The sequence below is a fragment of the Streptomyces sp. NPDC111628 genome (genome assembly GCF_055635195.1).
In genome coordinates, this window is record NZ_JBVKBZ010000003.1 from 255,483 (window position 1) to 311,935 (window position 56,453).

Below are 56,453 nucleotides of genomic sequence, written 5' to 3' on the forward strand. Positions count from 1 at the left end.
CAGCCAGCGCCACGCCGTTTCCGCGGCGCCCGCTGCGAGGGATGCCATGGCCGCCACGACACACAGCCCCGCGTCGGCGGCGACCGTGCGGGGCGGCAAGAGGTCCAGCCAGTGCGCGACCTGCGCACTGCGGCCGGCCGAGATCGCCTGCTCCCATGCGCCGAGGACCGAGGCGACCGCGGCGCACTCGTCGCCGCCCAGGACCCAGTGCCGTACGGCCTCGGTCGTCTCCCCCTGCCGGGAGTACCACCGAGCGGCCGACCGGTGCAGGTTCGCGAGAGCGTCCGGCCCTTCGGACTTCAGGATGTCGGACAACAGCGGAGACAGCACTCGATGGTGCCGATACGCCGACGGGGCGCAGGCAGGCACGAGCAGTTGCACGGTCCGCGCGAGCTCGCGCAGCAGTGCGCCGGCCCGGTCTCCGGCGAGGGCCCGGCACGGACCGGCACTCAGTTCGTCGAGGACGCTGGTACGCAGCAGGAACTCGCGCTGTTCGGTGGTGAGCCGGTGGAGCACCTCGGTGGCGAGATACTCGGTGACCGCTTGCCGGCCGCGGGCCAGGTTCCCCTCCCTGTCAGCCTCGTTCGCCGAGCGGGCGAGGCTGCGCCCCATGATGCACAGCCCCGCCGCCCATCCCTCGGTGGCCTCGTACAGCGCGCTCGACGTGTCCGTCGTCGGGGAGGATCCGAGCAGACCGGTGAGAACCGCCTGTGCTTCCTCAGGGGTGAAGGCCAGGTCGTACTGGTCGAGTTCGGCGGTCAGACCCCGGGCGCGCAGGGCCGGGACGGGCCGTCCGGGCAGGTGGCGGGTCGACAGGACGGTGCGGAAGCCCGGGGGCAGCCTGGTCAGGAAGTCGGCCAGGCTGCGGACCGCCTCGGCGTCCGTGATCGATTCCAGTCCGTCGAGGATCAGCGTGAGCGGTCCCTGTGCGCCGAGTCCGGTCACCAGGCTCGGAAGGATCTTCTCCAGCCAGGCGTCGAGCGTCCACCCGTCGCTGTCGAGCCGGGCGGGCAGTTCCGGTCGTACCTGGTGCAACGCCCACAGGATTCCGGTCCAGAGGCGACCCGCGGTGTTGTCGTGCGCGTCCAGGCTGAGCCAGGCTCGCTCTCCGCGAGCCGCCGGGCCGCGCGACCACTCGGTCAGGAGCACCGTCTTCCCGGCGCCGGGTGGGGCGGAGAGCACCACCACGGGCTCGGTTGCTGCGTCGAGCCGACGCAGCAGACGCGGGCGGGTCAGGAGATGCGGGGGCTGGGCCGGAGGGTGCAGTTTGAAGGTCGGCACGAAGCTGGTCATGGCACCTTCCGTCCGACAGGATCACAGGGTGTGGTGAGGGGCCCGCACAGCGAGTCCTAGTGCGGGGCTCCGAGCGCGCCGAACCCTCCCGCGAAGTAGAGCAGGGGGCGACCGTCCACCCTGTGTTCGCAATGGCGGACTTCGCCCACGAAAATGGTGTGATCGCCACCCGGGAGCGCCTCGGCGACATCGCAGACGACAGCGGCTATGGCGTCCTTCAGCACCGGCACACCGTGCTCGTCGAGGGTGTCGATTCCCGCGAACTTGTCCCGTTTGGACGCGGCGAAGTTCCGTGCCAGGGGCTCACTGTGCTCGCCGAGGACATTGACGGCGAAACGCCCGTGCTCCGCGATCGCGGTCCGCGTGTACAGGTGGTTGCCGATGCATACGAGCAGCTGGAGCGGGTCCAGGGACAGCGCGGACACGGCGCTCGCGGTCATTCCGATGGGACTGTTCCCGGAGCGTGTGGTGATCACGCTGACTCCTGTGGCGAGCCGGCTCATGGTGGATCGGAAATCGAATGTCGTGTCAGGGGTTTCAATCATGGAAGGACCTCCGTGACAGTGGGGCTGGACCCCGTCGGCTGTCATGAAGCGTGCAACGGCGGCTGTTAACACCTGAGAAATCGCGGCTTCTCCCGCAGTCGACCGGTCGTCCGCACGGCGGGCCCGTCCTATCGGCGCAGTCGGTCGACCAGGCGTCTGAGGTCCATGGACGGTGGCACTCCGAGCTCCTTCATGACGCGCAGATAGCCTCGGTACAGGTCGAGCAGTTCATCGTCCGAGCCGGCCGCCTCCGCGGCGTACAGGGCGAGCCGCCAGGCCTTCTCCCGATAGGGGTCCCGGTCCAGCACGGCACGCGCGAGTCGACGGGCCTCCCCGACCCGGCCGAGGCGCAGCGCCGTGGCCGCCGCGTCCACGCGGGCCTGCAGGAGTGCGGCCTCCAGTTCGGCGCGCCTGGTGTCGAGCCAGTCCGTCGACTGGGAGTCGAAGTAGGAACCGGGTTCGGCGATGGCCAGGGCCCGCTGGAGTGTGTTCCACCGGTGCTCGCCGTCCTGCCGTGCGGCTTCCGCCAGCAGTCGCCGGACGGTCCCCGAGGCGCTCACCACCGCGGAGGCCGGTGTCAGCCGGTAGACGTCGTCCTCCTGAAGGAGCGACAGTCCCTCGGGCAGCACCTCACGGAGCCGGTAGACGGCCTGCCGAAGGTAGCTGCGCGCCGTGGCGTCGCCCTTCCCCGGGAACAGGGCCTGCAAGAGCGCCTGCCGCCTGGCGCTCGCCGCGGGACGGGACAGCAGGTAGGCGAGCAGCTCGACGCTCTTGGCCAGCCGTGGGTGGACCTCCCGCCCGTCGGCGACCAGTCGCACCGGGCCGATGTCCTCCAGGGTCAGTCGGGGTACGGCGCACCCGGCCACCGGTCTCGCGGCCGAGAGCGCGGACACGAGTTCGTGCCAGCGTGAGGAGTGCGCGGGTTCGGCGTCGGCCCGGCGCACGGCGACGGAGGGCACGTCGTCAAGAGCCTGCAGCAGCAGATTGCGGGGACCTTGGGCCGTCGCCACCTTCAGAGCCAGGTCGGCAGCGGCATCCGCACCGTCCTCGTCGCCGGTTCGCCACAATGCCTCGCTCAGGTAGACGGCCGCCGTGGGAAGTTCCAGACGCCTGCCGCTCGTGTACATGGCGCACACCGCGGCGGTGAGGTGGGGCACTGCCTCGTGGTCACGGCCGGCCAGCAGCAGCGCCAGGCCACGCCAGACGCCCGCCAGTTCCGCGGTGAACGCGTAGCGCGCACACCCTCTGCGTTCCGCCTCGGCGAGCGCCCTGGCCGACCGCGGCACGTCGCGGTCCAGGCGCAGGGCCAGTTTTGCCTCGAGGAGCAGGCTGAGGATCTCGTACACGTGGGATCCGGTCGACGCGATCCGCTCCCGCCCTGCCAACAGCGCGGTCCACGCCTCGTCCCGGCGTCCGAGATCCGCCATCAGCTCCGGAGCCTCGATCGCCGCCAGCCAGACGGGCCGCGGCCCGTCTCCCACCGCCGTGTACGCCTCCTCCGCCTGGGAAATGCGTCCCTCGGCGCGCAGGGCGGCGATCGCCCATGGCGTTCCGGCCACGCTCCGCCAGGCGTCGGACGAGCCGTCGCGCAGGTCCCGCAGCTGCCCAGCCCGGTAGGAGAGGCGCATCACCATGGCCTCGAGCGGTCCCACGACATGGTCGAGAAGGTCCGGGGCGAGCCGGGGTTCCCTGTTGTCCGCCAAGGCCAGCAGGGCCTCCGCGATGTGGCGCGGGTTCCCTGGAGGCATGACACGCAGGATCTCTCGCGCCCCCTCGATCCGCCCTGCGTGCCAGAAGCACCACACCAGCAGGACCAGGTCCTCCGAGCCGCCCGGCTGTTCGGCGAGGCGGCTCCACCAGGCCCGCCCGTGGTGGTCGGCCAACTGCACGCCGCGCCAGCACTGTTCGAGCCCAAAGGCGACGCGGAGCCCCGCTGCGGCGAGGCTCGGGGTGAGCATCCGGGACGCCGGCCGCATACGGTCGAGCCAGCTCTCGGCGGTCGCCAGGTCGAGTCGGCCCAGTACGCCGGGCAGGGCGCGTTCCGCGGCGTCGCGGGCCGAATCCGTGTCGCCGCTCATGAGCAGCTCGGCGACGGCGTCCTCGTGGCGCCCCTTGTCCTGGAGCAGCGAGGCGTACGCCCCACGCAATGCTCGCAGAGTGCCTTCTTCCAGACGTGCGAACTCGCGTTGGAGATGGTGACGGAACCGCGGCAGAGCGGCCATACGGCTGCCGTCGAGGGACCAGGCGAGCGGCAGCCGTCGGCCTCTGAGAGAGGCCATCGTCCGGTCCGGCGATGCCAGGCCGAGGGCGTTCGCCTGCTCGGCCGTCACGCCGTCGTCCAGCAGGCTCGTGCGGACGAGCAGTTCCGCCTCCACGGGCGTGAGCTGGGCCAGCAGTTCGGCCGCGAGGCTGTCGTGCTGTGCGACGGAGGCGGAGGCGTCGGCGCCCGACCAGTCGTACAGGACTCCACTGACCCAGCCGGCCATCACTTCGACCGGTCGGCCCGGGTCGTCGCCTCGGCCGCTTGCCCGCAGGGCTTCGGTCGCCTCAGCCGTGTCGAAGGCCAGATCCCCGTCCTCGAGGAAGGCGACGCGGTGAACGTCACCAAGACCTCGCAGGCCTCGGGGCAGATCCACGCGGGAGATCAGGACCAGCCGTGGCCCCTCGGGCAGTCTGCCGACCAGTGCGGAAAGGAACTCCTCCGCACCGGCGACCGCACCGATCGTCTCCACACCGTCGAGCACCAGTACCAGTTCCGCGCCGGCGAGCATCCCGGCGAGCAGGGTCCCGGCCTCCGACGCCGAGAGCCCGCGCGCCGGTGGGTCCGTCAGCACGGTGGCCACGCCGGGCACATGGGGCTCGACGGCCGCCTTGAGAAGGCGCGTCATCGTCGCCCAGTGGGCTCCGGAACCCCCGGCGCCGGGCTCCATGCCGACGGCCGTCCCCGTGAAGGACACCCAGGCGACAGGACCGGCCAGTTCCTGAGCGGCCTGGACCGCGGCGGTCGTCTTGCCCGACCCCGCCGAAGCCGCCATGACGAGCACCGGGTGCCGGTCCAGCAGCTGATGGATTCTGCGGACCAGCCTCGGTCGCGGTACGACATGGGCGGGCAACCGGGGCGGACCGCCATGTCTTTCACCAGGATCGCCGCTCGTCATCGGTGACCGCCTCCCGACGGTGTGCGAGGCAGCCGGGAACTCAGTCCGCGGGGCGCGGTTCGAGGACGAAGGTACGGCGCACCAGGGTGTACGGCTCGTCGGTCACCTCGCGGTAGGGCCCCGAGCCGGCCTCGTACGTGTCAAAGGACTCGACCAGCGACTCCTTGACCCCGAACACCGGATCCGCGTCCAGGTACGGGTCGTCCGAGGGGAACAGCATGGTGGTCACCCGCTGGAACCCCGGGGCCTCGACCAGCAGGTGCACATGGGCGGGACGCATGAGCGACCTGCCGGTCGCGCTCATGAGTTCGCCGACCGGGCCGTCACCGGGGATCGGGTAGCTGGCCGGGCGGATGGAACGGAACCCGAACTGTCCCTTCTCATCGGTCCGGAACAGTGCGCGCATGGCCGAGGCGTCTGCCAGCCCGGGCACATCCACGTCGTAGTGGCCGTCCGCGTCACTGTGCCAGACATCCACCGCGGCACCGGCGAGCGGCGCTTCCTCACGGTTGACGACCCGGCCCTCGAAGAACAGCGGGGTGCCGGGCAGACCTCCGGAGATGTCGGCGGTGTGGGGGAGCTCCGGCCTGTCGTCCCTGAAGAAGGGGCCGAGGACGCTGTTCTGGGTGGCTTCGGCGGGCCGTCGATTGCTCAGGGCGTCGACCAGCATCGTGACGCCCAGCACGTCGGACAGCAGGATGAACTCCTGGCGCGTGGGCGTGCACTGCTGCCCGGTGCGGGTCAGGAAGTCGATTCCCCGGGCCCACTCGTCCTCGGTCAGTTCCACCTCGCGGACGAAGGAGTGGACGTGCCGTACCAGCGAATCCAGGATCTCGGCGACACGTGCGTCCTTGGTGTCCCCCATGGTCGAGATCACTGCTTCGGTGATGGTGTCACTGGTCAGATCACGCATGGTGTGCTCCTGTGATGGTTGAGAGTCCGGGCATGGAGTCGGGGCCGGGGATACTCGGTCGGATGTCTCCGGCCGGGCGGCGTCTACGGCGTCTGTCCGGCCCAGGCGCGGGTCAGGAGGGCGCGGACGGCAGTGCGATCCACGGGCCGGGGGTTCCAGTAGCCGTCCCGCACGATGAGTTCGGCCGCCTGCACGATCCCCGACTCCGGCATGCCGAGGTCCCGGAGTGCACGGGGGGCGCCGAGTCGCCCGGCGAAGTCGAAGAGCCCCCTGGCCGCGTCGTCCCCGGGCAGCGTCCTCGCGATACGAGCCATGGCGTCGGGGGCCGCCGGCCGGTTGTAGGCGACCGCGTGGGGCAGGACCACCGCGTGGGTCTCGGCGTGCGGAAGCCCGAAGGTGCCGCCCAGCACATGGCACACCTTGTGATGCAGTGCCATGCCCACCATGCCGAGGCACGTACCCGCCAGCCACGCCCCGTACAACGCTTCCGCCCGCGCCTCGCCGTCGTCCGGAGTCCGCGCGACGACCGGCAGGGATCGAGTGAGGGAGTCGAACGCCTCACCGGCCAGCAGGAAGGCGACCGGATCCTGGTCCCGCGAGTACAGGGCCTCCACGGCGTGTGCCATGGCATTGATGCCGCTGACCACCGCGGTCGCCGTGGGAAGCGTGACGGTCAGGTCGACGTCGTACACCACCGTTTTGAGCAGCGCTTCCGGAAGCCGCCGCGTCGTCTTCCTCCGGCCGTCCGTCTCTCCGAGGATGGGCGTCATCTCCGAACCGGCATACGTGGTGGGCAGCGCCAGCTGCGGAAGCCCGGTCCGCACCGCGATCGCCTTGCCGAGGCCGACGGTCGACCCACCGCCGACGGCGAGCACGGCGTCCGCTCCCACAGTCTTGGCGTACGCCACCGCCTTCTCCGTGACCTCGACCGGCGTGTGCGCGGCCGCTTCGGCGAACGTCCCCACGGCGACGGCACCCAGCAGATCCCGTATCTCCGCTGTCTGACCCGCTTGGCCGGGTGTGCACAGAATGAGCAGCCGACGGCATCCGAGGGCATCGGCTTCTTCAGGGATGCGGCTGCGTGTACCGCTGCCGAAGACCACCTTGGTGACCTGTCCCTGATGGACGAATGTCTTCATGAGATTCCTCAAGGCCGTCGCTGTTTACCGAAGAAAGCGTCGAGGCCCGGGTGATGCGCGTCAATGGAATCTGCGTCCAATGACATGAACAGGCGAGGAAATACCCTGTTCAGGCGACCGGCGGCACCGCCCTGACCTCGACATCTCGGTCCGTATCACTCATCTGCGCGATGCCCCCGGGCGCCAGGACGTGCATCGTCGATACAGGTTTCGGTCACGCGAGGCGCGCTTGATATTGCCTTACGAAAAAGGGGCCGATGGACCCGTTCACGAGAGGCGAGGCAACGGGCATGGACAAGGTGGTCGCCACGGCTCCGGAGGCGGTGGCGGACGTACTGGAAGGTGCGTCGTTGGCGGTGGGTGGGTTCGGTCTGAGTGGGGTGCCGAACGCTTTGATCCAGGCGCTGTTCGAGCGGGGCGTCGGCGGTCTGTCGGTCGTCTCGAACAACTGCGGGGCGTTGGAGTCCGGCCTGGCGGTCCTGCTGAGGGCGGGCCGGATCGGGCGAGTGACCGGCTCGTACATAGGGGCGAACAAGGAGTTCGCGCGCCAGTATCTGGCCGGGGAGCTGGAGGTGGAGATGATCCCGCAGGGCACGCTGGCCGAGCGGCTGCGGGCCGGCGGTGCGGGCATCCCGGCCTTCTACACCCCGGCGGGGGTGGGCACGCAGGTCGCCGAGGGCGGGCTGCCCTGGCGGTATGACGGCTCGGGCGGGGTGGCGCTGCCCTCGCCGGCCAAGGAGGTGCGTTCGTTCAACGGCGTCGCACATGTGCTGGAGCATGCGATCCGGACCGACTTCGCACTGGTACGTGCGGCGCGGGGGGACCGGCACGGCAACCTGGTGTTCCGCAAGTCGGCCCGCAACTTCAACCCGCTGGCCGCGATGGCGGGACGGGTGACCGTCGCGGAGGTGGAGGAGTTGGTGGAGCCCGGCCGGATCGATCCGGATGCCGTGCATCTGCCGGGGATCTTCGTGCAGCGGGTAGTGGCCCTCACCCCGGAGCAGGCTGCGGACAAGAGGATCGAGCAGCGCACGGTGTCCGAACCCATGGCCAGGCCTGTGCCCGCGACGCGAGGGTCGGTGGGCGGCTGATGGCCTGGAGCCGTGAGGAGATGGCCGCCCGGGCGGCGCGGGAGTTGCTCGGCGGCCAGTACGTCAATCTCGGCATCGGGCTGCCCACGCTGATCCCCGACCACCTGCCCGAGGGTGTGGAGGTGGTCCTGGAGTCGGAGAACGGCATCCTGGGGACCGGTCCCTACCCCGCCGAGGAGCAAGTCGACCCGGATCTGATCAACGCGGGCAAGGAGACGGTGACGGTGCTGCCGGGCGCCTCCTTCTTCGACTCGGCGCTGTCGTTCTCGATGATCCGCGGGGGCCACATCGACGTGGCGGTGCTGGGCGCGATGCAGGTCTCCGAACAGGGGGACCTGGCGAACTGGGCGGTCCCCGGCAAGCTGATCACCGGGATCGGCGGGGCGATGGACCTGGTGCACGGCGCCAAGACGGTCATCGTCGTGATGACGCACACCGCCAAGGACGGCTCGCCGAAGATCCGCACCGAGTGCGGGCTGCCGCTGACCGGGAAACGTTGCGTGAACCGGATCATCACCGACCTCGGCGTCCTCGACATCACTGACCAAGGCCTGGTCCTGGTCGAGTGTGCGCCGGGTGTCGATGTCGAGGAGATCATCGCGAGGACCGCTGCCAAGGTGACCGTCGCGGAGGGCGTGGCGTGAAGAACGTGTACGCCGCCGAACTCCTCGCACTCCCCCAGGACGGCTGACTCGCCTGTGGTTACGGGGCGGTGAGGGCCTCCGTGGTCTCCCGTTCCTCCGCGTCCGCGGGGGCCGTTCCTCCCGGCCCGCGGAACACGATGCACACGAACAGCACGCCCATGACGGCGACGCCCGCCCACATCGCCTGCTGCCAGCCCTCGACGAAGGACTGCTGGGCGGCGTGCAACAGCTCACCCCCGTGCGGGCCGGCGCTCTCCGCGGCCTCGACGGCGTTGGCGACGCCCTCCCTGGCGGTGTCCGCCGGTCCTTGGGGGACGCCGTCCAGCCGTCCGTCGATGGCGCTCCGGTAGCCGCCGGCCAGCAGCGCGCCGAGCAGGGCGACACCGAGTGCGGTGCCGAACTCGCGGGTGACGTCGTTGAGTGCGGAGGCGACGCCCTGCTTCCCGCGCGGCAGGGAGCCGGTGATGGCCTCGGTGGACGGGGTCATCGACAGGCCCATGCCGATGCCCATGGCCAGCATGCCGGGCAGGATGGTCAGGTATCCGTCGTCCACGGAGACGAACAGGGCCATGAGCGCGAGGCCGACGCCGGCCAGGGCGATGCCCGCGGCCATGGTCGCACGGGGGCCGACCCGTGCGGCGAGTCCGGGGGCCAGGCCGGAGGTCGCCATCATCATGACGGCCATGGGCATCAGCGCCACCGTGGCGAGCAGGCCCGACCAGCCGAGCACGGCCTGGAAGTACGGGAAAAGGACCACGGCGATGCCCGCCTGGACGCCGAAGACCACCAGGAGCGTGATCGAGCCGCCCGCAAGGCCGCGCTCACGGAACAGTCGCAGGTCCAGCAGCGCGGCGTCGCGGCGGTGCAGTTCCCAGGCGACGAAGCCGACGGCGGCGGTGATGCCGACGGCGAGGCCGGTCAGCGTCACCGGGGCGGTCCAGCCGCGTTCGGGGCCTTCCTGGAGGACGAAGATCAGGCCGGTCACGGCGACCGTGGAGATCAGCGCCCCGGCCGTGTCGAACCGGTGGGCCGGGGTCTCGCGGGAGTTGGGGACCGCCTTCAGCGCCATGGCCAGGGCCACGAGGACCAGGACCACCGGGAGGACGAACAGCAGACGCCAGTCGGCGACGTCGACGAGGAGGGCGGAGAGGAACATGCCCAGGATGCCGCCGCCTCCGGCGACACCGGTCCACACGCCGATCGCCTTGCCGCGCTGCTCCTCGGGGAAGGTGGAGGTGATGACGGCAAGGGTGACGGGCATGATCATCGCGGCGCCGAGACCGCCGGCCACGCGGGCGGCGAGCATGACCTCGGCCGAGGGCGCCAGTCCGGCGAGGACGCTCGCCGCGCCGAAGACACCCAGACCGGCGACGAGCATGGGCTTGCGGCCCAGGCGGTCGCCGACGGCCCCGAGCGGGAGCAGCAACGCGGCCAGGGCGAGCGTGTAGATGTTGATGATCCACAGGACCGTGTTCTGGGAGGCGCCGAACTCGACGGCCATGTGGGTCTGCGCGACGTTCAGACCGGACACCGAGGCGACGACGGCCATCAGGGCGACGGAGACGGCGATGAGGATCGTGCGCAGCTGACGCGCGTCGGGGGTGTTCCCGCCGCCGGCTTCGGAGGCCCGTACGGGTGGGCTGGTGCTCATGGGTTCCTTTCGCAGGGCATGCCGCGGCCCGACGGGGCGTGGGGAGTGTCGGGGAAGTGCGGCTCGACTGCGTCCGAAGTTAAGCCCGCTTTGCGTTCAAGGCATACGATGTTGCCCATGACGCAAGACAATGGAGACCTGGACAGCCTCGTACGCAAGCGCATCCGCGCCCTGCGGGTCGCGCAGGGCTGGTCCCTGGAGGAACTGGCCGGGCGTGCCAGTCTCAGCCAGTCCTCGCTGAGCCGCATCGAGAACGGCCGGCGCCGCCTGGCCCTGGATCAGCTGGTCATCCTCGCCCGCGCCCTGGACACCACGTTGGACCAGCTCGTGGAGACGGCCGACGACGACGTCATCACCAGTCCGATGATCGACAGCGCCCACGGTCTGATGCGCTGGCCGGTGAAGGGCGATCCCGGCATGACGGTGGTGCGTCAGCGCATGACCCAGCCGCCGCCCGAGAATCCGGCCCGCATGCGTGCCCACCCGGGGCGCGAATGGCTCGTGGTCCTGTCCGGCACGGCGGTCCTCATGCTCGGCCACCGCCGTTTCCGCGTCGAGACCCACCAGGCAGCCGAGTTCCCCACGATGATGCCGCACGCGATCGGCACCGCCGGCGGCCCCTGCGAGATCCTGGGCATCTTCGACCGCGACGCCCGCCGCGGCCACCAGCGCGAGGGCGGCGACCCCGACACCCGGGACACGGCCGAGTGACGGCGAGGGAGGCCGGGGCCCGGCGGGACGGACGTGCGCGAGGAGGGTCTTCGCCGCGGCTCGCGCGACGAACGGCACCCGCGCACCGGTGTCCCGTCGGGCGCGGGCAGGCCGGACACCCCGAGGATCCGCTCCCGCGGTGGAACGCCGTCGCGGGTCGGCGTGCCTTCGAGGGTGGCTCCGGCCGGATCCGCCCCGGTGTGTCCACCGGGCATCCGCCTGCTACTCGATCAGGGCGTCCGCTGCGATGATCACCAGGCCGATCAGCATGTCCAGGGTGCCGGCCCGGCAGGAGGACAGCCGGCCGAGCCCGGCGGTGCGGGCCGCCGAGGTGCCCAGGGCGAAGAGCAGGACGGTGTTGAGCACCAGGGCCGTGTCCGCGGCCGTCTCCTCCGCCCACCACCCGGCCTCGGCGGCGAGCAGCAGCACCACGGTCGGCAGCACGGCGGCGGCCAGCGGCCACTCGGCGAGCACCGCGCGCAGTCTGCTCGGTCTGGCCGTCCCGCCGCCGGCCGCACGCCGGGCGATGACATGCGCGTACCCGTGGGCGGCGCCCGAGGTCAGCGCCGTGAGCAGTACCCACAGCGCGTCCTGGCCGGGGTTGGCCTCTTCGCCCGGCACGTCCAGCGCCGCCACCAGCGCGCTGGCCAGTACGAGGCCGTAGATTCCCTTGAACAGCCACCGCTCCGACCGGCGCCGCAGGATTCCCCTCGGCGCGACGCCGGCGGCGGGGTCGTGGTCGGCGCGCTCGGGCACTCAGGAGAGCCAGTCGGCGTACCGGGTGGGGGCAAGATGGGCGTCCAAGTCGGTCAGGACGTCGCCCTCGACCGCCGCGAACATGCCGGCGCCCGGGTCGGTGACGACCGTTCGCGCGTCGCCCTTGTGGGCCAGGGTCAGGCGGCCCAGCTCGTCCAGGGGGAACACTTCCGGTCCGCCGATGTTGCGGATGCCGTTCAGCGGGGGGCCCACGGCGACGTCCGCGACCGCGGCCGCCACGTCCTTCGCGGCGATCGGCTGGATCGGCGTGGCGGGCAGCCGGACGGAGTCGTCGGAGGCGGTCCAGGACAGCACCGCCTCCATGAACTCCATGAACTGGGTGGCGCGCACGATCGAGTACGGGACGGGGCCGTCCCTGAGGATCTCCTCCTGGAGCACCTTGGCGCGGTAGTAGTCCAGCCCCGGCACCCGGTCGGCGCCGACGATGGAGAGGATCACGAAGTGCCCCGTCCCGGCCCGCTGCGCGGCGGCCAGGAGGTTGTCCATCGACGCCCGGAAGAAGGCCGGTGAGGCGTCGTCGAAGGTCGGGGAGTTCGTCAGGTTGACGACGACCTCGGCTCCCTGGACCGCCTCGGCCACCCCCTTGCCGCTGACGACGTCGACGCCGGTCGACTGGGAGTGGGGCACCGCCTGGTGCCCGGCCGCGTTCAGGTCCTTGACGACCTGCGAACCGATCAGCCCCGTCCCGCCGATGACCGCGATCTTCATACGCACGCCTCTCTTCCTTCCGGAGCCGGGTGGCTCAGGAACCACTGTGTCGGTGTGCGCGGAGGACGGCGCCCTGGACGCCCCGAAGGGATGAGACCGGACCGGGTCCGGAGTGCCGGGGCGCCGGGACGCCGGGGTCAGACGGCCTGGTCGGTGGGACGGATCAGGATCTCGTTGACGGCGACGTGATCGGGCTGGGTGACGGCGTAGAGGACGGCGGCGGCGATGTCGTCGGGGTCCAGCGTCCGCATGGACTCAGCCATGCCCTGGGCCATGGCCTGGATGGCCGGGTCGGTGATGTGGCTGGTCAGCTCCGTCGAGACGAACCCGGGTTCGACGACGACCACACGCACTCCCTGCTGGGTGACCTCCTGCCGAAGCGCCTCGGCGAAGGCGGTGATCCCGAACTTGGTGGCCGCATAGGCCCCGCTCGCCGCCGAGGCCGTACGCCCCGAGGTGGAGGAGATCTGCACCACGGCGCCCTTGGACTCGAGCAGGTGGGGCAGCGCCGCGTGGATCGTGTACATCGACCCGAGCAGATTGGTCTCGATCATGCGGGTCCACTCCGTGGTGTCCGCGCCCAGGACGGCGCCGCTGAGCATGACGCCCGCGTTGTTCACCACGACGTCGAGCGCGCCGAACCGCTCGACGGCCGCCGCCGTCGCGTCCCGCACCGATCGCGGGTCGGTGACGTCCATGTCGAGGGCGAGCATCTCGCCGGGGGCGTCCTGGACCAGGGCCGCCAGCCGGTCGGCCCTGCGGGCGCCGACGGCCACCCTGGCTCCCGCCTTGGACAGCGCGAGCGCGGTGGCCCGGCCTATGCCCGAGGAAGCGCCGGTGACCAGGGCGACCTTGTCGACGAGCGTGGTGCTCATGTCTCCTCCGAGATCCATCGATCGCCGGCCGGACAGAAAGTGACCAGCCGGTCATGTTGTGCAGCCTAACACCGAAGATGACCGTGCGGTCATCTTCGGTGTTAGGCTGCGGGCGAAAGCGGAGGTGGCATGACGGACCGAACGACGGCTCCCGGCCCCCGGGCGGACATGATGCGCAACAGGCGTCACCTCCTCACGGCGGCGACCGAGGCGTTCGCCGAGTGCGGGGTGGACGTGTCGATGAGCGAGATCGCGCAGCGGGCCGGTCTCGCCAAGGGCACCGTGTTCCGGCACTTCGCCACGAAGGACGACCTGCTCGCGGCGATCATGCTGCAACTTCTCGAGCGGCTCACCGCCTCGGCGACCCGCCTCCAGCAGGCCGACGACGCGGGCCAGGCGCTGCGGGAGTTCATGACCACGGGCGTCGAGGCACTCGCCGGCGACCGGGCGTTCTGCGAGGTGATCGGGCGGCCCTCGCTGCAACACGCCCAGGTGCGGGACGCGATCGGCGGGCTCTGCGCGACCGTGGAGTTCCTCACGGACCGGGCGAAGGAGCAGGGGCACGTCCGCGACGACGTCACGGGGACGGACGTCGTGCTGCTGCTGGGCGGAATCCACCAGACGGCACTCCCGCTGCTGGACACGCATCCGCAGATCTGGCGGCGCTATCTCGATCTGACCCTCGACGGGCTGCGCGCCCCCGGCACCCGCACCCTGCCGCACCCGCCGCCCGCCCGGCCGAATCTGTCGGCTCCCGCCCCGTAGGCAGGGCGCGCGGCACCCTAGCAGGCTTCGGCATCAATTCAAGAGCGAATATTGCTCTAGATGCCGCCTTGCCTTAGAACCTGTCCAAGGTAGGGTGGTGGTTGCGAAGAACCACACCGAGGAGCAAGCCTTGCCTGAGAACAACCAGAAGCCGCTGACCACGGTTGCCGGTGCACCGGTTCCCGACAACCAGAACTCACTGACCTCCGGCCCGCGCGGTCCGATGCTCCTGCAGGACGTGTGGTTCCTGGAGAAGCTCGCGCACTTCGGCCGGGAGGTCATCCCGGAGCGCCGGATGCACGCCAAGGGCTCGGGCGCCTTCGGCACCTTCACGGTCACCCACGACATCACCCGGTACACCAACGCGAAGATCTTCTCCGAGATCGGCAAGAAGACCCCGCTGTTCACCCGGTTCTCCACCGTCGCCGGTGAGCGCGGTGCCGCCGACGCGGAGCGCGACATCCGCGGCTTCGCCGTGAAGTTCTACACGGACGAGGGCAACTGGGACCTGGTCGGGAACAACACCCCGGTCTTCTTCTTCCGCGACCCGCTGAAGTTCCCGGACCTCAACCACGCGGTGAAGCGCGACCCGCGCACCAACCTGCGCAACGCCGAGAACAACTGGGACTTCTGGACCAACCTCCCCGAGGCCCTGCACCAGGTCACGATCGTGATGTCGGAGCGCGGCATCCCGGCCTCCTACCGGCACATGCACGGGTTCGGCTCGCACACGTACAGCCTGATCAACGCCGAGGGCGAGCGGTTCTGGGTCAAGTTCCACCACCGCACCCAGCAGGGCATCAAGAACCTCACCGACGCCGAGGCCGGGGCCCTGGTCGGCAAGGACCGCGAGTCCCACCAGCGCGACCTCTTCGACGCGATCGAGGACGGCGACTTCCCGAAGTGGAAGCTGTTCATCCAGGTCATGCCGGAGGCCGACGCCGAGAACTACCGCTTCCACCCCTTCGACCTCACCAAGGTCTGGTCGAAGAAGGACTACCCGCTGATCGAGGTCGGCGAGTGGGAGCTCAACCGCAACCCCGAGAACTACTTCGCGGACGTGGAGCAGGCCGCCTTCAGCCCGGCCAACGTGGTCCCGGGCATCAGCTTCTCCCCCGACCGGATGCTGCAGGGCCGCCTCTTCTCCTACGGCGACGCCCAGCGCTACCGCCTCGGCGTCAACCACCACCAGATCCCGGTCAACGCCCCGAAGAACCCGGTGAACTCCTACCACCGCGACGGCGCCATGCGCGTCGACGGCAACCAGGGAGCCACCCCGGGCATCGAGCCCAACTCCTACGGGCGCTGGCAGGAGCAGCCGGCCTACCGCGACCCGGCCCAGGCCGTGGGCGCCGTCGCCGACCGGTTCAACTACCGCGAGGACGACGACAACTACTTCGAGCAGCCCGGCAACCTCTTCCGGCAGATGAGCCCGGAGCAGCAGCAGGTTCTGTTCGAGAACACGGCGCGCGCCATCGACGGCGCCTCGCAGCAGACCATCGAGCGCCACATCGGCAACTGCACCCAGGCCGACCCGGCCTACGGCGCGGGCGTCCGCAAGGCGATCGAGGCCCTGGCCGCCGGCAACCTCTGATCCTGCCGGTCAGCAACACACGCGGTACACCCGCACCGCACCGGCGCGGGCACCCCCGAGGTGCCCGCGCCGGTGCGGGCGTACCGCCACGGAGACCTATTTCATGGACATGCACAACAGCGGTGGACTGACTCCCGAGCAGACGGAGCGCGTGCTCGCCATCGCCATGGATCTGGCCCGCGAGGGCAGCACCGAGCAGCTGGTGGAGTTCGTGCAGCACGGGCTGCCGGTCGACGTACGGGACCCCGCGGGCAACTCCCTCCTCATGCTCGCCGCCTACCACGGTCACGCGGACACCGTGCGGACCCTGATCCGGCACGGCGCCGACCCGGACCTCCGCAACGACCGCGACCAGTCCCCCATCGCCGGCGCCCTGTTCAAGGGTGCCGACGACGTCGTGGCGGTACTGCGTCGGGCCGGCGCGGACCTGGACTCCGGAACGCCGACCGCGCGGGCCGCCGCGGCCATGTTCGGCCGGACCCACTTGCTCGCGAGCTGATCCGGCCCTGCTCCCGCCGCAGTGACGCAATCTCGTAGTCACTCGACCCCCACATGGCGTGAACCATCGGTGCGGGCGTGCACCGGAGGCGGGAGAATGGCCGTCGAACTCGGCACCCGGCCTTACGTGGTGGCGTGAAGACATCGGCGGACATTCACAGCTTGCTTGATCAACTCCCAAAGCGTGAGCACGAATTACACACATCCTCTCTACACAGTGGCCCCGATGGTCTAGATTGACCGTGCTTCAGCTGTTCAGGCACGAGGCGACCGGTAATGATCTTTAGGTCCGGAGCAGGGGGGTCTGCTGTTGTCACTGTGCATTGCTCGTATTGATGTGACATAGCCGGAACGTTGTGCGCGGGCAGGCCGGGGGGCCGCCCGTGGGGAGGAACAGCGCGGCGCGGGAGGCGGGGGCCTCCCGAGGGGGAGGAACAGTGCTAGGCGAACACGTCGAACCACTGGGAACCTGGGGGGTTCTGTGCGGCAAGGGGGAGTGGTCAGCCCGTTTCCGTCTGCGCGCGGGCAGTTGGCGGACGGGGCAACCAGCCGGCTCGCGAGCGACTGGGAGCAGCGGTACCGCCGTACCGTGATCACCAGCGACACCGCGACCACCGCTTTCGTGGTGGCGGGCATCGGCAATTTCTTCGGAGTCCGGGACGCGGCCAACTGGCACGAGAAATGGGGAATTCTCGCGTTCGGCACCTGGCTGCTGGTCCTGGGCGCCCTCGCGGTGAGCCGGTCGTGGGCACCGGCCGTGCTCGGCCAGGGCGCCGAGGAATTCCGTCGGCTCGGTCGCTCACTGTTCATGGCGACCGTCGTGCTGGCGCTCGGCGGAATAGCCCTCACCTCGCGCAACATCAAACTCTGGATCTTCGTCGCCGTCCCCGCGATCGCCATCTGCACCATGGTCGCGCGCTACGCGCTGCGCGTCCGGCTGCACAGACAGCGCAAGCAGGGGCGCTGCCTCAGACCCGTGCTGGCCGCCGGGAGTCCGGCCACGGTGCGCGATCTGATCGCCCGGACCCGGCGGTTCCCGCACCTCGGCTGGCGCGTGGACGCGGTGTGCACGACGGACGACGGGCTCGAGGGTGACCAACTGGACGGAGTGCCGGTCGTCGGCCCACTGGAGCACGTCGCCCACCATGTCCGCCGCGACGGCTACCGGGTGGTGGCGGTCACCCCGGACCCGCACTGGTCACCGCACCGCCTGCAGCGGCTCGCCTGGAACCTGGAGGGCAGCGACGCCGAGATGGTCGTCGCTCCCGTCCTGATGGAGGTGGCCGGCCCGCGGCTGCACGTCGACGCGGTGCTCGGGATCCCGCTGCTGCGGGTCAGCATGCCGACCTTCACCGGGGGCCGCCGCGCGGTCAAGGCGGTCGTCGACCGGCTGGGCGCGGCGATCCTGCTGACACTGTTCGCACCCCTGATGCTGTTCGTCGCGCTGCTCGTCCTGATGGACAGCCGGGGCGGGGCGTTCTACCGCCAGCGCCGGGTCGGCAAGGACGGCCGCGAGTTCACCATTCTCAAGTTCCGCACCATGGTCGTGGGTGCCGACGGGGCACGTGCCGCGCTGGCCGACCGCAACGAGGGCGCGGGCCTGCTGTTCAAGCTCCGCCGGGACCCGCGGGTCACCCGGGTCGGTGCGGTGCTGCGCCGGTACTCGGTCGACGAGCTGCCGCAGCTCTTCAACGTGCTCACCGGATCGATGTCGCTCGTGGGACCGCGGCCGCCGCTGCCCGAGGAGTCCGCCGCGTACGGTCCGGACATCCGAAGACGGCTGCTGGTCAAGCCAGGACTCACCGGCCTGTGGCAGATCAGCGGACGCAGCGACCTGCCGTGGGAGGAGGCCGTCCGGCTGGACCTGCGGTACGTGGAGGACTGGTCGCTCGCGCTGGACACAGTGATCTTGTGGAAGACGCTGCGCGCGGTGGTCCACGGGCAGGGGGCGTACTGATGCACGGCGGCCGCCGGGCCGACGCGCGAGGCGCAGGCCGTCGGGGTCTGCCTGGGGGGAGGAACGGGTCATGAGGGTCAGCGTTTTCGGCCTCGGCTACGTGGGCTGCGTGTCGGCCGCGTGCCTGGCCGGCATGGGGCACGAGGTCGTCGGGGTGGACGTGAACCAGGTGAAGGTCGACCTGGTCAACGACGGCAAGGCCCCGGTGGTCGAGGAGCGGATCGGCGAGCTGATCGCCGAGGTCGTGGGCAGCGGGGCGTTGCGCGCCACCGGTGACGTCCGCGAGGCGATCATGGAGAGCGAGATATCCCTGGTCTGCGTGGGCACCCCGTCGGAGCCCAACGGCAGCCTGTGCACCACGTACTTGGAACGGGTCACGGAGGAGATCGGCGCCGCGCTGGCGGACCGTGGGAGGCAGGGCGGGCGGCACACGGTGGTGTTCCGCAGCACCATGCTCCCGGGCACCTGCACGAATCTGCTGGTGCCGATCCTGGAGAAGTACGTCGGCGGCACCGCCGGGGTGGACTTCGGGGTCGCGGTCAACCCGGAGTTCCTGCGCGAGGGCACGAGCGTGCGGGACTTCTTCGACCCGCCCAAGACCGTCATCGGCGAACTCGACCCGGCCAGTGGCGACGCGGTGCTGGCACTGTACGACAGCTTGCCCGGCGAGGTGTTCCGGGTGCCGGTCCCGACGGCCGAGGCGATCAAGTACGCCGACAACGCCTTCCACGGCCTCAAGATCGGCTTCGCGAACGAGCTGGGCGCGGTGTGCCAGGCGCTCGGGGTGGACTCGCACCAGGTGATGGACGTGTTCCTGGCCGACCGCAAGCTGAACATCAGCCCCGCCTACCTGCGGCCCGGTTTCGCCTTCGGCGGCTCCTGCCTGCCCAAGGACCTGCGGAGCCTGGTCCACGCGGCACAGCGGGCCGATGTGTCGGTGCCCATCCTCTCCCATGTGCTGCCCTCCAACTCCGCGCACCTGGAGCGCGCGGTCGAGCTGGTGGAGCGCTCCGGCAAGCGCCGGGTGGGGATGTTCGGACTGTCCTTCAAACCCGGCACCGACGACCTTCGCGAGAGTCCGCTCGTCGAGCTGGCGGAGCGGCTCTTCGGCAAGGGCTACGACCTCAGGATCCACGACGCCAACGTGAGCCTGTCCCGACTGCTCGGCGCGAACCGCGAGTACGTCGAGACCCGGCTGCCGCACCTCGCCCAGCTGCTCGCGGACTCCGTCGACGAGGTCCTCGACCACGCCGAGGTGTGCCTGGTGGGGACCAGGGACCCGGCCGTGCTGTCGGCGCTGCCCCATGGCGGCGGTCCGCTGCTGATCGACCTCATCCACCTTCCCGACGCCGACACGCGCCGGACCGAACCGGGGTACATGGGCCTTGCTTGGTGACACGACGTCTGGTGAAACGCCGTTCGGTGGCACAGCCGGCGACCGGCCGGGGCGGCGCGCCCTGATCCTGGTGGAGAACCTGTCGGTGCCCTTCGACCGGCGGGTGTGGCAGGAGGCGACGACCCTGCGCGACGCGGGATGGGAGGTGCACGTCATCTGTCCCCGGGGCAGCAAGCGGGACACGGAGGCGGAAGCGGTCCTCGACGGGGTGCGCATCCACCGTTATCCGTTGCGCGCCGCCACCGGAGGACCGGCCGGCTACCTGCGGGAGTACGGGGCGGCGCTCTGGCACACTGCCCGGCTGGCCCGCCGGGTCGGCCCGGTCGACGTGGTCCACGCCTGCAACCCGCCGGATCTGCTGTTCCTGCCGGCGCTGTGGCTGAAGAGGCGCGGCGCGCGGTTCGTCTTCGACCAGCACGACCTGATACCCGAGCTGTACCTGTCCCGCTTCGGACGCGGCAAGGACCTGCTCTACCGCGCCGTGTGCGCACTGGAACGGTGGACCTACCGGGCGGCGGACGTCGTGCTCGCCACGAACGAGAGCTACAAGGACGTCGCGATACGCCGTGGCGGCCGCCGCCCCGACGACGTCTTCGTGGTGCGCAGCGCACCGGCGACCGACCGCTTCCAGCCGGTGCCGCCCGAACCGGAGTTGAAGCGGGGCAAGCCCCATCTGCTGTGCTACCTCGGCGTCATGGGACCCCAGGACGGCGTCGACTACGCCCTGCGGGCCCTGGCGAAACTGCGCGACGATGTCGGGCGGACGGACTGGCACGCGGTGTTCATCGGCTCCGGCGACGCCTTCGACCAGATGGTGGCGCTGTCCCGGTCGCTGGGACTCGACGAGCAGGTGCGGTTCACCGGACGCATTCCGGACGCCGACCTGGTGCGCCACCTCTCCACCGCGGACGTGTGCCTCTCCCCCGACCCCCGCAACCCTCTCAACGACGTGTCGACGATGAACAAGGTCCTGGAGTACATGGCGATGGGCCGGCCGATCGTCTCCTTCGACCTCCGGGAGGCGCGGGTCTCCGCCGGGGAGGCCGCCCTCTACGCACCCGCCAACGACGAGGCGGAGTTCGCCCGGCTCGTCGCGCGGTTACTGGACGATCCGGACGAGCGCGCCCGGATGGGCAAGATCGGCCAGGAACGGGTCACCGGACGGCTCTCCTGGCGCAACTCGCAGGCGGCGCTGCTCGCCGCGTACGCCGCCGCCTGCCGTGACCACACTCCGGTGTCGGCGGGCACCCCGGTCCGATCAGGGCTCAAAGCAGGGAGAAGGCCGCGCAGTTGAGCGATGACACGATACGCCTGGTCACGGTCGGGCGAATTCTCCGGCGGCGCCGGCGGCTGCTCGCCGTCCTCGTCGTGCTGGGCGCGCTGGTCGGCTACGGCGTGTCGGTACTGTTCCCGCCGCGCTACACGGCGTCGGCTTCGGTCCTGCTGCCGGGGCCGTGGGAACAGCGCGAGCTGATCACCCAGGTGGAGATCGCGACCAGTTCGGCGGTGGTCGCCCGGGCGGCCGACGAGCTGCGCTGGAACGGGGTGAGCGACAGCGAGCTGCGCGACCGGGTGAGCGCCGAGACCGCCGACGGGAACATCGTCAAGATCTCTGGGACGGCCGAAACCCCGGAGCGTGCGCAGCGGCTCTCCGACGAGGTGGCCCAGCAGTTCGTGACGTACGCGGCACGGATCGCGAGCGGCACCGCCGGACCCGACGAGGCAGCGGGGCCGGAGGCACTGCGGGAGCAGGTGACGCGGACCAACCGCCGCATCACCGATCTGGCCAACGCGGCCGATCCCGGGCAGACCGTGGAGAGCGTCCAGGCCCGCACCGAGCTGGAGAAGCTGCGCAGCGCGCTGCAGGACGCCATGCAGAAACTGGAGGAGGCCGACCCGTCGAACAACCGGGCCGGCATGGTCGTCATGGGTCCGGCGGCCCGGCCGACCGGCGAGGCTCCGCCGACGCGGCTCCAGCTGATCGGCGGCGGCGCGCTGCTGTTCTTCGTGCTCGCCGTCATCGGTCATCTCACCGCGGCGCGGGTGAACCGGCGGCTGCGCTCCGAACCCGAGATCGCCGCGGCGCTGGGAACGGCGCTGCTGGGGACCGTGGACGTACCCGGTGACCGGCGCGCCCACCGGCCGAAGGCGCGCGGCGCGCGGGCCCGGTTCCGGCGGCTGCTGGGCGTCGACGTCCGGTGGGACCTGCCGACCCCGCAGTCCTCCGGCGACGAGGCCGGCCGGCGGCTGCGCTACCGGCGGGTCCGGGCCCGCCTGCGGGAACGGGTGCCCACGGCCCGGCGGCTGCTGGTCGTCGTGCCGGACGACGACGACGTGGCCCGCCGGGCGGCCGGACAGCTCGCCGCCGGGGCCGAGGACGATCCGCGGCTGCGGGTGGTGGAGGTCTCGGTGGCCCGCCCGATGGTGCCCGACCGCGACACCGAGTCCGGGGCCCTGGTCGTGCTCAGCGCGGGCGCCCGGACCGCCGAGGAACTCGCCGGTGTCGCCGAGGCGTGCGCGGACGGCGGGCACGAGGTCGTCGGCGTCGTCGTCGCCGGCGCGGTCCGGGCCCGTCCGACGGGGGCGGCCGACGAGTCCCGGGAGAACGCCGCCGCAGGGGCTGCGGTGCACGACCACGCGACGGGAGGTGTCACATGACGACGGGCACGGCTGCACAGCCGTCGGCCTCCGCTCCCCTGCTGGACCTGCAGGCACTGGTCGTGGCGGTGCGCAGGCGACGGCGCCTGTGGGGCTCGCTGGCCCTGCTGGGCCTGCTGCTCGGCGCGGCGGTGGCGGTCCTGCTGCCGCCCCGGCCGACCGCGGTCACCAAGGTGCTGGTCGCGCACAAGGACGACCAGCCGAACGACACCGGAACACTGATCCGCACGGATGTCGAACTGCTGGACACCACGCGGATCGCCGCCGCCGCCCTGCGCTCCCTCAACTCCCGGGAGAACCCGGAAGACTTCATGCGGGACTACCGGGGCACCGGACTGACCAACAACCTGCTGCAGATCGACGTGACGGCCGACAGCGACGCGGAAGCGGTCGCCCGGGCCAAGGCGCTGGCCGACACGTTCGTCGCGGACCACGTGCGGCGGATGCGGGAGGCCGCCGAGGCCGAGTCCAAGTCCCTGCTGGACCAGCGGGACCGTATGCGCAAGGAGCTCGCCGAGGTCAACAGCGCGATCGGGGACCGCTCACCGGACGACGAACCGAAGGCGTCGGCGAGCATCGAGTCGCTCTTCGCCCGCCGGGCCGAGCTCGACTCGCGGATCGCCGAATTCGACCAGCGGGCCGCGGAAGCGCTCACCGGCACGCCCGAGGTCGTCGCCGGCACGCAGATCGTGGACGCGCCGCACGCGGTGGAGCACTCGCTGCCCAGGGCCGTGGCCACCGACGCCGCCATCGGGCTCGCCCTCGGACTCGTCCTGGGGCTCGCGCTCTCCGCGGTGGGCGCCGTGGTCGCGGACCGCCCCGTGCTGCGCCGGGAGATCGCGGCGAACCTGGGCGCCTCCGTCCTCGCGGAGCTGCGCCGCGGGCCGCGCCGGTCGGCCCGGTCGTGGCGGCGCCGGCGGAGCCGGGCGGCACGTGAGCGGCTCACCACCACGCTGACCCGCGTCGTGCGCGGCTCCGCGGAACCGGTGTCCCTGCTGGAACTGGGCTGTGCGCGCGGCACCGGCCTGATCGCCCTGGACGTCGCCGGAGCGCTGGAGGCGGACGGGCCCGTGGTCGTCGTCGACGGTCTGCCCGGCACGCGGCTCGCGGGCGCCCACCGGAAGTCCGGGGGCCCGACCGTGCTGAGCGGCGAACGGGCCACGGCCGAAGGGCACCAGGGGCGCAGACTCGGCGTCGGCTCGGTGGCGCCCGGCACGGCGTGGACCGACCTGCGGTACCTCGGCAGCCGGACGGTGCTCGTCGTGCGGGCCGGGCACGGCAGCACCGCGTGGCTGCACACCGTGGCGCGGCAGCTCGCGGACCAGCGCATCACGGTGATCGGCGTGGTCCTGATCGACCCCGATCCGCGTGACCGGACCGACGGCACCCTGTGGGACGGCACGCACATCGCGCCGCGCGGCCATGACGAAGGGCCGAGGCGACACAACGGGGCCGGGAGGCTCCGGGCGGAACGGCCGCCGATGCCGGCCGCGACGGTCCCGGACAGCGATCAGGAGGCGCGGTAGCACATGTGCGGCATCGCAGGCACGTACCACTGGCCGGACGGCAAGGCCGTGACCGACCGGCTCACCGAGATCCTCGCCCACCGCGGTCCGGACGGGGCGGGCCGCTACAGCCACCCCGCCGGCGTGGGCGAGGTGCATCTCGGGCACCGCCGGCTGGCCATCATCGACCTGTCCACCACCGGCGCCCAGCCGATGGTCTCGGACGGACTCGCCCTGACGTACAACGGCGAGCTGTACAACGCGCCCGAGCTGCGCACCGAGCTGGAGTCGGCCGGGGTCCGCTTCCGCGGCACCTCCGACACGGAGGTGGTCCTGGAGGCCTGGCGGCGCTGGGGCACGGACTGTCTGCCCCGGCTGCGCGGCATGTTCGCGTTCGCGGTCTTCGACGAGCGCACCGGTGAACTGGTGCTCGCCCGCGACCAGCTCGGCATCAAGCCGCTGTTCCTGCTCCGGCGCGGCGCGGGCCTGGTGTTCGCCTCCGAGCTCAAGGCGCTCGCCGCCGCGACCGGCGGGAAGCTGGAGGTGGACCACGCGGCGCTGGTGGCCTCGCTGCTGTACTACTGGGTGCCGGACTCGCGCTGCGCGTTCCGCGAGGCGGAGAAGCTGCCGCCGGGCAGCTGGCTGCGCTGCCGGCCCGACGGCCGGGTGGAGCGCGGCCGGTTCTGGAACCTGCGGGACGTCGCCGCCGAGGGCCGCGAGCGTGCCCTGAGCGGCGAGCGGCCGGACCTGGCCACCGTCGTCGAGGAGTCGACCCGGCGCCACCTGCTCTCCGACGTGCCGGTGGCGACGTTCCTCTCCGGCGGGCTGGACTCCAGCTATCTGACCGCGCTGGCGGCCCGCGACCGGCCCGGTATCTCCGCCTACACGATCGGGTTCCGCGCCGAGGACGCCAGGTTCGAGGCGATGCCCGACGACCTGCGCTACGCCCGGCAGGTGGCCGAGCGGTTCGGCGTCGACCTGCACGAGATCGAGATCGCCCCGGACGTGCTCGACCTGCTGCCGCGCATGACGTACCACCTGGACGAGCCGATCGGCGACCCCGCCGCGATCAACACGTTCCTGATCTGCTCGGCCGCCCGGGAGGCCGGGGTCAAGGTGATGCTCTCGGGAATGGGCGCCGACGAGCTGTTCGCCGGCTACCGCAAGCACCTGGCCAACGTGCTGGCGCTGCGCTACCAGCGCGTCCCGCGGCCGCTGCGGCGCGGGGTGTCCGCGGCCGTGGGCCGGCTGCCGGTCGCGTCCAGCCGCCGGGGGTACCGGTCGGTGCGCTTCGCGAAGCGGTTCCTGTCCTTCGCCGATCTGCCGCAGGAGACCGCCTTCCGCCGCAGCTACACGATGTACGACCGTCAGGAGCTGCTCGGCCTGATCGATCCGGATCTGGCGGGCACGGTCGAGGACGTGCTGACCGAGCATGCGGACGTCTACGAGGACAACGACCTCGACGACTTCGTGAACCGCATGTGCCTGGCCGACGCTCGGATGTTCCTGCCGGGCCTGAACCTCGCCTACACGGACCGCTCCAGCATGGCCGCGTCGACCGAGGTGCGGGTGCCGTACGTGGACGTCGAGGTGGTGAAGGCGGCGTTCGCCGTGCCCGGTGAGCGCAAGATCGTCGGGCGGCAGGGCAAGGCAGTCCTGAAGGAGGCGGCCACCTCGGTCCTGCCCCGGGAGATCGTGTACCGGCCCAAGGGCCTGTTCAGCGCCCCGCTGCGGGCCTGGATGAGCCGCGACCTGGCGCCGCTGGTGCGCGAGGTGGTGAACGACGGCGAACTGGTCCGGTCCGGGTTCCTGCGCCGGGACGCGCTGCGGCGGCTCGTCGCCGAGGACGCCGCCGGGCAGCGGGACTTCTCCAAACACCTGTGGCACGTGCTGACCCTCGAGTACTGGTACCGGGGCGCGACCTCCGGGTCCGGCCACCACTCCTCGTCGACGGCGTAGCGCCTCAGCACCTCCCCCACCCCTCAGCACCTCCCCCGCACCACGACCGGCAGAGAGACAAGAGGACCTTCGGTGAAACAGGTTGTGCAGAACTACAAGAGCGGCGAGCTGGCGCTGCTCGACGTGCCGGTGCCGGGCTGCAAGCCGGGCGGCGTGCTGGTGCGGACCGCCTACTCCCTGATCTCCACCGGCACCGAGCTGATGAAGGTGTCCGAGGCCGGCATGTCGATGCTGGGCAAGGCGAGGTCCAGGCCGGACCAGGTGGCCAAGGTCGTGCAGAGCGTGGCCACCAACGGGGTGCCCGCCACCTATCGCAAGGTGATGGGCAAGCTGGACTCCTACACGCCGCTCGGCTACTCGCTGTGCGGGGTGGTCGAGCAGGTCGGCGAGGGGATCGACGACGTGAAGGCCGGCGACCTCGTGGCCTGCGCCGGCAACGAGCACGCCCTGCACGCCGAGCTGAACTGGGTGCCGAGGAACCTGTACGCCCCGGTGCCGGACGGTGTCGCGCCGCGGGACGCGGCCTTCGGCACCGTCGGTTCGATCGCGTTGCAGGGCGTCCGCCAGGGCGAGTCGCGGCTCGGCGAAACGGCTCTGGTCATCGGGCTCGGGCTGATCGGCCAGCTGGTGGTGCAGCTGCTCGTCGCCTCGGGTGTCCGGGTGGTCGGGGCCGACCCCGACGCGGAACGCTGCGAGCTGGCCGAGCGGCTGGGTGCCGCCGCCTGCGGCGATCCCGCGTCCCCGGCCGTGGAGAGTGCCGTCGCCGAACTCACCGACGGCCACGGCGTGGACCAGGTGTACCTGGCCGCCGGCGGCGGCAGCAACCAGCCCGTCGAGCTGGCCGCGCGGCTGTGCCGGGACCGCGGCCGGGTCGTCGACATCGGCAAGTGCCGCCTGGACCTGCCGTGGAACGCGTACTACGAGAAGGAGCTCGACGTCCGGTTCTCCCGCTCCTACGGCCCGGGTCGCTACGACCCGGAGTACGAGCTGGAGGGGCGGGACTACCCGATCGGCTACGTGCGCTGGACCGAGCGGCGCAATCTTGCGTGCTTCCTCGACCTCGTCGCCCGGGGCCGGGTCGACGTGGCGCCGCTGATCACCCGTACCGCCGACTTCGACGACGCGGTCGAGACGTACCGGAGCCTGGAGGACGGCGCCCTCAAGGCCGTCGCCGTGCTGTTCCGGTACCCCGGGCAGCCCGACGGGGAGGCACCGGCCGAGGCACCGGCGGTGACGGTGCCCGCGGTGCGGCGCGGCGGCAGAGCGTCCGCCCCGGCACGGGCCGCCCGGACACCGGTGCGGCTGGCGTTCGTCGGCGCGGGGAACTACGCGACGTCGATGCTGCTGCCGCATCTGGCACGGCGCGAGGGCGTCGAGCTGTCGACGGTCGTCACCACGACGGCGCTGTCCGCGGCCAACGCGCAGCGCAAGTTCGGGTTCAGGGAGGCGACCACCGATCTGGACGCCGTGCTCGGCGACGCGTCCGTCGACGCGGTGTTCGTGGTCACCCGGCACAGCTCGCACGCCGAACTGACCCGCAAGGCGCTGCTGGCCGGCAAGGCCGTGTTCGTGGAGAAGCCGCTGGCGCTGACCGGGGAGGAGCTGACCGGAGTGCTCGCGGCGGTGGAGGAGTCCGGCAACGACCGGGTGCAGGTGGGCTTCAACCGCCGGTTCGCGCCCCTGCTCCAGGAGGCCAGGAAGCGGTTCGGCGCCCGCAGCGGGCCGGCGAGCCTGCGCTACCTCGTCAACGCGGGGCGCCTCGACCACGGCAGCTGGTACCTCCAGCAGGGCACCGAGGGCTCGCGGTTCGCCGGTGAGGGCGGGCACTTCGTCGACACGGCGAGCTGGCTGCTCGGGGCCGACCCGGTCTCGGTGTACGCGCTCGCCCCGTCCGGCAACGAGGATCTGCAGGTCGTGCTGGGCTACCCGGACGGGTCCACCGCCACCCTCAGCTACGTCACCACCGGCGCGGCCGGTTTCCCCAAGGAGACGCTGGACCTGGTCGCGGACGGCAAGGTGCTGCAGCTCGACGACTTCGTCCGCAGTTCGGTCTACGACGGCCGCAAGCGGTGGGTCAGTTCGCGGCTGCCCAAGGCCCGGGACAAGGGTCAGTCGGCCGAACTGGCCGCGTTCGTCCGGGCGGTGCGGACCGGCGGGCCGATGCCGGTGCCGCTGGAGTCGCTGGTCGCCACCACGGCGGCCACCCTCGCCGTGCGGGCCGCTCTGGCCGGCGGCGCTCCGGTGACCCTGGCGGAGGCGCGATGACGGTGACCCCGGGGAGTGCGGGCTGGTACCTGCGGCGGCTGTCCCGGATGGGGCCGCGCGAGGTGGGCGGCCGGGTGGGCGACACGGTGCGCAGGCGACGGTGGCGGTCGGCGCGGCCACAGGCCCCGAGCGTGACGGGGGCCCGGTTCACCGCGGTCCTGCCCCCCGGGACGGTCGCCGCGGTGCCGCCGGACGCCGCGAAGCGCCTCGTCGCCGAGGCGGACCGCCTGCTGGCCGGGCACGTCGAGTACTTCGGTGTGCTCCGCGACGACCTGGTCGATCCGGACTGGTGGTTCGACCCGAAGACCGGGCGCCGGGCGCCGTCGGGCTACGCCTTCGACGTGCCGTACCGCGACGAGGACGCGGTCGGGGACATCAAGCAGATCTGGGAGCCGTCCCGGCACCAGTACCTCACCGTGCTCGCCGCCGCCTACGCGGTCACCGGCGACGAGCGGTACGCCGAGCGCGTGGCCGGGCACCTGCGGTCGTGGTGGGCGTCCAACGCGCCGCTGCGCGGGGTGCACTGGGTCAGCGCCATCGAGCTGGGGATCCGGCTGCTGTCCTGGGTGTGGATCCGCCGGCTGCTCGACGGCTGGCCGGGCGCGGCCGCGCTCTTCGAGGACAACCCGGCGGCGCTGGAGCAGATCTGGCACCACCAGCGCTGGCTGGCCGCCTTCCCCAGCCGGGGTTCGTCGGCGAACAACCACGTCGTGGCGGAAGCCGCCGGGCAGTTGGCCGCGGCCTGCTCCTTCGGGTGGTTCCCCGAGTCGGCACGGTGGCGGGAGGACGCGCTGCGGTCGCTGGAGCGGCACCTGCGCGGCAACACGTTCCTCTCCGGCCTCAACCGGGAGCTGGCCACCGAGTACCACGGGCTCGTGCTGGAACTCGGCCTGGCCGCGGTGGCGGAGGCGGACGCCGCGGGTGTGCCGGTTCCCACGACGGTCCGGCTGGTGCTGCTGCGGATGACCGACGCGCTCGCCGCCGTCGTGGACGACCGCCTGCGGCCGCCACGGCAGGGGGACGCCGACGACGGCTACGGCCTGGTGGTGGACGGCGCGGGCACCGACCGCTGGGGCTCGCTGCTCGCCACCGGGGAAGCCGTGTTCGGGTCGCTTCCCTGGTGGCCGAAGGTGATTGGCACGGATGTGCGCACCCCGCTGCTGGCGGCGCTGGTCCGGCCGTACGGCAGGGACGGAGCGGGCCGGGCCGCGGCCCGCCCGGCGCGCAGGCCGGCCCACTTCGCGGACGCGGGGCTCACGGTGCTGCGCGGCCCCGGCGGGATCTGGTGCCGCTGCGACGGCGGTCCACACGGCTTCCTGTCCATCGCCGCGCACGCCCACGCGGACGCGCTGTCGGTGGAGGTCCGGCACGACGGGGTCGACGTGCTCGCCGACCCGGGGACGTACTGCTACCACGGACAGCCCGTGTGGCGCGGGTACTTCCGCTCGACGCTCGGCCACAACACCCTGGAGCTGGACGGCACCGACCAGTCCGTCTCCGGCGGCCCGTTCCTGTGGACCCGGCAGGCCCGCACCCGGCTCCTGGCCGTGGACACGTCCGACGAGAGGGTGTCCCGCTGGTGCGCCGAGCACGACGGGTACGGGGACTCCGTACACCGCCGCCGGGTGGAGCTGACGGCCGCGAGCCGGGAGCTGCGGGTGGTGGACGAGGTGCGCGGCCCGCGCCGGTCCGTGCGTCTGGCGTTCCACCTCGGCCCGGCGATCGCCGCGGACCTGGTGGGCAGCCGCGCCGCTCTCACCTGGACCCGGGACGGCGAGGAACGCTCCGCGGTGCTCGACCTGCCCGGCGGGCTGTCCTGGCGGGCGTATCGCGGGGAGACCGAACCGCCGCTGGGCTGGTACTCCCCCGGCTTCGGGCGCAAGGAACCGGCCACCACCCTGGTCGGCACCGGTTTCACGGACGGCGCACAGGAGTTCACGACCGTACTCGGCTTTCGCGGCTAGGCGGGGAAGGAGGGAGGACGCATGGGGATCAGGTGGCGGAGCGGGGCCGTGTCGGCCGCGGCGTCGCTGGCGCTGGCGCTGCTGGCGGCCGGCTGTGTCGGCACGCCGGACGACGACACCGAGGCGCCGGAGCCGACCGCTCCGTCCTCCGCCTCCGGGGCGCGGGACGTGGCCCGGGTGTGCGAGAAGCCCGCCGCCGGACCGGCGAAGGCGCCGGCGGGTGCGGTGACCGTCGATCCGGCGGTCGTCGGCGACTTGGCCGACAAGACCCGCAACAGCCCCGCCCACACGACCTTCTGGCTCCGGCCGGGCAAGCACCGGCTCGCGTCCGACCGCTACTCCCAGGTCGTCCCCAAGGAGGGGAACCGCTACCTCGGCGCGCCGGGCGCGGTGCTCGACGGCGGGAAGACCAACCAGTACGCGTTCGGCGGCACGGCGTCGGACGTCACGATCAGCCATCTCACCGTGCAGGATTTCGACGCGCCGCACGACGAGGGTGTGGTCAACCACGACTCGGCCGACGGCTGGGTGATCGAGCACGCCACGATCCAGCGGAACTCCGGCGCCGGGCTGATGGCCGGTGACCGTCAGGAGGTCCGGGCCAGTTGTCTGCGCGACAACGGCCAGTACGGCCTCAACGCGTACAAGGGCGACGGCATCATCAACGACCTCGTGCTCGAGGGCAACGAGATCACGGGCAACAACACCGGCGACTGGGAGCGCAAGCGGCCGGGCTGCGGCTGCACGGGGGGCGTCAAGTTCTGGGCCGTCCAGGGCGCCGACGTACGCGGCAACTGGGTGCACCACAACCGCGGGACCGGCCTGTGGGCGGACACCAACAACAACGACTTCCTCATCGAGGACAACGTGCTGGAGGGCAACGACGGTGCCGCGCTGATCTACGAGACCAGCTACAACGCGATCGTCCGCGACAACACCATCCGGCGCAACAACTGGGTCGAGGGCCGCGAGAACTCCGACGGCGGCGACGACTTCCCGTACGCCACCGTCTACATCTCCGAGTCGGGCGGCGAACCCCGGGTCGAGGCGCGCACGGACAAGATCGAGATCTACCGGAACGTGCTCGAGGACAACTGGTCCGGCATCACCCTGTGGGAGAACGCGGACCGGTTCTGCAACAGCCCGGCCAACACCTCCTCGGGCGACTGCACGTTGCTGGTGGAGGACGTGGACCGCTGTGCGCGCCCGGCGATCGCGACCGCACCGCTGTACGCGGACTGCCGGTGGAAGACCCAGCGGGTGGACATCCACGACAACCGCTTCACCCTGGACAAGACGGTCGTCGAGTGCACGGACAAGTGCGACCGGATGGCGCTGCTGGCCAACTACGGCACCTATCCGGACTGGTCGCCGTACCAGGGCGAGCGGGTGGCCGAGGCCGTCACGCTCCGGCAGCACAACCGCTGGCACGACAACGTCTACGTCGGACCGTGGAAGTTCGTCGCCCACGACCCGAGCGGGGTGCTCGACTTCGGGCAGTGGCAGGGCGCGCCCTACCGGCAGGACGCGGACAGCACCCTGCGTGCCCGGGACGGGGGTTGAGATGGCGACCGAGCGCACGCCGAAGCTGGTCGGGACGGTCTGGGGGCTGCTGGTCCTCAACACGCTCGGCTCCACGGGGGCGGAGACCGTCGTCCCGCTGCCCCGCTCGCTCATCCAGATGGTCACCATGGGCGCGCTGGCCGTCGCGTTCTCGCTGGCACTCGCGCTCAATCTCGGGCTGCGCGTGCGCGCGAGCGCCTTCCTGCTCCTGCTCACCCTGCTGCTGGTGCCGAGCGTGATCTCCAGCGCGGACCTGGAGTCCGGCTTCGGCGCGCTGTTCCGCTGTGCCCGGCTGGCCCTCTTCGTGGGCACCCTGTGGCTGCTCAGTCGCTGGTGGGACGGCGGCCCGACGTTCGTCCGGCTCCACATCCGGATGTACTTCGTGGTGCTCTGCACGGTGGCCGCGGGCGCGCTCGTCTCACCGGGTGCGGCCATGCCCGACCTGTACGGCGGGCGGCTGGTCGGCGCCCTGTGGCCGCTCACCCCGCCCCAGATCGGCCAGTACGCCGCGGTGATCATCGGCCTCGCCCTGCTGCTCGTGCTGAGCCGCCAGACCGACCGGCGCAGCGCGGCCCTGGTGATCGTTCCGTCCCTGCTGCTGCTGGTGCTGACCCATACCCGCACGGCCACTCTCGGTCTGCTCGTCGGCCTGACGCTCGCGATCGGCTCGCTCGCCCTCACCAGCGCCGCCGCCCGCCGGTTCTTCTCCTGGGCGGTGCTGTGCGCGGCGGTGGCCGCGGTGGCGTTCGCCTCGGCGCTGCACGCGTGGTTCCTGCGCGGTCAGAGCGAGGAGAACTTCAGCAATCTCACCGGCCGGGCCAAGGTCTGGGACGCTCTGCTGGCGGCGCCCAGGTCGGCCGGCGAGAAGGTGTTCGGCATCGGTCTGGGCGACAAGTCGTTCGACGGGCTGCCGATCGACAACAGCTGGCTGGCCGTCTACCACGAGCAGGGTCTGGTCGGCGTCGGTCTGGTGGCGGCGGTCCTCCTCGTGCTGGGCGGCGTCGCGTTGCTGCGGCCGCCGTCACCGGCGCGGGCCTGCGCGATCTTCCTGATCAGCTACTGCGCGCTCGCCTCGTACACCGAGGCGGGGCTGGGCGACGCCTCGCCGTACCTGCTGCATCTCGCCGTGGCCGCCTCGCTGCTGGCCTCGCCCGCCGCGGCCACGCCCCTCGCGGCGCCCGCACCCCCTCGCCGACGCGTCCCGCGCTGGGCCCGCACCCCGGAGGTGACCTGAGCATGCACGTCCTCGTGGTGCACAACCGCTACAACTCGGCCCAGCCGAGCGGCGAGAACAACGTCGTCGACCAGGAGGTGGAGCTGCTGCGCGCGGCCGGCCACCGGGTCGGCGTGTTCGAGCGGCGCAGTGACGACATCGCCGCGCGGTCCCTGCTCGGCAAGGTCGCCGTGCCGCTCCTCGTGCCGTGGAACCCGGCGGTCCGCAGGGAGCTGGCCGACCGGCTGCGCACCGAGCGGCCGGACGTGGTGCACGTGCACAACGTCTTTCCGCTCCTGTCCCCGGCGGTGCTGGCGGCCTGCGCCGATGCCGGGGTCCCGGCCGTCGCCACGCTGCACAACTACACGCAGGTCTGCCCGCCCGGCACACTCCAGCGCGACGGCCGCCCGTGCACCGAGTGCGTCGGGGCGGCGCCGCTGCCCGCCGTGCGGCACGGCTGCTACCGGAACTCGCGGCTGGCGACGGTGCCGCTCGCGGTCGGCCTGTCGGTGAACCGGCGGCGCTGGTGGTCCGGTGTGGAGCGGTTCTTCTGCATCTCGGCGGCGCAGCGTGAGGTCCTGGTGGGGGCGGGGCTGCCGGCCGAACGGCTGGCGGTGAAGCACAACTTCGTGCCCGACCCCGAGGCGCGCCGTGCGCGCCCCGGCGAGCACCTGCTGTACCTCGGCCGTCTCGCGGAGGCCAAGGGCGTACGGCTGCTCATGACGGCGTGGGACGAGCTGGCCGCGGACGGCGGGGTGGGCGTCCCGCTGGTCGTCGCGGGCACGGGGCCGCTGGAACGCGAGGTGACCGCCTGGGCGGCGGGCCGGGACGACGTGCGCTACGTCGGCCTGTACGACCCGGAGCAGTGCAGGCGGGCCCTGGCCCGCTCGGTGGCCGTGGTGGCTCCCTCGACGTGGCTGGAGGCGTTCGGCCTGGTGGTCGTGGAGGCGATGGCGGCGGGGGTACCGGCCGTCGCCGCCGGGCACGGCGCCTTCGCCGAACTCGTCGACGACGGGGTGACCGGGCTGCTGCACCGGCCGGGCGAGGCCGCCTCGCTCGCGTCCCGCATCCGCCGGATCGCGGCGGAGCCGGAGCGCAACCAGGAGATGGGCCGGGCGGCCCGGCGCCGGTACGAGCAGGGCTTCAGCCCGGCCGTCGGCCTGGAGCGCCTGCTGGAGGGGTACCGCACCGCGATCGCGGGGCGGTCGGCACTGGCTCGCGGCGGGGACGTCCGCGCGGGCAGGGGGGATGGGGGCAGTAGATGACACGATGCCGACTCTGCGGTTCGGCGGCGATGGAGAGCGTCGTCGATCTCGGAGCGACTCCGCCGTGCGAGAGTTTCCTCGCCGCGGACCAACTGGACCGGCCGGAGCCGGCGTACCCGCTGCACCTGCGGGTGTGCACCGACTGCTGGCTCGCGCAGATCCCGGCGCTGATCACGCCGGAGGAGACGTTCACTCAGTACGCGTACTTCTCCTCGTACTCGACCTCCTGGGTGGAGCACGCGCGGACGTTCGTCACCGGCGCCGTGGAGCGGCTGGGCCTCGGGCCCGACTCGTTCGTGGTCGAGGTGGCGAGCAACGACGGGTATCTCCTCAGGCACATGGTGGACCGCGGGATCCGCTGCCTGGGCGTGGAGCCGTCGGTGAACGTCGGGGCGGCGGCGCGGGAGGCGGGGGTGCCCACGCTCACGGAGTTCCTGAGCCCGGACACCGGTGCGGCCGTGCGTGCCGAGCACGGCCCGGCGGACCTGGTGGTGGCCAACAACGTGTACGCGCACATCCCGGACGTGGTCGGCTTCACCCAGGGGCTGCGCGCGCTGGTCGCCGACGACGGCTGGGTCTCGATCGAGGTGCAGCACCTGCTGACGCTGATCGAGGAGAACCAGTACGACACGATCTACCACGAGCACTTCCAGTACTACACGGTCGCGTCCGCGGTCCGGGCGCTGGCGAGCGGCGGCCTCACGCTGGTGGACGTCGAGCTGCTGCCCACGCACGGGGGTTCCGTCCGGCTGTGGGCGCGGCCCGCCGAGGCGGCGGGTGAGCCGGGCCGGCGGGTGAGTGACGTGCTGGACCGGGAGAAGGCGGCCGGGCTGCGGGAGCTGTCCGGGTACACCGAGTTCTCGGCCCGGGTGGCCAAGGTGCGCCGGGACCTGCTGCGGTTCCTGATCGAGGCGGCCGAGCGCGGCGACACGGTGGTCGGCTACGGCGCCCCGGGCAAGGGCAACACGCTGCTCAACCACTGCGGCATCCGGCCCGACCTGCTCGCGTACACGGTCGACCGCAATCCCTACAAGCACGGCAGGTTCACCCCGGGCACCCGCATTCCTGTCCTGTCGCCCGAGCGGATCGCCGCCGACCGGCCGGACTACGTCCTCGTCCTGCCGTGGAACCTGCGGGACGAGCTGGTCGAGCAGCTCTCCTTCGTGCACGAGTGGGGCGGCCGCCTGGTCTTCCCCATACCGGAACTGAGCGTTGTCGAGCCCGCGTCCGAGAAGGGCACAGCATGAAGGTCGTACTGTTCTGCGGCGGCTACGGGATGCGGATGCGCGAGGGCGCCTTGGACGACGTGCCCAAACCCATGGCGATGGTCGGCCCGCGGCCGCTGATCTGGCACGTCATGCGCTACTACGCGCACTTCGGGCACAAGGAGTTCATCCTGTGCCTGGGCTACGGGGCCCACCACATCAAGGACTTCTTCCTCCACTACGAGGAGACGACCTCCAACGACTTCGTGCTGCGGGGCGGGCGGACCGAGCTGCTCTCCACCGACATCGCCGACTGGACGATCACGTTCGCGCAGACCGGCATCGAGTCGCCCATCGGGGAGCGCCTGCGCCGGGTACGGCACCACCTGGACGGCGACGAGATGTTCCTCGCCAACTACGCGGACGTGCTCACCGACGCGCCGCTGCCCGAGATGATCGACTCCTTCGCCCGGCGGGACGCCGGCGCCTCCATGATGGTGGTGCCGCCGCAGTCCTCGTTCCACTGCGTGGACCTCGGCGAGGACGGTCTGGTCGGTGGCATCACCGCGGTGAGCGACCTGCCGCTGTGGGAGAACGGCGGCTACTTCGTACTCCGCCAGGAGGTCTTCGACCACATCCCGGAGAACGGGGACCTGGTGGCCGACGGATGCACCCAACTGGCCAAGCGCGGACGGCTGGTGGCACACCAGCACCGGGGCTTCTGGAAGCCGACCGACACGGTGAAGGAGCGCGCCGCGCTCGACGCCGCCTACGCCCGGGGGGAGCGCCCGTGGGCCGTGTGGGAGCGGGACGGCGCGACGTCGGCCGCCGGGGTGGGGTCCGCGTGATACGGCTAGGGGCCGGGAGCCCGGACCGGATCGTCGCGGTGGGCGCGCACTGCGACGACATCGCCATCGGCGCCGGCGGCACGCTGCTGACGGTGTGCCTGGCGCGGCCGGGGGTGCGCGTCGACGCGTTGGTGCTCTCCGGCGGTGGCGGCGAGCGGGAGCAGGAGGAGCGGGCCGCCCTCGCCGCCTTCTGTCCGGGCGCCGACCTGCGGCCGACGGTGCTCAAGCTGCCGGACGGCCGGATGCCGGCGCACTGGGAGGAGGCCAAGGCCGCGGTCGAGGAGCTGCGCGGGCGGACCGAGCCGGAGCTGGTGCTGTCCCCGCGCACCGACGACGCGCACCAGGATCACCGCGGTCTGGCGAAGCTGATGACCACGGCGTTCCGCGACCACCTGGTGCTGCGCTACGAGATCGTCAAGTGGGACGGCGACCTGGGCCGCCCGACGGCGTACCAGCCGCTGTCGGAGGACGTCGCCGAAGAGAAGGTGCGGCTGCTGCAGGAGCACTACCCCTCGCAGCGGCACCGCCCCTGGTACGACCGGGAGGCCTTCCTGGGCCTCGCCCGGATCCGCGGCATCGAATGCCACGCCCGCTACGCCGAGGCGTTCGACGTCGCCAAACTCACTCTCAACCTGGGGGGTTGAACCTTGCGCGTACTGCTCACCGGACACCAGGGCTACCTGGGCACCGTGATGGCCCCGGTCCTCACGGCCGCCGGACACGAGGTCGTCGGCCTCGACGCCGGCCTGTTCGCCGACTGCGTCCTGGGCCCGGCGCCCGACGACCCGCCGGGGCAGCGGGTCGACCTGCGCGACCTCACGGCCGAGCACGTGGCGGGGGTGGACGCGGTGATCCACCTGGCCGCGCTCTCCAACGACCCGCTGGGCTCGCTGGCGCCGGAGCTGACCTACGACATCAACCACCACGCGTCGGTGCGGCTGGCCCGGCTGGCCCGCGACGCCGGGGTGCAGCGTTTCCTGTACGCGTCCACCTGCTCGGTCTACGGCGCCGCGGGCGGCGGCGAGCTGGTGGGCGAGGACGCTCCGCTGCGTCCGGTGACGCCGTACGCGGAGTCCAAGGTGCGGGTGGAGGACGACCTGCACGCGCTGTCCGACGGCGACTTCAGCCCGGTGTACATGCGCAACGCCACCGCCTTCGGCTTCTCGTCCCGGCTGCGCGCGGACATCGTGCTGAACAACCTGGTGGGCCATGCGCTGCTGTCCGGCGAGGTGCTGGTGCTCTCCGACGGCACCCCGTGGCGCCCGCTGGTGCACGCCGCCGACATCGCCCGGGCCTTCGCCGCCGCGCTGGTGGCGCCCCGGGAGGCGGTGCACGACCGGGCGTTCAACATCGGCAGCGAGGTCAACAACGTCACGGTCGCCGAGATCGCCGAGGAGGTGGCCGCGGCGGTGTCCGGCTCGAAGGTGGTCATCACCGGGGAGACGGGTGCCGATCCGCGCTCCTACCGGGTGGACTTCTCCCGCTTCCGTGCCGCGATCCCGGGCTTCGACTGCGAGTGGACGGTGAAGCAGGGCGCGCTCGAACTCGCCGAGGCCTACCGGAAGCACGGGCTGACCCGGGAGGACTTCGAGCAGCGCTTCACCCGCCTGGCCGTGCTGCGCGCGGCCGCTGAGACCGGCGCCGTCGACGACACCCTGCGGTGGCGCCGATGACCCAGGCCGGAGGGGAGATGTACGCCCTGGTGGAGCGGTTGTACCCGCTGTGCCGGAGCATCACGGGCGACGGTGTGCGCGCGACCCTGGGCATCGTCGACGAGTACCTCCCCCTGCACATGCACGAGGTGCCGACCGGGACACAGGTGCTGGACTGGACGGTGCCGCAGGAGTGGAACATCCGGGACGCGTACGTCGCCGACGCCACCGGCCGCCGGGTCGTCGACTTCGCCGCGTCCAGCCTCCATGTGCTCGGCTACAGCGTGCCGGTGTCGGCGACGATGCCGCTGGCCGAGCTGCGTCCGCACCTGCACACCCTGCCGGACCAGCCCTCCCTGGTGCCGTACCGCACCAGCTACTACCGGCCCGAGTGGGGTTTCTGCCTGGCCCAGGAGACCCTCGACGCGATGCCGGAGGGCGACTACGAGGTCCGCATCGACTCCACCCTGGCGGACGGCCACCTCACCTACGCCGAGCACGTGGTACCCGGCCAGGTGCCCGACGAGGTGCTCGTCTCCTGCCACACGTGCCACCCGTCGCTGGCCAACGACAACCTGGCCGGCATCGCGGTGGCCACGTTCCTGGCCCGGGAGCTGGCGGAGCGGAACCCGTACTACACCTACCGGTTCGTCTTCGCGCCCGGCACCATCGGGGCGATCACCTGGCTGGCCCGCAACCGGGAGCGGGTGGAGCGGGTCAAGCACGGCCTGGTGCTGGCCTGCGCGGGCGACCCCGGGCAGGTGACGTACAAGCAGAGCCGGCGTGGCGACGCGGAGATCGACCGGGTGCTGCGGCATGTGCTGACCGCCTCCGGACGACCGCACCGGGTCAGCGAGTTCACGCCCTACGGCTACGACGAGCGGCAGTACTGCTCGCCCGGCTTCGACCTCGGCGTGGGCTCGCTCACCCGGACCCCGTACGCGGGTTATCCGGAGTACCACACGTCCGCGGACAACCTGGACTTCGTCTCCCCGGCGGCGATGGCGGACACGCTCGCCGTCTGCCGGGAGGCGTTCTCCGTCCTGGACCGCAACCGGCGCTACGTCAACCTCAGTCCTTACGGGGAGCCGCAGTTGGGAAGGCGCGGGCTGTACGACTCGCTCGGCGGCCGCAGCGACGCCAAGCAGGCCCAGATGGCCATGCTGTGGGTGCTCAACCTCTCCGACGGCGGGCACAGCCTGCTCGACGTCGCCGAGAAGTCCGGGCTGCCGTTCGAGACCGTCGCCGAAGCGGCCGACGCCCTGCACGGCGCCGGACTCGTCAAGGCATGACGCCGATGACCGTCGAAGGGGAGAAGACGACGACACCGGCGGAACCCGCCCGGCGGGGCGTCGTCGGCAGGCTGTCCTGGGGGCTGGCCGACCAGGCGGCCTCCAGCCTGTCCAACTTCGTGGTGGGCATCTACGTGGCACGCTCGCTGGGGCTGACCGCGTTCGGTGTGTTCAGCCTGGCCTGGGTGACCTACGGCGTGGTCCTCAACGTCTCCCGCGGGCTGGCCACCGACCCGCTGGTGGTGCGCTTCAGCGGCGTGCCGGAGTCGTCCTGGCGCGGCGCGGTGGCCCGGGCGTCGGGTGCCGCGCTGCTGGTCGGCGCCGGGATCGGCACGGTGTCCCTGGTCGCCGGGCTGGCCATCGGCGGCCAGGTGGGAGCCGCGTTCGCCGCGCTCGGCGTCGTGCTGCCGGGGCTGCTACTCCAGGACGCCTGGCGGTACTCGTTCTTCGCCGCCGGCGTCGGCCGCAAGGCGTTCGTCAACGACGTCGTGTGGGCCCTCGCGCTCGTCCCGGCCATGGTGATGGCGGCCCACGTGGGCAGCGTGCCCGCCTTCCTCCTCGCCTGGGGCGGATCCGCCGCGGTGGCCGGGGCGTACGGCTGGTTCCAGTCCGGCATCAGGCCGAGGCCGGCCGGGGCACGCGAGTGGCATCGCGACCACCGCGACCTCGGCTACCGGTACCTGGTCGAGAACGTCGGCGTCAGCGGCGCCGGCCAGATACGGGCCTACGGGCTCGGCGCGATCGTCGGGGTCGGCGCCGTGGGTGTGGTCCGGGGCGCCGAACTGCTGCTCGGCCCGTTCCTCGCCGTGCTGATGGGGCTGTCGCTGGTCACCGTGGCGGAGGCGGCACGGGTGCTCAGGCGGGCCCCGCGGCGGCTCGGGAAGTTCTGCTTCCTGCTGGGCGCCGGGCAGACCGTCGCCGCGCTGCTGTGGGGCGCGGCCCTGCTGCTGGTGCCGGACCGGCTCGGCGAGCTGGTTCTCGGTGACGTCTGGAGCGGTGCCTCGGAGCTCATCGTGCCGGTCACCCTCAGCGTCGCGGGCGCCGGGCTGGGCACCGGCGCGGCGGCCGGACTGCGCGCGCTGGCCGCGGCCCGGCGCAGTCTGCGCTGCCAGTTGTTCGCCTCCGCCTGCTACGTCGCGGGCGGGCTCGGCGGTGCGGTCGCGGGCGGCACGGTCGGTTCGGCCTGGGGCGCCGCCGCCGCGTCCGTCTGCGGTTCGGTCGTGTGGTGGCTGCAACTGCGGGCCGCCCTGCGCGAGCGCGACCACCATCCCATTCCCGAAGTGAGGACCACATGACCCCCCACCCCCGGCTGAGCATCGGCCTTCCCGTCTACAACGGCGAGGAGTATCTGGCCGAGTCGCTGGACGCCCTCCTGGGGCAGACCTACGAGGACTTCGAACTGGTGATCTCCGACAACGCGTCGACCGACGGCACCCAGGACATCTGCCGCCGGTACACCGCGCAGGACGCGCGCATCCGGTACATCCGGCTGCCCCGCAACATCGGCGCCGCGCCGAACCACAACTACGTGTTCACCGAGTGCCGCGGCGAGCTGTTCAAGTGGGCCTCGCACGACGACCTCTACGCCCGGGACCTGCTGCGCAGCTGCGTGGCGGCGCTGGACGAGCGGCCGGAGCTGGTCCTCGCGCACAGCGGCCAGGCGGTCATCGACGGCGACGGCAGGGTGAAGGTCCCCTACGAGTACGGGCTCGCCACCGACTCCCCGCGCGCTCCGGAGCGCTTCCGCAGCCTGCTCTTCGAGCCCGGCGGCGACGACTTCTACGGAGTGATGCGGTCCGCGATGCTGCGCCGGGTGAAGCCGCACGACAGCTACCACCACGCGGACCGCACGTTCGTCGCCGAGATCACCCTGCACGGACCCTTCCACCAGGTGCCGGAGCTGCTGTACTTCCGCCGCGACCACCCCACCCGCGCCGAGCGGGCGAACCCCTCCAAACGCTCCCGGTGCGTCAACCTGGACCCGCGCCGGGCGGGCCCGCTGCACCCGACCCCCCGGCTGCTCGCCGAGTACGTCTGGGGCTTCGCCTCGGCGATCGGGCGGGCGCCGCTGTCCTCGGCCGACCGGCGTGCCTGCCACCGCCATCTGGCCGCGTGGCTGACCAGCCGCGTCCGGCCGGGCGCCGGCGAGCGGGTCGAGGACCGTGCCCCCGTGGACCCGGACCGGCTCACCGTCTCCGTCGACGACCTGGTCGCCGGGCGCGAGGGAAGGCAGGCATGACCTCCATGCGCGAAAAGCCTTTACGCATCGGCGTGTTCGGTCTGTTCGGTGCCGGGAACAGCGGCAACGACGGATCGCTCGAGGCGGTGCTCGACCACCTGCGGGCCGCGCATCCCGACGCGGTCGTGGACGCGATGTGCGGCGGACCCGAGGTCGTCGCGACCCGGTACGGGGTTCCGGCGACGCGGCTGAACTGGTACCGCGGGGAGTACCGGACCGCGTCGCGTGCCGGCGCGATCGCGGCCAAGGCCCTGGGCAAACTCGTCGACGTCTGGCGCACCGCCGCCTGGGTGCGCAGGCACGACGCGGTGATCGTGCCGGGGACGGGAGTCCTGGAGACCACGCTGCCGCTCCGGCCCTGGGGTTTCCCGTACTCGCTGTTCCTGCTGTGCCTGACGGGCCGGTTGTCCGGCGCCCGGGTCGCGCTGGTCAGCGTCGGCGCCGGTCCGATCGGCAACCGGTCGACCCGGGTCCTGACGCGCTGGTCGACGCGGCTGGCCGCGTACCGGTCGTACCGGGACACCCAGTCGCGCGAGGCGATGCGGGCGATGGGCGTCGACACCGCGCGGGACGAGGTCTACGCGGACCTCGTGTTCGCCCTGCCGGGGCCGTCCGCGAGCGAGTCCGCGGAGACGCGGGGTCCGGTCTGCGTCGGCGTGATGGACTTCCACGGCAGCAACGACGAGCGGGACGTGGCCGAGGAGATCCACCGGCGCTACCTCGACGGGGCGACACGGTTCGTCCGTGCGCTGGTCGAGGAGGGCAGGCCGGTCCGGCTGCTCACCGGCGACGAGCTCGACCGGCCGGTGGCCGCCGCGATCGTCGACGCGGTGGGCTCGCCGCTGGTCACCGTCGCCGAGGCGGCCTCGCTGGCCGACCTGATGAAGGAGACGGCCTGTGCCGACACCGTGGTGGCGACCCGCTACCACAACCTGGTCTGCGCGCTGAAGGTCGGCACCCCGACCCTCGCTCTCAGCTACTCGGGCAAGAGCGACGCGCTGATGGCCGAGATGGGGATGGGTGCCTACTGCCATCCGGCCCGCGAGGCCGACGCCGACCGGCTGCTCGAACAGTTCCGCGACCTGGAACGGCGGTCGGCCACGGTGCGGCGGACCCTCGTCGAGCGGAACCTGGTCGTCGCCCGGCGCGTCGAGGACCAGTTCGCCGCGCTGACCACGGCGCTGTTCCCTGCGACCGACCACGCCCACGCCCTGCGGGAGGCACCATGAAGGCGACCGAAGTGCCGGAGATCTCCGGCGCATACCTGTTCCGGCCCACGCCGCACGCGGACGCACGCGGCTTCTTCTGCCGCACCTTCGACGCCGACGTCGTCCGCTCGGTGGGTCTCGACCCGGCCGCCTTCGTCCAGGACAGCGTGTCGCGCTCGGTCCGGGGCGTGCTGCGCGGCCTGCACCTGCGCGCCGGCGCCGGTGAGGCCAAGCTGGTGCGGTGCTCGAACGGGCGGATCTTCGACGTCGTCGTGGACCTGCGGCCGGACTCGCCGACCTACCTGGGCCGGGCGTACTTCGAGCTGTCCGGCGAGACGCAGACGACCCTGTACATCCCGGCGGGGTGCGCGCACGGCTTCCAGTCGCTGACGGAGACCTCCGACGTCTCGTACCGGATCGACCGCCCGCACGACCCGGCCGAGGACGTGACGATCGCCTTCGACGACCCGGACCTCGCCATCGACTGGCCGCTGCCGGTCACCTCGGTGTCCGCCCGGGACCGGGAGGCGCCGAGTCTCGCCGAGGTCCTCAAGCACAGGGAGCGATGAGTCCGAAGTGAACGCCGAAGAACTCGCCCTGCCCCGGTCGCGGCAGGCCAACGAGCGGTTGCACGCCATGGTCCCCGGCGGCGCGCACACCTACGCCAAGGGCGACGACCAGTACCCGCAGAACCTGGCCCCGGTGATCAGCCACGGCCGGGGTGCCCACGTGTGGGACGTCGACGGCAACCGCTACGTCGAGTACGGCTCCGGCCTGCGGTCGGTCAGCCTCGGTCACGCCCACCCCCGCGTGACGGAGGCCGTACGACGGGAGCTCGACCGGGGCAGCAACTTCGTCCGGCCGTCCATCGTGGAGGTCGAGGCCGCGGAACGCTTCCTGGCCACGGTGCCGACCGCGGAGATGGTGAAGTTCGCGAAGAACGGCTCCGACGCCACCACGGCGGCGGTGCGCCTGGCCCGCGCCGCCACTGGACGGCCCCGGGTGGCCGTCTGCGCCGACCATCCGTTCTTCTCGGTCGACGACTGGTTCATCGGCGCCACGCCGATGTCCGCCGGGATTCCGGCGGCGACCAACGAGCTGACCGTGGCGTTCCCCTACGGCGACCTGGCCGCCACGGAGGAACTGCTCGCCCGGCACGAGGGCGAGGTCGCCTGTCTGATCCTGGAGCCCGCCACCCACACCGAGCCGCCGCCCGGCTACCTCGCCGGCCTGCGCGAGCTGGCCGACCGGCACGGGTGCGTCCTGGTCTTCGACGAGATGATCACCGGGTTCCGGTGGTCGGAGGCGGGCGCCCAGGGCCTGTACGGCGTCGTCCCCGACCTCTCCACGTTCGGCAAGGCGCTGGGCAATGGGTTCGCCGTCGCCGCGCTGGCCGGGCGCCGGGAGCTGATGGAGCTCGGCGGACTGCGGCACCCCGGCGACCGGGTCTTCCTGCTGTCCACCACCCACGGGGCGGAGACGCACGCGCTGGCCGCCGCGATGGCCGTACAGAGCACCTACGTCGAGGAGGGCGTGACCGCGCGGCTGCACGCTCTGGGTGACCGGCTGGCCGCGGGGGTCCGGGCGGCCGCGGCGAGCATGGGCGTCGGCGACCACGTGGTCGTCCGGGGCCGGGCCAGCAACCTGGTCTTCGCCACCCTCGACGAGGACGGGCAGCCGTCGCAGCGGTACCGCACCCTGTTCCTGCGCCAACTCCTCGCGGGCGGGGTGCTGGCCCCGTCCTTCGTGGTGAGCAGCGCGCTCGGCGACGCCGACCTCGACCACACCGTGGACGTGGTGGCCGAGGCGTGTGCGGTGTACCGCAAGGCGCTGGACGCCGCCGATCCCACGCCCTGGATGGCCGGGCGGCCGGTGAAGCCGGTGTTCCGCCGCCAGGCGTGAGGCCGGGCGGACGGTGGAGGGGCGAGGCGACCTGACGCGCTGTCAGCGCTACTGCTGCCGGCCGGCGTCGGCCCTCCGCTCGGTCCGCCGGTCGGAGGGCCGGTCGGTCGTCCACTCGTCCGGCGGGTGGGCCGGGAGGCCGGCCCACCGGCCGGTCACCCGGTCGGCCGTCCGGTCGACCAGCCACGCGGTCACCGGGAGCACCGCCAGCGCGGTGCACCAGCCGCCGAGGGTGTCGGTCGCGTAGTGGGAGCCCAGGGCGACCTGTGCCCAGCCCATGGTCGCGCCGGCCACCAGCCCCGCCGCGAACACGAAGGCCGTGCCGGCCGCCCCGCCGAGACGGAGGCGGCCGGCCGCGAGCAGCGACACCATGAGGGCGATGGCGGTGAGGAAGGCGGTGTGCCCGCTCGGGTAGGACAGGTTGTCGCCGTGGATGGTGCGCCCCACCACGGGTTTGAGCAGCGTCGTCGTCCCCACGGTCAGCCCGGCGCCGGTCACGACGAACACCGCCGCGCGGGGGTGCCGGAGCAGCAGGCAGCCGGTCACGACGGCCGTGACCAGCAGCACCGCCCCCACGGGCTCCCCCAGGAAGTCCGTGACCACGGCGACGTGCCGCCACGGCGGCCCCACCCCGTCCACGGCCGCGAAGATCCGCGCGTCCGACTCTCGCGGCTCGCTCTCGTCGGCGTACGCGACGCCGAGGACGAGGACTCCCAGCGCGGCGATGCAGGCGATCAGCCCGGACCACAGGCGCAGCGTCGACGGCAGCACCGCGGGCCCCGGCCGGCCGGTCACCCGCCCGCCGCCCCGGGGCGGCCTGCGGTACTGTCCCACGTCCTCGTCCACTCCCCCGCCTCGCCCGGCTCTCCGGCGGTCGCGCCGATCAGCCCCGGGTCGAAGCCACCGTAGTCGCTCCCGCGGGCCGGATAACAGCCGATTCGCGCCATTGCGCAAAGGGTGCCGTGAATCGTTCGGAGCTGTCCCGGCGCTCCCCGCCCCGCTCACCACGGCCCGTGGTGGACGAGGCCCGCGGCCAGCACACCGGCGGCCACGAGGAGGAAGAGGACCGCGCCGCCCACACCGGGGTCCCCGGCCCTGATGTGTGCGCAGACGGCGCCGACGAAGTACAGCGTGAGGCCCGCGGCCGCGGCCGTACCGAGCACCGGCACCGCGAGGCCCGCCACGAGACCGGCCGCACCGAGCCCCAGCAGCGTGCCGAGCGGGATCATCCACTCCCGCCGCACGCGGACGCGGTCGGCGACGGCCATGACGGATTCCGCGCCGGTGAAGTTCAGGGCGGCGGCCCAGCCGTTCATCAGCGCCGCCACGATCGTGATCGCGAGGTAGAAGGCATCCATACCCCTACGACACCGCTCGGGCGGCAGAACTGACATCACCGCCGCAGGCGGGCGAGGCGGGCCGGGTCGACGAGGGCGTCGACCCGGGCGATCCTGCCGTCCACCACGGTGAAGCCCATCACGGCAAAGAGCCGTCCCCGGGGGACCACGACGGCGCCCGCGGCGCCGTTGACGAGCGCAGGCCTCACGTGCGGCCGGAGTGCGGAGTAGGTGGCCGTGTGCTCGGCCACGCCGCGAGCCCCGCGCAGGGCCCGGGAAGCGTCCGCGCGCAGCGCGCCGCCGTCGATCCGGAGCTCGGCGTCGGGAGCGAGGACGGCGACCAGGGCCTCGAAGTCTCCGCGGTGGGCCGCCGCGAAGAACGCGTCGACGGCCTCCCGCTGACGGGGGAGGTCGCGGTCCGGCTCGGCGCACCCGGCCACCCTGCGCCGCGCCCGGCCGGCGAGCTGCTGGACGGCGGCCTCGGAACGGTCGAGGGCGTCGGCGAGCTGGGCGAAGGGCACGCCGAACACGTCGTGCAGGACGAACGCGAAACGCTCCGCGGGACCGAGCGTGTCGAGTACGACGAGCATCGCCAGCCCCACCGAGTCGGCCTCCAGGGCACGCTGTTCGGGGTCGTCGTCGCCGGGGAGCACCACGACCGGGTCGGGCACGTGGAAGTCCGCGGGCTGTTCGCGTCGTGCCCGTGCGGAGCGCAGCGCGTTGAGGCAGACCCGGCCCACGACCGTGGTCAGCCACGCCCGCATGGTGTCGATCGTGGCGGGGTCCACGTCGCGGATCCGCAGCCACGCGTCCTGCAGCGCGTCCTCGGCCCCGCCCAGGGAGCCGAGCATCCGGTACGCCACCGCCCTGAGGTAGGGCCTGTGATGCTCGAAGTGCCAGGTGATCGACTCCGGCCCGCTCACGCACGCTCCCCCGACGTGCGTCTGCGGGCTCTGTAGGCCGCGGCCTTGACGCGGTTGCCGCACTCCTCCATCCCGCACCAGGCACGCCGGGCGCCGCGCGAACGATCGAGATAGAGGCGGGTGCAGTCGGTGCGGCCGCATTCCTTGAGGCGGGCGCCGGGGTCGGCGAGCACGGCGATACCACTCCTGGCCAGGTGGGTCAGTACGGCGGGGAGGTCCCCGGACATGCGCGCCCCCGCGTCGCCGAGTCTGACGGTGGGCAGCGGCCCCGCGGCCGCGTCGTTGACGACCTCGAGGCTGGGGGTGTCGAAACGGCGGTCGAGCACGCGGTCGAGCGCGAGACGGTAGACGGCTTCCCGCAGGTTCAGTGCCGCGTCGAAGGCCGAAGGGGTGGCGGTGACGCGGTCGGGAAGGTCGTCGCAGGCGGCCACCCACCGCTCGAGATCCGCGGGCACGGCCAGCAGGTCGACCGGTTCGTCCCGGCGGGACAGCACGGTGCCGGCCAGGTCGAGGGCCGGGTTGCCACTCACGAAGGCGAAGTCCACGTCACCATCTTGACCGGTGACGACGCGGTCGGCAAGGTGGATTCCGTCACCTGTTGAGGTGGTGACTCAGAAGCGAGAGAGCGCAGGGAGCACGAGTGAGGGTGAGGGCGGGCATGGCTGGTGGGATCCGCGGTATCGAGGTCGTCGTCTTCGACGTCCTCGGCACACTGGTCGACGAGCCCGGCGGGCTTCGCGCGGGGATCCGGGAGGCGGTGCCCGCGGCCGACGACGCGTCCGTCGACGAGATGCTCGCCCTGTGGCAGGGGCACGTGGAGCGGGAGCAGCGGCGCATCGTCCGGGGGCAGCGCCCGTACGCCGACAGCGGGACCATCGACGCGGAGGCCGCTCGGCTGGTGGCCGACCGTGCGGGAGTCGGCGATCCGGCGGCCGTCGACCGGCTGGCCGGGTCGGGTCGGCGCCTGCTCCCCTGGAGCGACTCCGCCGCCGGACTGGAGCGGCTGGCGCGGCGCCTCGTGGTGCTGGGGCTCTCCAACGCCAGTCACACCGCTGTGCCGCGGATCGCCGCGCACGCCGGGCTGCGCTGGCACGGGGCCCTGTCGGGCGAGAGTGTCCGGGCCTACAAGCCGGCGCCGGAGGTCTACCGGCTCGCCGTCGACACCGCGGGGTGCCCGGCGGACCGGGTTCTCATGGTGGCCGCCCACGCCTGGGACCTCCGCGGCGCCCGGGCGGGAGGCATGCGGACCGCGTACGTCCACCGCCCCGGCGGGGATCCGCCGACGGGCTCCGACGACTTCGACGGACACTTCGGGGCACTGGACGAACTGGCCGACGCGCTCCGCCTTTGAGCACGTGACCGTGGGAAGCGGGTGGTCCGGCCCTACGGCCTGCGGGCCATCCCGGCGGCGATGAGGCGCTCCCAGACGGTCAAGTCCCGTTCACCGCCGTCGTCGTGCGTACCGGCGCTCGCCTCGGGACGCCACAGGGACGCCGGTACTATTCCCGGTTCCAGGATCTCCAGTCCGTCCAGCAGGGCCTCGATCTCCGCGTCCGTCCGCCACCTGCCGCGGCCGAACGTCCCCTGGAGGACCTTCTCGGCCTCCGCCGTCTCCGGGTTGTTCCCGGAGCGGAAGTGGCTGACGAAGAAGAGGCTCCCGGACGGCACTTGGCCGCGCCAGTAGCGGACGATCGCGGCGGGGTCCTCGTCGTCGTTGACGTGGTGGAGGATGGCGCTGAACATGACGGCGACGGGGCGGTCGAAGTCGATCAGCTCCCGGGTGTCCGGGTGGCTGCGGATCCCCTCGGGGTCGCGCACGTCGACGGGTACGAACCGGGTCCGGTCGTTCTCCTCCAGCAGCGCCCGCCCGTGGACGAGGACCTGGGGGTCGGTGTCGACGTACACCACCCGGGTGTCCGGTGCCCGCCGCTGCGCCACCTGGTGCACGTTGTCGGCAGTGGGCAGACCGCTGCCGAGGTCGATGAACTGGCGCACCCCGGTCCTCGTCACGATCTCCTCCACCGCCCGCGTCAGCGCCGCGCGGTTGGCGAAGGCGATCGCCACCGAACCCGGGAGGTCGCGTTTGAACACGTCGCCGATCTCGCGGTCCGCCGCGTAGTTGTCCTTGCCGCCGAGCAGGTAGTCGTAGACCCGGGCGATGCTCGGCCTGGTGCTGTCGATGGAGGAACTCTCTCCCGTCATGGCATCCATCCTCTCCCGCGCGAGGCCACCCCGACCACCACTTCTTTGACCTTGACACCGTGACAAGGTCTTCACTGGCTGCCAAGGAGGTGGTCCCGATGACCATGACGAGACAGGGCACGGATGCCCAGCGAGCGTTCGAGAGCCTGGCCGACCCCCGTGCGTCCGTGCGACTGCGGGCGGCCCTCGCGGTCGGTACGGCACCGGACCCGCGCTTCGTGGACGGGCTCGTCGAGCGGTCCGCGGTCGAGCCGGAGTTCTTCGTCCGCGACATGCTGACCTGGGCGCTCACCCGTCATCCGGTGGCCGTGACGCTTCCCCCGCTGGTCCGTGAGGTGGGCTCGGAGCTCCCGCAGGCACGCAGCCAGGCGCTGCACACGCTGTCCAAGATCGGGGACCGGCAGGCCTGGCCGGTGGTCAGCGGGGCGGTGCTGTCCGACGCCGACGACGAGGTGGCGCGCAGCGCCTGGCGGGCCGCGGTCGTCCTCGTCCCCGAGGGCGAGGAGGAAGCCCTGGCCGGGGCGCTGGCCACGCAGTTGGGGCGCGGTGACCGGGAGACGCAGCTGAGTCTCAGCCGGGCGCTGGTCGCGCTGGGCGAGTTGGCCGCGGCGGTTCTGGAGGCCGCGACGACCGCCCCTGCCCCGCACGTGCGTGCGCACGCCCTGGCCACGCGGCGGCTGCTGCGCGACCCGGACTCCGGGTTCGAGGCGGCGATCGAGGAGGCGAAGCGCGTCGTGGCCCTCGGCGGGTCCGGTCACGAGGGACGATAGAACGTGTTGATCGGTGAGGTGGCGCGACGGTCCGGGGTCAGTGCCCGCATGCTCAGGCACTACGAGTCGCTCGGCCTGGTACGGCCCTCGGGCCGCACGGGATCCGGCTACCGGGAGTACTCCCGTGCGGACATCCGGCGGATCTTCCACATCGAGAGCCTGCGGTCGCTGGGCCTGTCGCTGCGCGAGATCGGGCGCGCGCTGGACGAACCCGGGTTCGCGCCCGCGGCACTCGTGGCCGACCTCATCCACCGCACGCGTGAACGGATCGCGGCGGAGAGGGAGTTGCTCACCCGGCTGCGCCGGATCGACGCGGCGGGCCCGGCCGGCTGGGAGGACGTCCTCCAGGCCGTCGCGCTCCTCCAGGCACTGGGCTCGAAGAGCGCGGACGCACGCCAGCGCGCGGCCCTCTCCTCGGTCCAGGATGCCTCGGTGCCGGTGGAGGCCCTCGTCGACGCGGCGCTGAGCGAGACGGACACCAATGTCGCCGGAGCCCTTCGCTGGGCGCTGGCGCGATCGGGCGGCGACGCCGCGGCACTGCTGGCCCGGGGCCTGGACTCACCGGTGGCCGAGGTGCGGGCGCGTGCCGTGCGGGCGCTGGCCGAACTGTCCGGCGCCGAGGCCACCGCGCATCTGCGGCACGCCCTCACCGGCCCGGACGCCGTGGTCCGCGGGTACGCGGCACTGGCGCTCGGGTCGCGCGGGGTGGGCGAGGCGGTGCCGACGCTCATCGACATGATCGTGGCGGGACGGAACGACACCGACGCGGCCGACGCGCTGAGCGTGCTGGCGGGCGACACCGCGACGGCGGACCGGATCGCCGCCGGGCTCGTCGGCCGTCTCGCCGACGACAGCACCGACGCGGCCGCGCGCGGCCGGCTGACGCAGGCGCTTGCGGGCATTCCGGGCCCGCGGGCGTCCAGTGTCCTGGCCGAGCTGTCCGGGGACGAGGACCGCGCCGTCGCGCTCACCGCGACCTATCTGCTGCGGCTGCGCGAGGAACCGTAAATGCTTCGACAGTGCGCCTCGCGCCGGGCAACATGGCCGCCCGTGACGAGCAGCGAACTGTGGACCCGTGAGACCGCCGACCGCTACGACGCCGAGGAGGCGGAGACGGGGATGGGCTCCGCCGCCGTTCTCGGACCGACCCTCGACTTCCTCGCCGAGCTCGCCGGGGACGGCCGGGCACTGGAGTTCGCCATCGGGACCGGACGCGTGGGCGTCCCGCTGCGCGAACGCGGCGTGCCGGTGGCGGGCATCGAGCTTTCCGAACACATGGCAACGGTCCTGCGGCGCAAGGCCGACGAGGAGTCGCTGCCGGTGACCCTCGGGGACATGGCCACGACCGTGGTGCCCGGCGAGTTCACCCTGGTCTATCTCGTGTACAACACCATCACCAACCTGCTCACGCAGGACGAGCAGGTCGAGTGCTTCCGCAACGCGGCGCGCCATCTGGGCCCCGGCGGGCGCTTCGTCATCGAGCTGGGCGTGCCACCCCTGCGGTACCTGCCGCCCGGGCAGGTCGCGGTGCCGTTCGACGTCTCCGAGCGGCATCTCGGCTTCGACACCTTCGACCTGGTCGAGCAGATCCTCGTCTCCAACCACTTCACGCGCGACCCCGGCGACGGCTCCTACCGCCGGGACGACTCCCGGCACCGGTACGCCTGGCCGGCGGAGCTCGACCTGATGGCCCGGATCGCCGGGCTCGAGCTGGAGCGACGCGTCGCGGACTGGGACGGGTCCGTGTTCACCGGGGACTCGGCGAAGCACATCTCCGTATGGCGCAAGCCGGTCTGAGGCCGCCGGGCGGCCGATCGTCCTTGGGCCGGCCGCCCGGCGGTGCTCGGTGGGGACCGCCTCTGCTCAGGCGGTCGCCTGGGCCGCCTCGTTGATCAGGCGGGCGACGTCGGCGGGGCGCGAGACGCTGACCGCGTGGGAGGCGGGGATGCTCACGACCGTGGCCCTCGCGCGTTCGGCCATGAAGGTCTGCGCCTGCGGCGGGATGTTCCGGTCCTCGGTGGCCACGAGCACCCAGGACGGGATGTCCGCCCAGGCGGGGGCGGCGGCACCCTCCGCCAACGCCGCATCGGTCACGGGCCGTTGGGTCGCGGCCATGACCGCCGTGGTCTCCTCGGGGGCGTCGGCGGCGAACTGCTGGTGGAACTTGCCCTGCTCGATGTAGAGGTCCGCGACCTGGCTGCCGTCCGGCAGGGTGACCGGCACCGGGCGCAGCGCCTCGCCGAGCGTGCTGCCGGGGAACTTGCCCGCGAGCGCGAGCGCGCTCTCGCCCGCGTCGGGCAGGAAGGCCGCGACGAAGACAAGTGCCTTGACGTGGTCCAGCCCCTTCGCGGCGTTGCTGATGACCGCGCCGCCGTAGGAGTGGCCGGCGAGGACCACCGGGCCGTCGATGGAGGCGACGAGCTGCCTCACGTACGCGGCGTCGCCGGCCAGCCCGCGCAGCGGGTTGCTCGCCGCCACCACCGGGTAGCCGTGGCTCCGGAGCCTGTCGACGACGCCGTTCCAGCTGGAGGAGTCCGCGAACGCGCCGTGGACGAGGACAATGGTGGGCTTCCGCGTTGTCATCTGATCTGCCTTTCCGGTCCGGATCCGTGGGCTCAGTCGGTTCCCAGCGCCTTGCGCAGTACGTGGACGGCCTGTTCCACGGCCGCGCCGGCCGCCTGGGTGCCACGTACCGGGTTCAGCATCATGAAGTCGTGCAGGACGGCGTTGTAGCGCACGCTCGTGGTCGGCACGCCGGCCCGGACCAGCTTGCGCGCGTAGGCCTCGCCCTCGTCGCGCAGCACGTCGTTCTCGTCGACGACGACGAACGCCGGCGGCAGGCCCCGGAGTTGCTCCTCGGTCGCGCGCAGGGGCGAGACGGTGATCTCGGCGCGCTCGGCGGGGTCGGTGGTGTAGGCGTCCCAGAACCACTCCATGGCCTTGGCCGTCAGGTGCGGTCCGTCGGCGAAGGTCCGGTAGCTCTCGGTGTCCTGGGCCGCGTCGGTGACGGGGTAGTACAGCGACTGGTGCAGGAAGGTCACGTCGCCCCGCTGCTTGGCCAGGTGGGTGAGCGCGGCGCTCATGTTGCCGCCGACCGAGTCGCCGGCGACCACCATGCGGGAGGCGTCGAGGCCCTTTCCGGCGCCCTGTGCGGTGATCCACCGGGCGGTGGCGTAGGCCTGCTCGACCGCTACGGGGTACTTCGCCTCCGGGGAGCGGTCGTACTCGACGAAGACCAGGGCCGCCTCGGCGCCCACGGCCAGTTCGCGCACCAGGCGGTCGTGGGTGCCGGCGTTGCCGAGGATCCAGCCGCCGCCGTGCACGTAGAGGATCACGGGCAGGGTGCCGGTGCGGCCGGCGGGCCTGATGATGCGTACCCGTACGTCGCCGACGCGGGCCGGGACGGTGGTCCACTCCTCGTCCACCTCGGGCTTCTCGACGGGCTGCGCCTGTACGTCGTCGAGCAGCCTGCGGGCGCCGTCGACGCCGAGTTCGTAGAGCAGCGGCGGCTTGGCGGTCGCGTCGGCGAATTCCTGCGCGGCGGGTTCGAGGACGATGTCGCTCACGACATGCTCCTTGGGGTGGTGGGGTGCGGGGACCTTTCACCCATGAGACCGAGCCGCGAGCCGATGTGTGACGCGTTTCGGGAGGAAGCCGATGTTCCCTCCCGATCGGGCGAAAGGGGGCTCCGCCGTACGGTGGAGCCCCCGGCCGGTCCGGCGCCGCGTCAGCGTTCGCCGGCGAACCAGTCCTTCTGCGGGGCCTTGGCCGCGAGGGCTCCGCAGTTGGAGCCGTAGTTCCAGGCCTGCAGGTTGTCGATGACGCCGCCCCACTCGACGCAGGCGCCGCGCGCGGCGACGTACACCGGCCCGGCGTACGACCGGTAGTCACCCTCGTCGTACTGCTCCGCGCCGCTTTCGATGTTGCGCACGTAGGCCACCATGTACGTCGGCGAGCCCGTCGTGTTGCGGATGGTCACCGTGCAGTTCTTGCCCGTGGCCGAGTTGTAGGTGAGGTACACCGTGCCGGTGGAGCCGATCGGCATGGAGTTCACCACCTTGTAGCCGGAGCCGCAGACCCCGTTGTACGACGCGGTCGCGCCCGCGGTCGCCGCGCCGGCGGCGGGGGCCGTCACCAACAGCCCCGCCCCGATGGCCCCGACTGCGGTCAACGTCGCCCCTACGGCTTGCATGGAACGCTTCATGGCACCTCGATCCGTGAATCGACTGGCCTCCCTTTGGTGTTGCTGAAGCCACCAGTTGAGACCTTTGCACCCCTTCGGGGGTTGTACGCCGTTGGCAGATGTTTACGACTGTTCGCGGAGAAGATCACCGCAGGGCCCCCTCGGTGCCCGGCACCGGCAGCGCCAGATGGGCGAGGTCTCCGGGGGGTGGCGTGCTCACCGGCCACAGCGGGGCGGGCGTGCCGTCGGCGACCGCGGCCGGGGCGTCGGTGAGCCGCATGCGGTCGCGCAGGCGGCCGTAGAAGTCCATGGGCCCCAGCCGCACCGCCCGCAGCCGGCGGGGAGCGGCGTAGACGCCGAGCCAGTCACCGGGATCGAGTACGCCTCGCAACTGCCCGTCGATGCTCACGGCGGCCCGGCCCGACCGTTCGAGGATCCGCAGCCCGACGGGCTCGTCCGGTGCGGTGACCACGGAGCGGTCGAACGTCATGTGCGGGGCCACCGCGGTGAAGACGAGCGCTTCGGCGCGGGGCGACACGACCGGGCCGCCCGCGGCGAAGCTGTAGGCGGTGGATCCCGTAGGGGTCGCGACGAGCAGCGCGTCGGCGGAGTACGAGGCGAGCAGCCGGCCCGCGATGTAGACGCCGACGGAGATCTGCCGGTCCCTCGACAGCTTCTCGAGCACGACGTCGTTGAGGGCCGTGACGTTCAGGGCGATGCCCCACTCGTCGCCGCTCTCGCAGTCGGTCCGCACCCTCGGGGGCGGCAGCAGGGGGCCGCGCCCGTACCGCAGGAGCGCCTCCATCTCCGAGGGGATCTCCAGGAGCCGGGAGGCACGCAGAGTGAGCAGCATGCGGCTCTCCGGCTCCAGCCCGCCGTCCCGGACGGCGTCGAGGGCGGAGCGCACCGCCGGTGCGGGCACCTCGGTCAGGAACCCCACTCGTCCCAGATCCACGCCCAGGATCAGGGCGTCGTTCTCCGCCGCCAGCCGTGCGCCGCGCAGGAAGGTGCCGTCACCGCCCAGGGTCACCACGAGGTCCGGGTCGCCGGCCGCGTCCACCTCCTCCCGGGCGCTGTGCCGCCCCGCATCGCTCCACACGTCGATGTCCGTGCAGGCGACGGCGTTCTCGTCGCACCACTCCCGGACTTCCCGTGCCGCTTCGGCGGCGCCCTCGCGACCTCCGTGGACCACGAGTCCGACCCGCTCGATCGTCACCACTGCCTCCTGCCACCGGGGCGTGTTCCTGGAACCGCGATCGACGGAATCCTCGCCGACCCTCGTGGCGGGGCGGGCCGCGACATGCCGGGGCACCCTCTCCCGTCCGGCGAGTCGCGCATCAGGTACCGAGTAGGTACCATGCCGGGTATGCCATCACTGAACGTGACCTTCACCGAGGAAGAGATGGAAGGCGTCCGCGCTGCCGCCGCAGCCGAGGGCAAGAGCCTCAAGCAGTACATGCACGACCTCGGTGTCCGCGAGATGCAGCGCAAGCGGTTCGTCGCCGGAGCGGTCTCGTGGGCGGACCGGCTGCGCGCCGAGTTCGACGAGGCCTTCCCCGACGAGATCCCCCCGTCCCAGCGCGGCGAGGGAGTCACTGCCGCCTGATGAGCGAGCCCCTGTACATCGATGTCCCCTGGCTCCTTGACGTTCAGGACGCCGCTCTGGACAACGAGGACGTGTCGGTCACGGACTACTCGGCCCTGGTCGCGGCGGTGGCCCGCCACAAGACCCGGATGCCGACCCTGGCCGCGTCCAACCCCGACAGCGCCTGGCGCGCCGCCGCGCTCCTGCACACGGTGGTGCGGCTCGAACCGCTCCCCCACCGCAACAGCCTCTTCGCGGCCTTCGTCACCGGTCAGTACATGGACCAGTCCGGGGAGGGGATCGACCCGCCCTACGGGGCCCTGTCCGACCTGATCAGAAAGGTCCGCGAGACCCGGCTGAGCATCTACGACATCGCCGACGTGCTCCGTTCCTGGCGCATCTGACCGCCGGGTCCCCGGCGGCCGAAGCCGTCACATCCCGCGCCAGATGTTGTCGAACGCCGCATCCTCGATGCTGCGGCGCTGCCGGATCGCGGCCAGTTCCACCACGGCGTCGTTCACCGCGGCGAGCACCGTGGCGACCCCGTCGTCCTCGGGATCCGCCACCTGGTCGGCCGACTCGTGCCGGACGCCCACCGCGGCCGCGAGACCCGTCAGCACGGGGTCTGCACCGGACCAGCGGTCGGTGGCGCGCCGACGGGCCGACGGATCGGCCGGGGCCGGACGGTCGGCACCGCCGCGCGCGATCCGTCGCGGGCGCTTTCGGCCGCCCTCGTCCGCTCCCGCGGCCGCGAGGTACTGCGCCGCCAGGCCGTCGCCCCGGCGCCACAGCCAGTCCGTCACGGACTCGGCCGGGTCCGCGCCGAGCAGGGACGCCGCCGCGTCGAGGAGCCGGTCACCGGACCCGGCCTGCGACACCGGCCGCAGCAGGACACCGTCCAGCGCGACCGTCCCCGCCTCCATCAGGTCGATCAGTTCCGCTCCGGCCAGGGCCAGCGACAGGTCGCCGCGCTCGACCGGATAGTCGGAGGGGACCTCGA

Annotated in this window: 52 protein-coding genes (2 of these 52 cut by a window edge); 33 read left to right on the top strand and 19 right to left on the bottom strand. The window is 72.2% G+C overall.

Translation table 11 applies throughout. The annotated features are described in order from the left end of the window. The 5 genes from ACZ7MF_RS16085 to ACZ7MF_RS16105 all read right to left on the bottom strand — a co-directional run. A protein-coding gene (locus ACZ7MF_RS16085) for a helix-turn-helix transcriptional regulator (RefSeq protein ID WP_471477431.1) crosses the window boundary here: on the bottom strand, positions 1 to 1,293 show its 5' portion. It extends 951 nt beyond the left edge of the window; the window shows 1,293 of its 2,244 coding nt (coding positions 1-1,293); the start codon lies at positions 1,291 to 1,293; the stop codon falls past the left edge of the window. A gap of 56 nt (positions 1,294 to 1,349) precedes the next feature. Further along, positions 1,350 to 1,838: a flavin reductase family protein gene (locus ACZ7MF_RS16090; protein WP_471477432.1), complete on the bottom strand. Its 489-nt coding sequence runs from the start codon at positions 1,836 to 1,838 to the stop codon at positions 1,350 to 1,352. A 128-nt stretch (positions 1,839 to 1,966) separates the two neighbouring features. After that, positions 1,967 to 4,873 carry a BTAD domain-containing putative transcriptional regulator gene (locus tag ACZ7MF_RS16095; protein ID WP_471477433.1) on the bottom strand — a complete coding sequence of 969 codons (2,907 nt, stop codon included), beginning with the start codon at positions 4,871 to 4,873 and terminating at the stop codon, positions 1,967 to 1,969. A gap of 163 nt (positions 4,874 to 5,036) precedes the next feature. Next, positions 5,037 to 5,909, bottom strand: coding sequence for a dioxygenase family protein (locus tag ACZ7MF_RS16100; RefSeq protein WP_471477434.1), 873 nt, complete (start codon positions 5,907 to 5,909; stop codon positions 5,037 to 5,039). An 83-nt stretch (positions 5,910 to 5,992) separates the two neighbouring features. Continuing rightward, entirely contained in the window at positions 5,993 to 7,048 is a 1,056-nt protein-coding gene (locus tag ACZ7MF_RS16105; RefSeq protein WP_471477435.1) for a maleylacetate reductase, read from the bottom strand. A gap of 290 nt (positions 7,049 to 7,338) precedes the next feature. Here ACZ7MF_RS16105 and ACZ7MF_RS16110 point away from each other — a divergent pair, with 290 nt between their 5' ends. After that, positions 7,339 to 8,139, top strand: a complete 801-nt coding sequence (locus ACZ7MF_RS16110) for a CoA transferase subunit A (protein WP_471477436.1) — start codon at positions 7,339 to 7,341, stop codon at positions 8,137 to 8,139. Continuing rightward, a complete protein-coding gene (locus tag ACZ7MF_RS16115) occupies positions 8,139 to 8,783 on the top strand; it encodes a CoA transferase subunit B (protein ID WP_471477437.1) in 645 nt (214 codons plus the stop codon). Before ACZ7MF_RS16110 ends, ACZ7MF_RS16115 begins: the two co-directional genes overlap by 1 nt. Before the next feature lie 58 nt (positions 8,784 to 8,841). On the opposite strand, the gene ACZ7MF_RS16120 is transcribed toward ACZ7MF_RS16115, so the two are convergent. Further along, positions 8,842 to 10,434: an MFS transporter gene (locus ACZ7MF_RS16120; RefSeq protein ID WP_471477438.1), complete on the bottom strand. Its 1,593-nt coding sequence runs from the start codon at positions 10,432 to 10,434 to the stop codon at positions 8,842 to 8,844. Between the two features lie 108 nt (positions 10,435 to 10,542). Between ACZ7MF_RS16120 and ACZ7MF_RS16125 the strand changes: the two genes are divergently transcribed. Continuing rightward, complete coding sequence (locus ACZ7MF_RS16125) at positions 10,543 to 11,145, top strand: helix-turn-helix domain-containing protein (RefSeq protein WP_471477439.1); 603 nt, start codon at positions 10,543 to 10,545, stop codon at positions 11,143 to 11,145. A 222-nt stretch (positions 11,146 to 11,367) separates the two neighbouring features. Here ACZ7MF_RS16125 and ACZ7MF_RS16130 read toward each other — a convergent pair whose 3' ends face one another. From ACZ7MF_RS16130 to ACZ7MF_RS16140, 3 genes are all read right to left on the bottom strand, one after another. After that, entirely contained in the window at positions 11,368 to 11,901 is a 534-nt protein-coding gene (locus ACZ7MF_RS16130) for a hypothetical protein (RefSeq protein WP_471477440.1), read from the bottom strand. After that, positions 11,902 to 12,630: an SDR family oxidoreductase gene (locus ACZ7MF_RS16135; RefSeq protein WP_471478843.1), complete on the bottom strand. Its 729-nt coding sequence runs from the start codon at positions 12,628 to 12,630 to the stop codon at positions 11,902 to 11,904. Between the two features lie 137 nt (positions 12,631 to 12,767). Continuing rightward, positions 12,768 to 13,505, bottom strand: a complete 738-nt coding sequence (locus ACZ7MF_RS16140; protein WP_471477441.1) for an SDR family NAD(P)-dependent oxidoreductase — start codon at positions 13,503 to 13,505, stop codon at positions 12,768 to 12,770. Between the two features lie 129 nt (positions 13,506 to 13,634). Here ACZ7MF_RS16140 and ACZ7MF_RS16145 point away from each other — a divergent pair, with 129 nt between their 5' ends. From ACZ7MF_RS16145 to ACZ7MF_RS16260, 24 genes are all read left to right on the top strand, one after another. After that, positions 13,635 to 14,270, top strand: a complete 636-nt coding sequence (locus tag ACZ7MF_RS16145; RefSeq protein ID WP_471477442.1) for a TetR/AcrR family transcriptional regulator — start codon at positions 13,635 to 13,637, stop codon at positions 14,268 to 14,270. A gap of 130 nt (positions 14,271 to 14,400) precedes the next feature. Beyond that, positions 14,401 to 15,864, top strand: a complete 1,464-nt coding sequence (locus ACZ7MF_RS16150) for a catalase (protein ID WP_471477443.1) — start codon at positions 14,401 to 14,403, stop codon at positions 15,862 to 15,864. Positions 15,865 to 15,967: 103 nt separating this feature from the next. Beyond that, the gene (locus tag ACZ7MF_RS16155; protein WP_471477444.1) at positions 15,968 to 16,363 is read left to right on the top strand and encodes an ankyrin repeat domain-containing protein; all 396 of its coding nucleotides are present in this window, start codon (positions 15,968 to 15,970) and stop codon (positions 16,361 to 16,363) included. A gap of 480 nt (positions 16,364 to 16,843) precedes the next feature. Next, positions 16,844 to 18,319 (top strand): sugar transferase, encoded by a 1,476-nt coding sequence (locus tag ACZ7MF_RS16160; protein ID WP_471477445.1) that lies wholly within the window; start codon positions 16,844 to 16,846, stop codon positions 18,317 to 18,319. Positions 18,320 to 18,389: 70 nt separating this feature from the next. Beyond that, positions 18,390 to 19,715 carry a nucleotide sugar dehydrogenase gene (locus ACZ7MF_RS16165; RefSeq protein WP_471477446.1) on the top strand — a complete coding sequence of 442 codons (1,326 nt, stop codon included), beginning with the start codon at positions 18,390 to 18,392 and terminating at the stop codon, positions 19,713 to 19,715. Next, positions 19,705 to 21,009 carry a glycosyltransferase family 4 protein gene (locus ACZ7MF_RS16170; protein WP_471477447.1) on the top strand — a complete coding sequence of 435 codons (1,305 nt, stop codon included), beginning with the start codon at positions 19,705 to 19,707 and terminating at the stop codon, positions 21,007 to 21,009. Before ACZ7MF_RS16165 ends, ACZ7MF_RS16170 begins: the two co-directional genes overlap by 11 nt. Continuing rightward, entirely contained in the window at positions 21,006 to 22,373 is a 1,368-nt protein-coding gene (locus ACZ7MF_RS16175; RefSeq protein WP_471477448.1) for a Wzz/FepE/Etk N-terminal domain-containing protein, read from the top strand. The genes ACZ7MF_RS16170 and ACZ7MF_RS16175 overlap by 4 nt, the downstream gene beginning before the upstream one ends. Continuing rightward, positions 22,370 to 23,899: a Wzz/FepE/Etk N-terminal domain-containing protein gene (locus tag ACZ7MF_RS16180; RefSeq protein ID WP_471477449.1), complete on the top strand. Its 1,530-nt coding sequence runs from the start codon at positions 22,370 to 22,372 to the stop codon at positions 23,897 to 23,899. The genes ACZ7MF_RS16175 and ACZ7MF_RS16180 overlap by 4 nt, the downstream gene beginning before the upstream one ends. A gap of 3 nt (positions 23,900 to 23,902) precedes the next feature. Then, a complete protein-coding gene (asnB, locus tag ACZ7MF_RS16185) occupies positions 23,903 to 25,837 on the top strand; it encodes an asparagine synthase (glutamine-hydrolyzing) (RefSeq protein WP_471477450.1) in 1,935 nt (644 codons plus the stop codon). A gap of 72 nt (positions 25,838 to 25,909) precedes the next feature. Then, positions 25,910 to 28,102 (top strand): bi-domain-containing oxidoreductase, encoded by a 2,193-nt coding sequence (locus ACZ7MF_RS16190; protein WP_471477451.1) that lies wholly within the window; start codon positions 25,910 to 25,912, stop codon positions 28,100 to 28,102. After that, on the top strand, positions 28,099 to 30,066 hold the full coding sequence (locus ACZ7MF_RS16195; protein WP_471477452.1) for an alginate lyase family protein: 1,968 nt from the start codon (positions 28,099 to 28,101) through the stop codon (positions 30,064 to 30,066). Before ACZ7MF_RS16190 ends, ACZ7MF_RS16195 begins: the two co-directional genes overlap by 4 nt. Before the next feature lie 21 nt (positions 30,067 to 30,087). Further along, positions 30,088 to 31,629 carry a right-handed parallel beta-helix repeat-containing protein gene (locus ACZ7MF_RS16200; protein ID WP_471477453.1) on the top strand — a complete coding sequence of 514 codons (1,542 nt, stop codon included), beginning with the start codon at positions 30,088 to 30,090 and terminating at the stop codon, positions 31,627 to 31,629. A gap of 1 nt (position 31,630) precedes the next feature. Further along, entirely contained in the window at positions 31,631 to 32,863 is a 1,233-nt protein-coding gene (locus tag ACZ7MF_RS16205; RefSeq protein WP_471477454.1) for an O-antigen ligase domain-containing protein, read from the top strand. A gap of 2 nt (positions 32,864 to 32,865) precedes the next feature. After that, positions 32,866 to 34,107, top strand: coding sequence for a glycosyltransferase (locus ACZ7MF_RS16210; RefSeq protein ID WP_471477455.1), 1,242 nt, complete (start codon positions 32,866 to 32,868; stop codon positions 34,105 to 34,107). Then, positions 34,104 to 35,354 carry a methyltransferase domain-containing protein gene (locus ACZ7MF_RS16215; protein WP_471477456.1) on the top strand — a complete coding sequence of 417 codons (1,251 nt, stop codon included), beginning with the start codon at positions 34,104 to 34,106 and terminating at the stop codon, positions 35,352 to 35,354. The genes ACZ7MF_RS16210 and ACZ7MF_RS16215 overlap by 4 nt, the downstream gene beginning before the upstream one ends. Then, positions 35,351 to 36,160, top strand: a complete 810-nt coding sequence (locus tag ACZ7MF_RS16220) for a glycosyltransferase family protein (protein ID WP_471477457.1) — start codon at positions 35,351 to 35,353, stop codon at positions 36,158 to 36,160. Before ACZ7MF_RS16215 ends, ACZ7MF_RS16220 begins: the two co-directional genes overlap by 4 nt. Beyond that, positions 36,157 to 36,804 (top strand): PIG-L deacetylase family protein, encoded by a 648-nt coding sequence (locus tag ACZ7MF_RS16225; protein ID WP_471477458.1) that lies wholly within the window; start codon positions 36,157 to 36,159, stop codon positions 36,802 to 36,804. The genes ACZ7MF_RS16220 and ACZ7MF_RS16225 overlap by 4 nt, the downstream gene beginning before the upstream one ends. A gap of 3 nt (positions 36,805 to 36,807) precedes the next feature. Then, the gene (locus tag ACZ7MF_RS16230; RefSeq protein ID WP_471477459.1) at positions 36,808 to 37,833 is read left to right on the top strand and encodes an NAD-dependent epimerase/dehydratase family protein; all 1,026 of its coding nucleotides are present in this window, start codon (positions 36,808 to 36,810) and stop codon (positions 37,831 to 37,833) included. Beyond that, entirely contained in the window at positions 37,830 to 39,104 is a 1,275-nt protein-coding gene (locus tag ACZ7MF_RS16235; protein ID WP_356858166.1) for a DUF4910 domain-containing protein, read from the top strand. Before ACZ7MF_RS16230 ends, ACZ7MF_RS16235 begins: the two co-directional genes overlap by 4 nt. 5 nt (positions 39,105 to 39,109) lie before the next feature. Then, a complete protein-coding gene (locus ACZ7MF_RS16240) occupies positions 39,110 to 40,399 on the top strand; it encodes a hypothetical protein (protein ID WP_471477460.1) in 1,290 nt (429 codons plus the stop codon). Continuing rightward, entirely contained in the window at positions 40,396 to 41,343 is a 948-nt protein-coding gene (locus tag ACZ7MF_RS16245; protein ID WP_471477461.1) for a glycosyltransferase family 2 protein, read from the top strand. The genes ACZ7MF_RS16240 and ACZ7MF_RS16245 overlap by 4 nt, the downstream gene beginning before the upstream one ends. Next, on the top strand, positions 41,340 to 42,572 hold the full coding sequence (locus ACZ7MF_RS16250) for a polysaccharide pyruvyl transferase family protein (RefSeq protein ID WP_471477462.1): 1,233 nt from the start codon (positions 41,340 to 41,342) through the stop codon (positions 42,570 to 42,572). Before ACZ7MF_RS16245 ends, ACZ7MF_RS16250 begins: the two co-directional genes overlap by 4 nt. Next, complete coding sequence (locus tag ACZ7MF_RS16255) at positions 42,569 to 43,120, top strand: dTDP-4-dehydrorhamnose 3,5-epimerase family protein (protein ID WP_471477463.1); 552 nt, start codon at positions 42,569 to 42,571, stop codon at positions 43,118 to 43,120. Before ACZ7MF_RS16250 ends, ACZ7MF_RS16255 begins: the two co-directional genes overlap by 4 nt. Positions 43,121 to 43,127: 7 nt before the next feature. Further along, positions 43,128 to 44,453, top strand: coding sequence for a glutamate-1-semialdehyde 2,1-aminomutase (locus tag ACZ7MF_RS16260; RefSeq protein ID WP_471477464.1), 1,326 nt, complete (start codon positions 43,128 to 43,130; stop codon positions 44,451 to 44,453). A gap of 48 nt (positions 44,454 to 44,501) precedes the next feature. Here ACZ7MF_RS16260 and ACZ7MF_RS16265 read toward each other — a convergent pair whose 3' ends face one another. The 4 genes from ACZ7MF_RS16265 to ACZ7MF_RS16280 all read right to left on the bottom strand — a co-directional run bounded on the left by ACZ7MF_RS16265 (position 44,502) and on the right by ACZ7MF_RS16280 (position 47,258). Beyond that, the gene (locus ACZ7MF_RS16265) at positions 44,502 to 45,248 is read right to left on the bottom strand and encodes a phosphatase PAP2 family protein (RefSeq protein WP_471478844.1); all 747 of its coding nucleotides are present in this window, start codon (positions 45,246 to 45,248) and stop codon (positions 44,502 to 44,504) included. Positions 45,249 to 45,454: 206 nt separating this feature from the next. After that, positions 45,455 to 45,811: a DoxX family protein gene (locus tag ACZ7MF_RS16270; RefSeq protein ID WP_471477465.1), complete on the bottom strand. Its 357-nt coding sequence runs from the start codon at positions 45,809 to 45,811 to the stop codon at positions 45,455 to 45,457. 35 nt (positions 45,812 to 45,846) lie between these two features. Further along, positions 45,847 to 46,713, bottom strand: coding sequence for a sigma-70 family RNA polymerase sigma factor (locus tag ACZ7MF_RS16275; protein WP_471477466.1), 867 nt, complete (start codon positions 46,711 to 46,713; stop codon positions 45,847 to 45,849). Continuing rightward, positions 46,710 to 47,258: a CGNR zinc finger domain-containing protein gene (locus tag ACZ7MF_RS16280; RefSeq protein WP_471477467.1), complete on the bottom strand. Its 549-nt coding sequence runs from the start codon at positions 47,256 to 47,258 to the stop codon at positions 46,710 to 46,712. The genes ACZ7MF_RS16275 and ACZ7MF_RS16280 overlap by 4 nt, the downstream gene beginning before the upstream one ends. 113 nt (positions 47,259 to 47,371) lie before the next feature. Between ACZ7MF_RS16280 and ACZ7MF_RS16285 the strand changes: the two genes are divergently transcribed. After that, positions 47,372 to 48,064, top strand: a complete 693-nt coding sequence (locus ACZ7MF_RS16285) for a haloacid dehalogenase type II (RefSeq protein WP_471477468.1) — start codon at positions 47,372 to 47,374, stop codon at positions 48,062 to 48,064. 32 nt (positions 48,065 to 48,096) lie between these two features. Here ACZ7MF_RS16285 and ACZ7MF_RS16290 read toward each other — a convergent pair whose 3' ends face one another. After that, positions 48,097 to 48,915: an SAM-dependent methyltransferase gene (locus ACZ7MF_RS16290; protein ID WP_471477469.1), complete on the bottom strand. Its 819-nt coding sequence runs from the start codon at positions 48,913 to 48,915 to the stop codon at positions 48,097 to 48,099. 98 nt (positions 48,916 to 49,013) lie between these two features. On the opposite strand from ACZ7MF_RS16290, the gene ACZ7MF_RS16295 reads away from it, so the two are divergent. The 3 genes from ACZ7MF_RS16295 to ACZ7MF_RS16305 are packed head-to-tail and all read left to right on the top strand — an operon-like array spanning position 49,014 to position 51,482. Then, positions 49,014 to 49,685 (top strand): HEAT repeat domain-containing protein, encoded by a 672-nt coding sequence (locus tag ACZ7MF_RS16295; RefSeq protein WP_471477470.1) that lies wholly within the window; start codon positions 49,014 to 49,016, stop codon positions 49,683 to 49,685. Positions 49,686 to 49,688: 3 nt separating this feature from the next. Further along, the gene (locus ACZ7MF_RS16300) at positions 49,689 to 50,693 is read left to right on the top strand and encodes a MerR family transcriptional regulator (protein ID WP_471477471.1); all 1,005 of its coding nucleotides are present in this window, start codon (positions 49,689 to 49,691) and stop codon (positions 50,691 to 50,693) included. A gap of 42 nt (positions 50,694 to 50,735) precedes the next feature. Next, the gene (locus ACZ7MF_RS16305) at positions 50,736 to 51,482 is read left to right on the top strand and encodes a class I SAM-dependent DNA methyltransferase (protein ID WP_471477472.1); all 747 of its coding nucleotides are present in this window, start codon (positions 50,736 to 50,738) and stop codon (positions 51,480 to 51,482) included. 66 nt (positions 51,483 to 51,548) lie between these two features. Here the strand turns inward: ACZ7MF_RS16305 and ACZ7MF_RS16310 are convergent, their stop codons facing one another. From ACZ7MF_RS16310 to ACZ7MF_RS16325, 4 genes are all read right to left on the bottom strand, one after another. Beyond that, complete coding sequence (locus tag ACZ7MF_RS16310; protein WP_471477473.1) at positions 51,549 to 52,268, bottom strand: alpha/beta fold hydrolase; 720 nt, start codon at positions 52,266 to 52,268, stop codon at positions 51,549 to 51,551. 32 nt (positions 52,269 to 52,300) lie between these two features. Then, positions 52,301 to 53,251: an alpha/beta hydrolase gene (locus ACZ7MF_RS16315; RefSeq protein ID WP_471477474.1), complete on the bottom strand. Its 951-nt coding sequence runs from the start codon at positions 53,249 to 53,251 to the stop codon at positions 52,301 to 52,303. Positions 53,252 to 53,412: 161 nt separating this feature from the next. Continuing rightward, positions 53,413 to 53,877: a spore-associated protein A gene (locus ACZ7MF_RS16320; protein ID WP_471477475.1), complete on the bottom strand. Its 465-nt coding sequence runs from the start codon at positions 53,875 to 53,877 to the stop codon at positions 53,413 to 53,415. A gap of 136 nt (positions 53,878 to 54,013) precedes the next feature. Beyond that, positions 54,014 to 55,084, bottom strand: coding sequence for an NAD(+)/NADH kinase (locus ACZ7MF_RS16325; protein ID WP_471477476.1), 1,071 nt, complete (start codon positions 55,082 to 55,084; stop codon positions 54,014 to 54,016). Between the two features lie 150 nt (positions 55,085 to 55,234). Here ACZ7MF_RS16325 and ACZ7MF_RS16330 point away from each other — a divergent pair, with 150 nt between their 5' ends. Then, positions 55,235 to 55,474, top strand: a complete 240-nt coding sequence (locus tag ACZ7MF_RS16330) for a hypothetical protein (protein WP_003978454.1) — start codon at positions 55,235 to 55,237, stop codon at positions 55,472 to 55,474. Beyond that, positions 55,474 to 55,857, top strand: a complete 384-nt coding sequence (locus ACZ7MF_RS16335) for a hypothetical protein (RefSeq protein WP_003978453.1) — start codon at positions 55,474 to 55,476, stop codon at positions 55,855 to 55,857. The genes ACZ7MF_RS16330 and ACZ7MF_RS16335 overlap by 1 nt, the downstream gene beginning before the upstream one ends. 27 nt (positions 55,858 to 55,884) lie before the next feature. Here the strand turns inward: ACZ7MF_RS16335 and ACZ7MF_RS16340 are convergent, their stop codons facing one another. Next, positions 55,885 to 56,453: the 3' portion of a GPP34 family phosphoprotein gene (locus ACZ7MF_RS16340; protein ID WP_471477477.1), read on the bottom strand. It continues 34 nt past the right edge of the window; only the last 569 of its 603 coding nucleotides appear in the window; its start codon lies off the right edge, out of view; its stop codon occupies positions 55,885 to 55,887.

Excerpts from the sequence above, each read along its gene's own strand:
- ACZ7MF_RS16250 (WP_471477462.1), top strand. The coding sequence starts at position 41,340 with ATGACCTCCATGCGCGAAAAGCCTTTACGCATCGGCGTGTTCGGTCTG.
- ACZ7MF_RS16240 (WP_471477460.1), top strand. The coding sequence starts at position 39,110 with ATGACCGTCGAAGGGGAGAAGACGACGACACCGGCGGAACCCGCCCGG.
- ACZ7MF_RS16310 (WP_471477473.1), bottom strand. The coding sequence starts at position 52,268 with ATGACAACGCGGAAGCCCACCATTGTCCTCGTCCACGGCGCGTTCGCG.
- asnB (WP_471477450.1), top strand. The coding sequence starts at position 23,903 with ATGTGCGGCATCGCAGGCACGTACCACTGGCCGGACGGCAAGGCCGTG.
- ACZ7MF_RS16210 (WP_471477455.1), top strand. The coding sequence starts at position 32,866 with ATGCACGTCCTCGTGGTGCACAACCGCTACAACTCGGCCCAGCCGAGC.
- ACZ7MF_RS16235 (WP_356858166.1), top strand. The coding sequence starts at position 37,830 with ATGACCCAGGCCGGAGGGGAGATGTACGCCCTGGTGGAGCGGTTGTAC.
- ACZ7MF_RS16140 (WP_471477441.1), bottom strand. The coding sequence starts at position 13,505 with ATGAGCACCACGCTCGTCGACAAGGTCGCCCTGGTCACCGGCGCTTCC.
- ACZ7MF_RS16095 (WP_471477433.1), bottom strand. The coding sequence starts at position 4,873 with ATGGCGGCTTCGGCGGGGTCGGGCAAGACGACCGCCGCGGTCCAGGCC.
- ACZ7MF_RS16145 (WP_471477442.1), top strand. The coding sequence starts at position 13,635 with ATGACGGACCGAACGACGGCTCCCGGCCCCCGGGCGGACATGATGCGC.
- ACZ7MF_RS16220 (WP_471477457.1), top strand. The coding sequence starts at position 35,351 with ATGAAGGTCGTACTGTTCTGCGGCGGCTACGGGATGCGGATGCGCGAG.
- ACZ7MF_RS16180 (WP_471477449.1), top strand. The coding sequence starts at position 22,370 with ATGACGACGGGCACGGCTGCACAGCCGTCGGCCTCCGCTCCCCTGCTG.
- ACZ7MF_RS16195 (WP_471477452.1), top strand. The coding sequence starts at position 28,099 with ATGACGGTGACCCCGGGGAGTGCGGGCTGGTACCTGCGGCGGCTGTCC.
- ACZ7MF_RS16205 (WP_471477454.1), top strand. The coding sequence starts at position 31,631 with ATGGCGACCGAGCGCACGCCGAAGCTGGTCGGGACGGTCTGGGGGCTG.
- ACZ7MF_RS16270 (WP_471477465.1), bottom strand. The coding sequence starts at position 45,811 with ATGGATGCCTTCTACCTCGCGATCACGATCGTGGCGGCGCTGATGAAC.
- ACZ7MF_RS16155 (WP_471477444.1), top strand. The coding sequence starts at position 15,968 with ATGGACATGCACAACAGCGGTGGACTGACTCCCGAGCAGACGGAGCGC.
- ACZ7MF_RS16120 (WP_471477438.1), bottom strand. The coding sequence starts at position 10,434 with ATGAGCACCAGCCCACCCGTACGGGCCTCCGAAGCCGGCGGCGGGAAC.
- ACZ7MF_RS16100 (WP_471477434.1), bottom strand. The coding sequence starts at position 5,909 with ATGCGTGATCTGACCAGTGACACCATCACCGAAGCAGTGATCTCGACC.
- ACZ7MF_RS16285 (WP_471477468.1), top strand. The coding sequence starts at position 47,372 with ATGGCTGGTGGGATCCGCGGTATCGAGGTCGTCGTCTTCGACGTCCTC.
- ACZ7MF_RS16135 (WP_471478843.1), bottom strand. The coding sequence starts at position 12,630 with ATGAAGATCGCGGTCATCGGCGGGACGGGGCTGATCGGTTCGCAGGTC.
- ACZ7MF_RS16290 (WP_471477469.1), bottom strand. The coding sequence starts at position 48,915 with ATGACGGGAGAGAGTTCCTCCATCGACAGCACCAGGCCGAGCATCGCC.
- ACZ7MF_RS16255 (WP_471477463.1), top strand. The coding sequence starts at position 42,569 with ATGAAGGCGACCGAAGTGCCGGAGATCTCCGGCGCATACCTGTTCCGG.
- ACZ7MF_RS16215 (WP_471477456.1), top strand. The coding sequence starts at position 34,104 with ATGACACGATGCCGACTCTGCGGTTCGGCGGCGATGGAGAGCGTCGTC.
- ACZ7MF_RS16320 (WP_471477475.1), bottom strand. The coding sequence starts at position 53,877 with ATGCAAGCCGTAGGGGCGACGTTGACCGCAGTCGGGGCCATCGGGGCG.
- ACZ7MF_RS16335 (WP_003978453.1), top strand. The coding sequence starts at position 55,474 with ATGAGCGAGCCCCTGTACATCGATGTCCCCTGGCTCCTTGACGTTCAG.
- ACZ7MF_RS16125 (WP_471477439.1), top strand. The coding sequence starts at position 10,543 with ATGTTGCCCATGACGCAAGACAATGGAGACCTGGACAGCCTCGTACGC.
- ACZ7MF_RS16330 (WP_003978454.1), top strand. The coding sequence starts at position 55,235 with ATGCCATCACTGAACGTGACCTTCACCGAGGAAGAGATGGAAGGCGTC.
- ACZ7MF_RS16295 (WP_471477470.1), top strand. The coding sequence starts at position 49,014 with ATGACCATGACGAGACAGGGCACGGATGCCCAGCGAGCGTTCGAGAGC.
- ACZ7MF_RS16105 (WP_471477435.1), bottom strand. The coding sequence starts at position 7,048 with ATGAAGACATTCGTCCATCAGGGACAGGTCACCAAGGTGGTCTTCGGC.
- ACZ7MF_RS16165 (WP_471477446.1), top strand. The coding sequence starts at position 18,390 with ATGAGGGTCAGCGTTTTCGGCCTCGGCTACGTGGGCTGCGTGTCGGCC.
- ACZ7MF_RS16090 (WP_471477432.1), bottom strand. The coding sequence starts at position 1,838 with ATGATTGAAACCCCTGACACGACATTCGATTTCCGATCCACCATGAGC.
- ACZ7MF_RS16115 (WP_471477437.1), top strand. The coding sequence starts at position 8,139 with ATGGCCTGGAGCCGTGAGGAGATGGCCGCCCGGGCGGCGCGGGAGTTG.
- ACZ7MF_RS16245 (WP_471477461.1), top strand. The coding sequence starts at position 40,396 with ATGACCCCCCACCCCCGGCTGAGCATCGGCCTTCCCGTCTACAACGGC.
- ACZ7MF_RS16200 (WP_471477453.1), top strand. The coding sequence starts at position 30,088 with ATGGGGATCAGGTGGCGGAGCGGGGCCGTGTCGGCCGCGGCGTCGCTG.
- ACZ7MF_RS16110 (WP_471477436.1), top strand. The coding sequence starts at position 7,339 with ATGGACAAGGTGGTCGCCACGGCTCCGGAGGCGGTGGCGGACGTACTG.